43 protein-coding genes and 1 tRNA gene (1 of these 44 running past the window's edge) are annotated in these 57,671 nt (G+C 68.3%); 17 read left to right on the top strand and 27 right to left on the bottom strand.

Annotated features, from left to right (window positions below):
• The 6 genes from ABIC44_RS13910 to cpdR all read right to left on the bottom strand — a co-directional run.
• Positions 1–784, bottom strand: the beginning of a protein-coding gene (locus ABIC44_RS13910; RefSeq protein WP_502959850.1) for a copper resistance system multicopper oxidase. The gene continues 1,019 nt to the left of window position 1, outside the view; only the first 784 of its 1,803 coding nucleotides appear in the window; its start codon is at positions 782–784; the stop codon falls past the left edge of the window.
• A 32-nt stretch (positions 785–816) separates the two neighbouring features.
• Positions 817–1,377 carry an RNA polymerase sigma factor gene (locus tag ABIC44_RS13905; protein ID WP_354296128.1) on the bottom strand — a complete coding sequence of 187 codons (561 nt, stop codon included), beginning with the start codon at positions 1,375–1,377 and terminating at the stop codon, positions 817–819.
• Positions 1,374–1,805, bottom strand: a complete 432-nt coding sequence (locus tag ABIC44_RS13900) for a periplasmic heavy metal sensor (protein ID WP_309690723.1) — start codon at positions 1,803–1,805, stop codon at positions 1,374–1,376. The genes ABIC44_RS13905 and ABIC44_RS13900 overlap by 4 nt, the downstream gene beginning before the upstream one ends.
• Before the next feature lie 8 nt (positions 1,806–1,813).
• Positions 1,814–2,101: a hypothetical protein gene (locus ABIC44_RS13895; RefSeq protein WP_309690725.1), complete on the bottom strand. Its 288-nt coding sequence runs from the start codon at positions 2,099–2,101 to the stop codon at positions 1,814–1,816.
• Positions 2,102–2,231: 130 nt separating this feature from the next.
• A tRNA-Val gene (locus tag ABIC44_RS13890) sits at positions 2,232–2,306 on the bottom strand.
• Positions 2,307–2,351: 45 nt separating this feature from the next.
• Positions 2,352–2,729, bottom strand: a complete 378-nt coding sequence (cpdR, locus tag ABIC44_RS13885; RefSeq protein WP_307104665.1) for a cell cycle two-component system response regulator CpdR — start codon at positions 2,727–2,729, stop codon at positions 2,352–2,354.
• A 100-nt stretch (positions 2,730–2,829) separates the two neighbouring features.
• Here cpdR and ABIC44_RS13880 point away from each other — a divergent pair, with 100 nt between their 5' ends.
• Positions 2,830–3,687: an N-formylglutamate amidohydrolase gene (locus ABIC44_RS13880; RefSeq protein ID WP_354296126.1), complete on the top strand. Its 858-nt coding sequence runs from the start codon at positions 2,830–2,832 to the stop codon at positions 3,685–3,687.
• 302 nt (positions 3,688–3,989) lie between these two features.
• On the opposite strand, the gene ABIC44_RS13875 is transcribed toward ABIC44_RS13880, so the two are convergent.
• The 3 genes from ABIC44_RS13875 to ABIC44_RS13865 form a co-directional block, all read right to left on the bottom strand.
• Positions 3,990–4,529, bottom strand: coding sequence for a cytochrome b (locus ABIC44_RS13875; RefSeq protein WP_354296125.1), 540 nt, complete (start codon positions 4,527–4,529; stop codon positions 3,990–3,992).
• 3 nt (positions 4,530–4,532) lie between these two features.
• Positions 4,533–5,306, bottom strand: a complete 774-nt coding sequence (locus tag ABIC44_RS13870) for a SapC family protein (RefSeq protein WP_307101322.1) — start codon at positions 5,304–5,306, stop codon at positions 4,533–4,535.
• Between the two features lie 75 nt (positions 5,307–5,381).
• Positions 5,382–6,806 (bottom strand): FAD-binding oxidoreductase, encoded by a 1,425-nt coding sequence (locus tag ABIC44_RS13865; RefSeq protein WP_354296123.1) that lies wholly within the window; start codon positions 6,804–6,806, stop codon positions 5,382–5,384.
• 66 nt (positions 6,807–6,872) lie between these two features.
• Between ABIC44_RS13865 and ABIC44_RS13860 the strand changes: the two genes are divergently transcribed.
• From ABIC44_RS13860 to ABIC44_RS13850, 3 genes are all read left to right on the top strand, one after another.
• A complete protein-coding gene (locus ABIC44_RS13860) occupies positions 6,873–7,322 on the top strand; it encodes a hypothetical protein (RefSeq protein ID WP_354296122.1) in 450 nt (149 codons plus the stop codon).
• A gap of 144 nt (positions 7,323–7,466) precedes the next feature.
• Positions 7,467–8,891 (top strand): DEAD/DEAH box helicase, encoded by a 1,425-nt coding sequence (locus tag ABIC44_RS13855; RefSeq protein ID WP_354296121.1) that lies wholly within the window; start codon positions 7,467–7,469, stop codon positions 8,889–8,891.
• 4 nt (positions 8,892–8,895) lie between these two features.
• Positions 8,896–9,117 carry a DUF1289 domain-containing protein gene (locus ABIC44_RS13850; RefSeq protein ID WP_309690770.1) on the top strand — a complete coding sequence of 74 codons (222 nt, stop codon included), beginning with the start codon at positions 8,896–8,898 and terminating at the stop codon, positions 9,115–9,117.
• A gap of 158 nt (positions 9,118–9,275) precedes the next feature.
• On the opposite strand, the gene ABIC44_RS13845 is transcribed toward ABIC44_RS13850, so the two are convergent.
• The gene (locus ABIC44_RS13845) at positions 9,276–10,043 is read right to left on the bottom strand and encodes an enoyl-CoA hydratase/isomerase family protein (protein ID WP_354296120.1); all 768 of its coding nucleotides are present in this window, start codon (positions 10,041–10,043) and stop codon (positions 9,276–9,278) included.
• A 574-nt stretch (positions 10,044–10,617) separates the two neighbouring features.
• Here ABIC44_RS13845 and ABIC44_RS13840 point away from each other — a divergent pair.
• Positions 10,618–12,045 (top strand): glucoamylase family protein, encoded by a 1,428-nt coding sequence (locus tag ABIC44_RS13840; protein ID WP_354296119.1) that lies wholly within the window; start codon positions 10,618–10,620, stop codon positions 12,043–12,045.
• Between the two features lie 28 nt (positions 12,046–12,073).
• Positions 12,074–12,853, top strand: coding sequence for an SDR family NAD(P)-dependent oxidoreductase (locus ABIC44_RS13835; protein WP_354296117.1), 780 nt, complete (start codon positions 12,074–12,076; stop codon positions 12,851–12,853).
• Positions 12,854–12,859: 6 nt separating this feature from the next.
• Here ABIC44_RS13835 and rarD read toward each other — a convergent pair whose 3' ends face one another.
• The 6 genes from rarD to ABIC44_RS13805 form a co-directional block, all read right to left on the bottom strand.
• Positions 12,860–13,753, bottom strand: a complete 894-nt coding sequence (gene rarD / locus ABIC44_RS13830; protein ID WP_354296116.1) for an EamA family transporter RarD — start codon at positions 13,751–13,753, stop codon at positions 12,860–12,862.
• A 215-nt stretch (positions 13,754–13,968) separates the two neighbouring features.
• A complete protein-coding gene (locus ABIC44_RS13825; RefSeq protein ID WP_354296114.1) occupies positions 13,969–15,264 on the bottom strand; it encodes a dihydrolipoamide acetyltransferase family protein in 1,296 nt (431 codons plus the stop codon).
• A 1-nt stretch (position 15,265) separates the two neighbouring features.
• The gene (locus ABIC44_RS13820) at positions 15,266–16,273 is read right to left on the bottom strand and encodes an alpha-ketoacid dehydrogenase subunit beta (RefSeq protein WP_354296141.1); all 1,008 of its coding nucleotides are present in this window, start codon (positions 16,271–16,273) and stop codon (positions 15,266–15,268) included.
• Positions 16,274–16,463: 190 nt separating this feature from the next.
• Positions 16,464–17,759, bottom strand: coding sequence for a 3-methyl-2-oxobutanoate dehydrogenase (2-methylpropanoyl-transferring) subunit alpha (locus ABIC44_RS13815; protein ID WP_354296112.1), 1,296 nt, complete (start codon positions 17,757–17,759; stop codon positions 16,464–16,466).
• 223 nt (positions 17,760–17,982) lie between these two features.
• Positions 17,983–19,962 (bottom strand): sialate O-acetylesterase, encoded by a 1,980-nt coding sequence (locus ABIC44_RS13810; protein ID WP_354296110.1) that lies wholly within the window; start codon positions 19,960–19,962, stop codon positions 17,983–17,985.
• Positions 19,963–20,055: 93 nt separating this feature from the next.
• A complete protein-coding gene (locus tag ABIC44_RS13805; protein WP_354296108.1) occupies positions 20,056–20,913 on the bottom strand; it encodes an endonuclease/exonuclease/phosphatase family protein in 858 nt (285 codons plus the stop codon).
• A gap of 187 nt (positions 20,914–21,100) precedes the next feature.
• On the opposite strand from ABIC44_RS13805, the gene ABIC44_RS13800 reads away from it, so the two are divergent.
• Positions 21,101–23,215 carry a TonB-dependent siderophore receptor gene (locus tag ABIC44_RS13800; RefSeq protein ID WP_354296106.1) on the top strand — a complete coding sequence of 705 codons (2,115 nt, stop codon included), beginning with the start codon at positions 21,101–21,103 and terminating at the stop codon, positions 23,213–23,215.
• 36 nt (positions 23,216–23,251) lie between these two features.
• Here the strand turns inward: ABIC44_RS13800 and ABIC44_RS13795 are convergent, their stop codons facing one another.
• Together ABIC44_RS13795 and ABIC44_RS13790 are read right to left on the bottom strand one after the other, a co-directional pair.
• Positions 23,252–23,935: a Fe2+-dependent dioxygenase gene (locus ABIC44_RS13795; protein ID WP_354296104.1), complete on the bottom strand. Its 684-nt coding sequence runs from the start codon at positions 23,933–23,935 to the stop codon at positions 23,252–23,254.
• A 19-nt stretch (positions 23,936–23,954) separates the two neighbouring features.
• Positions 23,955–26,342 carry a TonB-dependent receptor gene (locus ABIC44_RS13790; protein ID WP_354296102.1) on the bottom strand — a complete coding sequence of 796 codons (2,388 nt, stop codon included), beginning with the start codon at positions 26,340–26,342 and terminating at the stop codon, positions 23,955–23,957.
• Between the two features lie 210 nt (positions 26,343–26,552).
• Between ABIC44_RS13790 and ABIC44_RS13785 the strand changes: the two genes are divergently transcribed.
• From ABIC44_RS13785 to ABIC44_RS13770, 4 genes are all read left to right on the top strand, one after another.
• Positions 26,553–27,848 (top strand): cyclic di-GMP phosphodiesterase, encoded by a 1,296-nt coding sequence (locus ABIC44_RS13785; RefSeq protein ID WP_354296100.1) that lies wholly within the window; start codon positions 26,553–26,555, stop codon positions 27,846–27,848.
• A 68-nt stretch (positions 27,849–27,916) separates the two neighbouring features.
• On the top strand, positions 27,917–28,378 hold the full coding sequence (locus ABIC44_RS13780; RefSeq protein ID WP_354296099.1) for a GNAT family N-acetyltransferase: 462 nt from the start codon (positions 27,917–27,919) through the stop codon (positions 28,376–28,378).
• A 56-nt stretch (positions 28,379–28,434) separates the two neighbouring features.
• Positions 28,435–30,048: an NAD(P)/FAD-dependent oxidoreductase gene (locus ABIC44_RS13775; protein WP_354296097.1), complete on the top strand. Its 1,614-nt coding sequence runs from the start codon at positions 28,435–28,437 to the stop codon at positions 30,046–30,048.
• Positions 30,045–30,428 (top strand): reverse transcriptase-like protein, encoded by a 384-nt coding sequence (locus ABIC44_RS13770; protein WP_354296095.1) that lies wholly within the window; start codon positions 30,045–30,047, stop codon positions 30,426–30,428. Before ABIC44_RS13775 ends, ABIC44_RS13770 begins: the two co-directional genes overlap by 4 nt.
• Positions 30,429–30,448: 20 nt before the next feature.
• On the opposite strand, the gene ABIC44_RS13765 is transcribed toward ABIC44_RS13770, so the two are convergent.
• Positions 30,449–32,041, bottom strand: a complete 1,593-nt coding sequence (locus ABIC44_RS13765) for a glycoside hydrolase family 43 protein (RefSeq protein ID WP_354296094.1) — start codon at positions 32,039–32,041, stop codon at positions 30,449–30,451.
• Positions 32,038–33,279, bottom strand: a complete 1,242-nt coding sequence (locus tag ABIC44_RS13760) for an MFS transporter (RefSeq protein WP_354296092.1) — start codon at positions 33,277–33,279, stop codon at positions 32,038–32,040. Before ABIC44_RS13760 ends, ABIC44_RS13765 begins: the two co-directional genes overlap by 4 nt.
• A 134-nt stretch (positions 33,280–33,413) precedes the next feature.
• Between ABIC44_RS13760 and ABIC44_RS13755 the strand changes: the two genes are divergently transcribed.
• A complete protein-coding gene (locus ABIC44_RS13755) occupies positions 33,414–34,448 on the top strand; it encodes a LacI family DNA-binding transcriptional regulator (RefSeq protein WP_354296091.1) in 1,035 nt (344 codons plus the stop codon).
• 144 nt (positions 34,449–34,592) lie between these two features.
• Here ABIC44_RS13755 and ABIC44_RS13750 read toward each other — a convergent pair whose 3' ends face one another.
• Both ABIC44_RS13750 and ABIC44_RS13745 read right to left on the bottom strand, forming a co-directional pair.
• Positions 34,593–35,594: a glycoside hydrolase family 43 protein gene (locus ABIC44_RS13750; protein ID WP_354296090.1), complete on the bottom strand. Its 1,002-nt coding sequence runs from the start codon at positions 35,592–35,594 to the stop codon at positions 34,593–34,595.
• Positions 35,595–35,606: 12 nt separating this feature from the next.
• Positions 35,607–38,597: a TonB-dependent receptor plug domain-containing protein gene (locus ABIC44_RS13745; RefSeq protein WP_502959852.1), complete on the bottom strand. Its 2,991-nt coding sequence runs from the start codon at positions 38,595–38,597 to the stop codon at positions 35,607–35,609.
• A gap of 342 nt (positions 38,598–38,939) precedes the next feature.
• On the opposite strand from ABIC44_RS13745, the gene ABIC44_RS13740 reads away from it, so the two are divergent.
• The gene (locus ABIC44_RS13740; RefSeq protein ID WP_354296088.1) at positions 38,940–40,568 is read left to right on the top strand and encodes an alpha-L-fucosidase; all 1,629 of its coding nucleotides are present in this window, start codon (positions 38,940–38,942) and stop codon (positions 40,566–40,568) included.
• Positions 40,569–40,732: 164 nt separating this feature from the next.
• Here the strand turns inward: ABIC44_RS13740 and ABIC44_RS13735 are convergent, their stop codons facing one another.
• Positions 40,733–41,965, bottom strand: a complete 1,233-nt coding sequence (locus ABIC44_RS13735; protein ID WP_354296087.1) for an MFS transporter — start codon at positions 41,963–41,965, stop codon at positions 40,733–40,735.
• A gap of 49 nt (positions 41,966–42,014) precedes the next feature.
• Complete coding sequence (locus tag ABIC44_RS13730) at positions 42,015–44,285, bottom strand: beta-glucosidase (protein WP_354296140.1); 2,271 nt, start codon at positions 44,283–44,285, stop codon at positions 42,015–42,017.
• 288 nt (positions 44,286–44,573) lie between these two features.
• On the opposite strand from ABIC44_RS13730, the gene ABIC44_RS13725 reads away from it, so the two are divergent.
• The 3 genes from ABIC44_RS13725 (at position 44,574) to ABIC44_RS13715 (ending at position 50,847) form a co-directional block, all read left to right on the top strand.
• Entirely contained in the window at positions 44,574–46,859 is a 2,286-nt protein-coding gene (locus ABIC44_RS13725) for a TonB-dependent receptor (RefSeq protein WP_354296086.1), read from the top strand.
• 178 nt (positions 46,860–47,037) lie between these two features.
• Positions 47,038–49,416: a TonB-dependent receptor plug domain-containing protein gene (locus ABIC44_RS13720; RefSeq protein ID WP_502959851.1), complete on the top strand. Its 2,379-nt coding sequence runs from the start codon at positions 47,038–47,040 to the stop codon at positions 49,414–49,416.
• 120 nt (positions 49,417–49,536) lie between these two features.
• Positions 49,537–50,847, top strand: coding sequence for a chloride channel protein (locus ABIC44_RS13715; protein ID WP_354296084.1), 1,311 nt, complete (start codon positions 49,537–49,539; stop codon positions 50,845–50,847).
• Between the two features lie 267 nt (positions 50,848–51,114).
• On the opposite strand, the gene ABIC44_RS13710 is transcribed toward ABIC44_RS13715, so the two are convergent.
• The 3 genes from ABIC44_RS13710 to ABIC44_RS13700 all read right to left on the bottom strand — a co-directional run bounded on the left by ABIC44_RS13710 (position 51,115) and on the right by ABIC44_RS13700 (position 56,788).
• Positions 51,115–52,872 (bottom strand): methyl-accepting chemotaxis protein, encoded by a 1,758-nt coding sequence (locus ABIC44_RS13710; protein ID WP_354296083.1) that lies wholly within the window; start codon positions 52,870–52,872, stop codon positions 51,115–51,117.
• 250 nt (positions 52,873–53,122) lie between these two features.
• Positions 53,123–54,139: a DUF2332 domain-containing protein gene (locus tag ABIC44_RS13705; protein WP_354296082.1), complete on the bottom strand. Its 1,017-nt coding sequence runs from the start codon at positions 54,137–54,139 to the stop codon at positions 53,123–53,125.
• Positions 54,140–54,295: 156 nt separating this feature from the next.
• Entirely contained in the window at positions 54,296–56,788 is a 2,493-nt protein-coding gene (locus tag ABIC44_RS13700; RefSeq protein WP_354296081.1) for a TonB-dependent receptor domain-containing protein, read from the bottom strand.
• Positions 56,789–56,956: 168 nt separating this feature from the next.
• Here ABIC44_RS13700 and ABIC44_RS13695 point away from each other — a divergent pair, with 168 nt between their 5' ends.
• Positions 56,957–57,535, top strand: a complete 579-nt coding sequence (locus ABIC44_RS13695; RefSeq protein WP_354296080.1) for a class I SAM-dependent methyltransferase — start codon at positions 56,957–56,959, stop codon at positions 57,533–57,535.
• Positions 57,536–57,671: the final 136 nt, after the last annotated feature.

Raw genomic sequence — 57,671 nt, 5'->3', positions numbered from 1 at the left:
CCGCGAACAGCCCGGTCCAATTGTCCGCCGGGCCATGGCCGTTGACCAGATAGCGATAGGTCGAGCCGGTCACGTCCGACACATCGCTGGGGTCCATCCGCATCGCCCCCCAGCGCAGCCGCTCGGCCAAAGGCTGGTCGCGCCCCGCCAGCAGTCCGCCGATGGTCTGTTTCTGATAGTTGAAATACCCACCCTGCAATTTCAGGCGGCGGAAGATCGCATGCGGATGCAGCGCGCTGTGATCGGACAGCAGGACGACATGCTCGCGCTCGGCGACGATCAGATCGGGTCCGGCGGGGTCGATGACGATGGGGCCGTACAGCCCCTCCTGCTCCTGCAATCCCGAATGGCTGTGATACCAATAGGTCCCCGCCTGAACGACCGGAAACTCATAGGTGAAGCGCCCGCCCGCCGGAATACCCGGAAAGCTGATCCCCGGCACCCCGTCCATCTGGAAGGGCAGGAGCAGCCCGTGCCAGTGGATCGAGCTTTCCTCATCCAGCTGGTTGACGACGGTGATCCGCGCGCGCTGCCCCTCGCGCAGCCGGATCAGCGGCGCCGGGGCCGAGCCGTTGATCCCGATCGCGTGATAGGGCTTGCCGTCGATCATCATGTGCTGGCGCGCGATGGTCAGGGTGATGTCGGGGCCGCTCAGCTCGGGGCGCGCCATATCCAGGCCATGCGCATGGCTCTGCGCCCAGCCCGGCACCGCCACCAGCGCGCCCAGCCCAGCCCCCCCCGCCAGCAGATCGCGGCGGCGCATCATCGTCTTCGGATCGATCATACCCCCTTATACGCAGGCCCGGCGTGCGCCCCTCACCCGGTCCTGTCGCGCAATTCGGTACGGGCCCGGCGGATGCGCAATTCGACCGCCTTCACGCTCAGCCCCAGCGTCTCGGCCGCCTCGGCCTGGCTCAGCCCCTCGATCGCGCACAGGATCAGCGGCGCGCGCAAGGCCTCGGGCAGCGTGTCCAGCGCGGCCAGCGTGCGGGCCAGCGAGTCGCGCTCGATCGCCGCCGCTTCGCCCCCGATCCGGTCGTCGGCCACCGCCTCGGCCGCTTCGACCGGCAGGAAACGCGCGATCATCGCGCGCACCCGCCGCCGCCGCGCCCAGTCGCGGCATTTGTTGAGCGCGATCCGGCTGAGCCAGGCGCGCAGGCTGCGCGTCGTATCGAACCGCGCCAGCGCACCGTGCGCGGCGACGAAACTCTCCTGCACCAGGTCCAGCGCCTCCTCGGCGTCGCGGACATGCGCCAGGATCAGGCGATACAGCGCCGCCTTGTGCCGGGCGACGATCGCGGCATAGGCCTCGGGCCGACCGCCCCGCACCAGCGCGACCAGATCGCCGTCGGGCAAGCCCGCATAGTCGCGGCTCACCGCCCCGTATCGGTCAGCTTGGCGACCACCAGCCGGTCGAAGGTCGCCGCCTGGTCGGGCCGCAGCACGCGGCGCATCGCAAAGACATGCGCCAGCGTCGCTTTTTGCAGGTCGCCCATGCTGTGATGCACCGCGTCGATCGCCTGGGTCACGCGGGGACCGTCGCGATGCTCGGCCTCGATCGCCGCCGCCAGCCGGGCATTGTCGCCGCGCAGCCGGGCGTCGAGCGCGGCGCGCGTGGCGGCGAACTGCGTCTCCAGCCGGTCGAGCGCCACCGCCTGCGCCGGGTCGAGCGCGATTGTCTGGTGGACGAGCGTATGGATGTCGCTCGCCTGCGGCTCGGTGGGCATCAGCAACCGGCATCCGATCGCCACCCCGGCCAGCGCGGCGACGAAGGCGATCACCATGGTCAGCACCGCCCGGCGCATCTCGCCCCTCACCGGCCCAGCAACAGCGTGGACGGCGCCAGGCCCCCGCCCAGCGCGACGACCGCCGCCCCGGGCCGCTCGCGCGCCTCGCTCCGCCCGGCCATCACGCCGCCGCCCGCCAGGCCCAGCACCATGGCGACGGCCGCCGCCAACGCCATGCCCCGCGCCGAGAGCGTTCCGACAGGGGCGGGCGCCGCCGCGATCGTCGCGGCGACCCGCTGCTCCATATCCGCAAGCGCGGCGGGCGGCATGCCCCGCGACAATCGGGCGAGATCGTGGTCGATGGGATCGGTCATGACAGGACTATACGCGACAAAGCGCCAAACCCCTCATGGGGATAAGATCTGCGGAAAACGGCCACCGGGCAGTCGATTCGCACCCCATAACAAAAACCCCGCTAAGCCGTTGGCCTAGCGGGGTTTTCGATGGTGGGCGTGGCAAGGATTGAACTTGCGACCCCTGCGATGTCAACACAGTGCTCTACCACTGAGCTACACGCCCGCCGGAGGCCGGCCAATTAGCCGGGGTGTGGGGGGCTGGCAAGCCCTAAATTGCACCATCGACCGAATTTGTCTGAAAAAGGCGATCCACCTCCATCACCAGGTCGCGCAGGTGGAAGGGTTTGGACAGGACGCGGGCGTTGGGAACCGCCTGCCCGGCCTTCAGCGTCACCGCCGCAAAGCCGGTGATGAACATCACGCGCAGGTCGGGCACCATCACGGCGGCGCGCTGGGCCAGTTCGATGCCGTCCATCTCGGGCATGACGATATCGGTCAGCAGCAGGTCGAACCGTTCGCTCTCCAGCAGCGGGATGGCCGCCGTGCCGCGATCCACCGCCGTCACCCGATAGCCCGAGCGGGTCAGCGCCCGCGTCAGATATTCGCGCATGACCTCATCGTCTTCGGCCAGCAGGATGTGAAGCATCTCTTGATCCCGATTCATGTGGCGGCCGTTCTAGCGGCCAGGCCGTTAAGATTTCCAGACCATTGCTTGCCTTGCCGCCCCACCATAGGATCATCCGCCAATGGCCCAAGCGAACCCCGGCCCCTGCTATGACGGTTACGGGCTGGCCCTGCCCGCCGGTCCGGTCGTGCTGTCGGTGCCGCATGGCGGGCGGGACTATTCCCCGGCGCTGGTCGCCGCGCTGCGCGTGCCGCCGTCCGCGCTGATGGCGCTGGAGGACCGGCTGATCGACCGGGTGGCGATGGCGGCGCGCGGCGACGAGCCGATGCTGATGCAACGCACTCCGCGCGCCTGGATCGATCTGAACCGCGACGAGGGCGAGCGCGATCCGCTGATCGATGCGGGCGCGCGGATCGGCGGGCGCAGTTCGGCCAAGCTGCGCAGCGGGCTGGGGCTGGTGCCGCGCCGGACCGCCGGGCATGGCGACATCTGGGCGCGGCGCTTCACCGATGCCGAGATCGTCGCCCGGATCGAGACGGACCACCGGCCCTATCACCAGGCGCTGGCGGCCTGCCTGGCGGCGGTCCGGGCGCGGTTCGGGGTGGCGGTGCTGCTCGACCTGCATTCGATGCCGCCGCTGGGCCGCGCGACGGTCAGCCCCCGGGTGGTGATCGGCGACCGGCACGGCACGACCGCCGAGCCCCGCTTCGTCCGCCGGATCGAGGCCGCCGTGCGCGGGCTGGGCGTCGCCGTCACCCGTAACGCGCCCTATGCGGGCGGCCATATCGTCGAGCGGCACGGCGATCCCCGCCGCGGCATCCATGCGATCCAGCTGGAGCTGGACCGTTCGCTCTATCTCGATGCCGCACTGGAATCGCCGGGCGAAGGCTTCGATGCCACGGTAGCCTTGGTCCGGGGGGTGATCGCCGCGCTTGGCGCCGAGGCGCTGGGGCAGGACCTGCCGCTCGCCGCCGAATAAAAAACCACCTCGCGCAAGGGGGAGAGCGCGAGGTGGCCAAGGTTCAGGGAGGAGACACGCTGAAAGCGTGTCATACGACACCGCGAAAGGGGGGACACGATGCCGTACAGGGTATAAATAAGAAGGGGCCTATTTGGTTCAACCCCGCCCCCCGCAATTCGTCATTTTTTCGTAACGGGTCGTGGGATGGGCCGGCCTGACGAGGGGTATCCCGTTCTGCGAGGGTGCCGACCGCTCCCAGGTGGCTACATCCCTCCACCATGCTTCGCATGGTCTCCCTTCCCTTGCAGGGGAGGAAAGGCTCAGCGCGTGCGGAAGCTCATGCGCGCGAGCAGGCCGTCGCGCAGCAGATAGTGATGGCGCAGCGCCGCCGCGACATGGATCGCCACCAGCGCCAGCATCGCCCACCCCAGAATCTCATGCGCCTCATGCCCCAGCCCGGCGGCGGCCTTGCCGATGGGCAGAGGCGGCACGTCGAACAGTCCGAACCAGCTGACGGGACGCGGGACGTCGCGGCCCGATCCCATCGCCCAGCCGCTCATCGGCATGACGATCATCAGGACATAGAGGGTCATGTGCAGCGCATGGGCGCTGCCGCGCGCCCAGGCCGGGACCTCGGCGGGCAGCGGCGGCGGGCGATGGCCCAGCCGCCAGAGGATCCGCCCGGCGGTCAGCGCCAGCACGGTCAACCCGATCGCCTTGTGCAGCGGGATGGTCCCCGGCAACAGGCTTTCGTGGAGCAGGCCGATCGCCAGATTGGCGACCACCAGGACCGCGATCGCCCAGTGAAAGGCGATCGCGACATGGCTGTACCGCGCCGTCGCGGCGACCGGCCCGCCCATGGCTTAGCCGATCGGCTGAAGCTGCGGCTGGGGCATCTTGCCCAGCTGCATCTGGCGCGAGAAGATGTCGCGCATCAGCGAGAGCGAGAAGAGGTGCGCATAGAGCAGCGGGAGCATCCCCGACTGGCTCATCTTGCGCAGCTGGTCGCCGCGCAGGTCGACCAGCTTCTCTTCATTGACCATCTGGAAACCGCGATAGACGAAGGGCTGCTCCGCGCCATCGGGCTGGATCGAGACTTCGCCGTCCATCAGCAGGCCCATCTCGACCAGTTCGGCCATGAAGTTCTGCGTGCGCGCACCGGCCTGTTCGAACGATTCGTTGAACGCCAGGATGTTCTTGGTCAGCTCGCTGGGCTGGCCGTTGTCGAACAGCGCGTCGCCGTCGTCGAACGCACCGATGGTCGGCGAGGTCGGGTCGAAGCAGAGCGACAGCTCTTCGGCCTCGGGACGCAGGCGCGCCAGCATGTACGGATAGCGGCGGACATAGGCGGGGACGTAGAAGTTCGTCTCGGTCAGACGGCCTTCGTCGCTGACGAAGACGTTGACGCCCTCGTTCAGGCCCATCAGCGCGAGCGGGATCGGCGCCTCGCCAACCGAAAAGACGATCGGCATGAAACGCTGGACCAGCGGGAATTCGTCGACGGTGACGGGGATGGCATGCTGGCCGGCGAGGAAGGGCGCCGTTTCCTGCGGACGGACCTTGTAATTGGCGTGAGCCTCGCTCGAAAGCGGCTCCAGGCCGTTATAGAAAAGCGGAAGGGACGGCGCGCTGGCCATGATAATCTCCAAAAAACGCGTTCACGCGAGCCCCCCGGCCGCGTGTCGTGGCCTCGTGTCTATGGGGCCAGGGCCTTATGCGCAAGCGACGAGCTTGCCCGGATTGAACAGGCCGTGCGGATCGAGCGCCGTCTTGATGGCGCGGATCGCCGCGACCCGTTCGGGCGAGAGGCGGGCGAGTTCGTCGCGCTTCATCTGGCCGATGCCGTGTTCGGCCGAGATGGTGCCGCCCGCCGCCGTCACCAGGTCATGGACGAAGCGGGTGATGGTCGCGGCCTGTTCGGCATAGAAACGGTCGCGGTCGGTGCCGGGCGCGGCGCGGACATGGAAATGGATATTGCCGTCCCCCAGATGCCCGAAGCCCGAAGCATGGGTGCCGGTGAAGCGCGCGTCGCACGCCGCCGCCGCCTCGACCATGAAGCGCGGCATCGCCTCGACCGGGACCGCGATGTCGTGCTGCACCGCCGGGCCCAGCGCGCGCTCGGCATCGGACAGCGAGTGGCGGAGCAGCCAGAACGCCTCGCCCTGCGTGTCCGATGCGGCGATCACCGCATCGGCGACCACCCCGTCCTCCAGCGCGGCGGCGAGTTGCGCCTCCAGCATGGCGGCCGGATCGGCGGCGGGGTCGCCCGTCACCGCCTCGATCAGCACGTGCCAGGGATGCGGCCCGGCCAGTGGCGCGCGCGCGCCGGGGAGATGCGCGACGGCGGCGGCCAGGCTTTCGGCGGGCAGGATCTCGAAACTCTCGATCATGTCGGTCGCGGCCTGCAACCGGCGCAGCAGCGACAGGCCCGCCGCCGGATCGGACAACCCGACCCAGGCGGTCGCATGGCCCGCGATCGCCGGGGCCAGCCGCAGCGCGGCGGCGGTGACGATGCCCAGCGTCCCCTCCGCGCCGATCAGCAGCTGTCCCAGGTCATAGCCGCGATTGTCCTTCTTCAGCGCGGACAGCCCGTCATAGAGCGATCCGTCGGGCATCACCGCCTCCACCCCCAGCGTCAGCCCGCGCATCGTCCCGAAGCGCAAGACCTGCGTGCCGCCCGCATTGGTCGAGACGAGCCCGCCCACCGTCGCATTGCCCTTTGCCCCCAGGGTCAGCGGAAAGCGCCACCCTTGCGCCTCGGCGGCGTCGTGCAACTCGGCCAGGATCACCCCCGCCTCGGCGATCGCCATGCCCGCCTGCGCATCGATCCGGCGGATGCGGTTCATCCGGCGGGTCGACAGGATCAGCGCCGAGCCGTCCCCGGGCGGGGTCGCCCCGCCGACCATCGAGCTGTTCCCCCCCTGCGGTACCAGCGGCACCCGGTGTTCGACCGCCGCGCGCAGCACCGCCTGGACCTGCGCGGTATCGGCGGGGGCCAGGATCGCGGGGGCATGGCCGGAGAATCGCCGCCGCCAGTCGATCTCCCAGGGGGCGATCCGTTCGGGATCGGTGACGATCCCCTTGTCGCCCAGCAGGGGGCGAAGCGCGGCGATCATGGCGGTCTGGCTGGAATTCATGCCCCATCCGCTAAAACAGGTTCAGGAAGTGTTCAACGATCGCTGCTATGAGCGGGTCCCGCTGACATGCTGCGCCGCCCTTGGACACTTGCCGCCGCCACTCTGGCGACGCTGGTAACGCCCGCCTTGCTGGGGGCGGCCGATCCGTCATTGCCGCAAGGCCGCTTCGCCCAGGTCATGATCCGCGAGCGGGTCATCGTCCGGGTGCCGCGCACCCCGATGCGCGCGATGACGCCGACCCGGTGGAAGGAGCGCAAGGGCCCCCGCTGCATCCCCGCGCAACAGCTGGCGGGCGCGCTGCCCGGCGAGGAGGGGACGGTCGACATCGTCCTGGTGGGCGGCAACCGGGTGCGCGCCCATCTGTCGCGCGCCTGTCGGCAGATCGACTATTACGCCACCTTCTATATCCGCCCCGGTGCCGACGGCCAGATTTGCGCGCGACGCGATCCGATCCGGACGCGGGCGGGCGGCACCTGCGATATCCAGCGCTTCCGCGCCCTGACGCCGGCGCGCTGACCATCGCCATCCTGTCCGGCAAGCGGGTGATTCACGACCCGAACGCGGCAAAAACTTGACTTTTGCCGTCAAATCCGCAAGCGCCTACCCTTGCTGGGCGAGCGCGGGGCGATTCCCACTCCACGCCATATTCCGGAAAACTGCATGAGCTTTGCCGATCTCGGCCTCTCCGATGAACTCCTGAAGACGGTCCACGATGCCGGCTATACCGAGCCGACACCGATTCAGGCGTCCGCCATCCCCTCCGTCCTGATGATGCGCGACATCATCGGCATCGCACAGACGGGGACGGGCAAGACCGCTTCCTTCGTCCTACCGATGATCGACATCCTGGCGCATGGGCGCAGCCGCGCACGCATGCCGCGCAGCCTGATCCTGGAGCCGACGCGCGAACTCGCCGCGCAGGTGGCCGAGAATTTCGAGAAATACGGGGCCAACCACAAGCTCTCCATGGCGCTGCTGATCGGCGGCGTGTCGATGGGCGACCAGATCAAGGCGCTGGAAAAGGGCGTCGACGTGCTGATCGCGACGCCGGGCCGGTTGATGGACCTGTTCCAGCGCGGCAACATCCTGCTGACCGGCTGTTCGATGCTGGTCATCGACGAGGCGGACCGGATGCTCGACATGGGGTTCATCCCCGATATCGAGGAAATCTGCACCAAGCTGCCCAAGCAGCGCCAGACCCTGCTCTTCTCCGCGACGATGCCGCCGCCGATCAAGAAGCTGGCCGACAAGTTCCTGGAAAGCCCCAAGACGATCGAGGTCGCGCGTCCCGCCTCGACCAACATCAACATCGCGCAGTTCGTGGTGCCGGTCGCGCCCCAGTCGTTCGAGAAGCGCAAGCGGCTGCGCCAGCTGCTGGGCCAGGAGGAGGTTCGCACCGCGATCATCTTCTGCAACCGCAAGACGACGGTGCGCGAGCTGAACAAGTCGCTCAAGCAGCATGGCTTCCGCTCGGGCGAGATCCACGGCGACATGGAACAGCCGCAGCGGCTGGCCGAGCTGGAACTGTTCAAGCGGGGCGAGATCAACATCCTCGTCGCCTCCGACGTCGCGGCGCGCGGGCTGGACATCAAGGGCGTCAGCCATGTGTTCAACTTCGACGCGCCCTGGCATCCGGACGATTATGTCCACCGCATCGGCCGCACGGGTCGCGGCGGCGCGACCGGCACCGCCTATACCTTCGTCGCGCCCGACGATGCCGAGAATCTCGAGAATATCGAGAAGCTGACCGGCCAGACCATCGACCGCCTGGAACTGCCCGCCCCCGTCGAGGAGGAGCGCCCCGGTCGCCGTCCGCGTCGCGAGCGCGGCCAGCGCGCCGCCGAGACGCCGGTCGAGGCCACCCCCGCCCCCGAGCCGGTCGAGGAGGCGCCGCGCGCCCGTCCGGCCCGCGCGACCCGCGAGCCGGAGCCCCGGCAGGAGCAGCCCCGGTTCCAGGATGCGCGGCCGCCGCGTGGCGACGACCGGCGTCGCGACCGCCGCCGCTCCAATGCCGACGAGGCGCCCGATGACGGCGGCTGGAACGGCCCGATCCCGGACTTCCTGAAAGTCTCGTTCGGGATCTGATCCCATGTCGCTCGACATCATCAGCTTCGTCGAACCGGAACCCGCGAGCATCGCCAGCCCGTGCGTGCTGGTCTGCACGATGGACAAGGCGACGGGCTGGTGCCTGGGCTGCGCGCGGACGATCCGCGAAATCTCGAACTGGAGCGCCAAGCCGCCCGAGGAACGCCGCGCGATCCTGGCCGCCCTGCCTGCGCGCAAGGCGGAGCTGGCGGCGAAGCAGGGCTGAGGGGTGGCGGGCCGTGCGCCGCGCCCCCTACCCCACCGCCCGTTCAGCCTGAGCGAAGTCGAAGGCCACGCTAAACCGCCGCCCCGCGCTTCTGGCGGCGTGATTCCCTTGGCCTTCGACTTCGCTCAGGCTGAACGGCGCGTCGGAATTGCCGCCCCCTATCGCCCCACGAACCGTCCGGGTCGGCGTTCGCTGACCGCGCGTACCCCTTCGGCGAAATCCTCGGTCCGCATCAGCCTGGCCTGCTCGGCGAGTTCATAGTCGGTCGCCGCCTCGACCAGCGCGCGCAGGTCGCCGCGCAGCGTCCGGCGGGTCGATGCCACCGCCAGCGGTGCGCCCGCCGCGATCTCCCGGGCCAGCGCCAGGGCCGTCTCGTCCAGCCGGCCGGGCGGCACCAGCTGGTCGACCAGCCCCCAGCGTTCGGCCTCATCCCCCCGGATGCGCCGCCCGGTGAGCAGCATCATCGCCGCGCGCTGCCGCCCGATCACGCGCTCCAGCACCGCCGAGATGCCGAAGCCGGGATGCAGCCCCAACGCGACGAAATTGGCCACGAACCGCGCCTCGGGACTGGCGACCCGAAAATCGGCGACCAGTGCCAGCCCCAGCCCTGCGCCCACCGCCGCCCCCTGCACCGCCGCCACGACCGGCGTGGCGACCCCGAACAGACGCGCCGCCGCGACATAGAAGGGGCTGCGCGCGCCCGGCGACAAAGGCTCCGCCACCGGGTTGGCGTTCACCAGGTCGGCCCCGGCGCAGAAGACCCGACCTTCGGATCGAAGAAGGATCGCCCGGATATCGGGATCGCGATCCGCCGAATCGAACGCATTGCCCAATTCGGAAATGGTTCCCAGCCCCAGATGATTATGTGGCGGATTCCGTAGCGTCAGGACCGCCACCGCCGCGTCACGCCGAAATTCAACTGTCATGCCGCCCTCTTAGCGCGGTTTCCACGCGAACGGCCAGCACCATACCCGTTGCTCGAAAGACACAGGATCACCGCTTTAACCCAGGGTCCATCGACAGGGGCTTGAGCGGGCGACCAAGACAGGATTAAGAGCCGTTCATGTCAGAATGACCGGCCGAAAACAGGTCGGCATCAGGCATCGGAAGCCGCAAGGCTTCGTGCCGGGAGAGGATGCCGGGCGGCTCGGTGGCGAGCCGCCCTTTCCCTTTTTCGCGATCATCCCATCGCCGATGCGCCCGCCCGGATCGGGCAGGGCCCGCCCCGTACCGATTCGGCGTCTCGGCCGCCCGACCGAGTAACCGGTTACATTTTTTTATTCGCATGGCTGGACGGGCATGCCCGTATGGGGCCGCCAGGCCGCCCCCATCATACTGTATCGCCGACATATTTCGCCCGGCACGGCGTCCGGGACGCCGGGGTCGGCCATACCCCCTCCTGCTCTTCCCCGTGAAGGGTCGTTCCGGCTAGGTTGCGGGCCATAACGACCGGGCCGGGTCCAGAACGGCACGGCACCAGAAAAGAAACAAGGAGAGACCATGTACGACCGCCGCGGCGTCCTGAATCTGGGCGGGCTGAGCCTCGCCGCCCTGATAACGGGATGTGCCGGGCCGCAGGGCCGGGTGAGCACGCCGCGCATCATTCCGCAGGTTCAACCCGACCTGATCCGCGATCTGCAGGAACGCACCTTCCGCTTCTTCTGGGAAACGACCGATGCCGAAACCGGCCTCGCCCCCGACCGCTGGCCGACGCCGTCCTTCGCCTCGATCGCGGCGGTGGGCTTTGCGCTGACCGCCTATCCGGTCGGCGTCGTCAATGGCTGGATCACCCGCGAAGAGGCGCGGCTTCGCACGCTGATCACGCTGCAATTCTTCGCCGATGCCCCGCAGGGGCCCGGCGAGACCGGGTTCAGCGGCTATAAGGGCTTCTTCTACCATTTCCTGGGTGTCACCAAGGGACAGCGCTTCGCCCGGTGCGAGCTGTCGACGGTCGACACCGCGCTGCTGCTGGGCGGCGTGCTGTTCGCGCAAAGCTGGTTCGATGGCGATCATCCCGACGAGGTCCGCATCCGCGCGCTCGCCGACCGGATCTACGGCGCGGTCGACTGGACCTGGATCACCCCGCGCGCGCCCCTGTTGTCGATGGGCTGGCACCCGGAGACGGGGTTCATCAAGTCCGACTGGGACGCCTATAATGAGGGGATGCTGCTCTATCTGCTGGCGCTGGGCTCCCCCACCCATCCGCTGCCGGAGGGGACGTGGCAGGCCTGGTCCAGCCGGTTCGAGCCGAGCTGGTCGGATCGCTGGGGCCAGCCGCATCTCCACTTCGCGCCGCTGTTCGGCCACCAGTACAGCCATGTCTGGGTCGATTTCAAAGGCATCCGCGACGGCTATATGGCGGGCAAGGGCATCGACTATTTCGAGAACAGCCGCCGGGCCGCCTATGCCCAGCAACGCTATGCCATCGAGAATCCGGGCCGTTGGCGCGGCTATGGCGCGGATATCTGGGGGCTGACCGCGTGCGACGGGCCGGGCGACTTCATCCAGACGATCGACGGGCTGCCGCGCGAATTCTACAGCTATTCGGCGCGCGGACCGGGCGAGCGCGACGACGGCACGCTGGCGCCCACGGCCGCCGCCGCGTCCATCCCCTTCGCTCCCGATATCGCGATTCCGGCGGTGCAGGCGATGCACGACCGCTATGGCCAGGGCATCTACGGCAAATACGGCTTTCTCGATGCGTTCAACCCGACGCTGACCAACCCGCCCGAGCCGTTGAAACATGGCGAGATCGTCCCCGGCATCGGCTGGGTCGACAAGGATTATCTGGGCATCGACCAGGGCCCGATCGTCGCGATGATCGAGAATCACCGCACCGGCCTGATCTGGAAGACGATGCGACGGAACCCGCACCTGCGGCGCGGATTGCAAAGGGCGGGATTCACCGGCGGCTGGCTGAACGGATAGGGACGGCCGCGCGATTTGGGAGGCGGCCATGACCGACACCATCCTGATTACCGGCGCATCGGCCGGGCTGGGCGCGGATTTCGCTCGCGCGCTGGCGAAAAAGCCGGTGACCTTGGTCCTGACCGCCCGGCGCACCGACCGGCTGGCCGCGCTGGCGCAGGATCTGGGGCAGCGACCGGGGGTGGAGATACATGTCGTCTCCGCCGATCTGGGACGGCCGGAGGGGGTGAAGACCTTGCTCGACGGGGTGGCGGATCGCGGCCTGCATATCGATACGCTGATCAACAATGCCGGTTATGGCGCGCTGGGCCCTTTCGCGGACGGCGATCTGGCGACGCAGCTGGGGATGATCGACCTGAATGCCCGTGCGCTCGTCGCGCTGACCCATGCGCTGCTGCCCCCGATGCTGGCGCGCGGGCGGGGGGCGGTGCTGAACGTCGCGTCCACCGCCGCCTTTCAACCGGGGCCCTATATGGCGGTCTATTATGCCAGCAAGGCGTTCGTGCTGCACTTCTCCGAGGCGCTGCACGAAGAAGTGAAGGGGCGCGGCGTGACCGTCACCGCGCTGTGTCCGGGGCCGACCAGGACCGAGTTCGCCGATGTCGCGGGCATGGCTCAGACGCCGCTGTTCGAACGCTTTGCGGGCACGTCGGACCAGGTGGTACGCGACGGGCTGGATGCGCTCGGCCGGGGCCAGGCGGTGATGGTGTCGGGGCTGCTCAACCGGCTGACCGCCGCCAGCACGCGGGTGGCGCCGCGCGGGGTGCTGCGGCGCGCGGTCGCGAAATTGCAGAGCGGGCGGCGGTGAGCCGACTTATTCGGCGGTAACGGGCGTCCGGCTCCCCCGCACGCTGTCAAAGGCATAGAGCGCGCACCCCGCCCAGATCAGCACGAAGGTGACGATGTGCATGGGCTTGAGCGGCTCGCCGAACAGCAGCACCGCCTGCGCGAATTGCAGCGTCGGGGCGAGATATTGCAGCAGCCCCAGGGTCGAATAGCGAAGCCGCCGCGCCGCCGCCGCGAACATCAGCAGCGGCGCCGCGGTCACCGCCCCCGCCAGGATCAGCAGCATGTCGAGATGCCGGTCCACCCCGAACGCCGCCGTGCCCGCGGCGCTGGCCTGCACCAGCACCGCCAGCGCGGGCGCCGCCAGCAACAGCGTCTCGACCGTCAGGCCGCCCAGCGCGTCGATCGCGGCGACCTTGCGGACCAGGCCATAGAATCCGAACGACAATGCCAGCGCCAGCGATATCCAGATCGCCCCGCCCCCGCTGATCGCCAGCACCGCCACGCCGAGCGCGGCGATGCCGACCGCCACCGCCTGTCCCCGGCGGATCCGCTCGCCCAGCAGCACGACGCCCAGCGCGACGTTGATCAGCGGGTTGATGAAATAGCCCAGGCTCGCCTCGAGCACATGGTTGTTCTGGACCGACCAGATATAGACCAGCCAGTTCACCGCGATCAGCGCGGCGCTGGCGCAGAGCAGCAACAGGGTACGCCCGCGCGCCGCCGCGAGGATCGCCCGCCCCCGCCGCGCGACCAGCACGACCAGCGCCAGCAGCAACAGCGACCACAGGATGCGATGGGCCAGCACCTGAAGCGCGGGCACGCCCTTCAACAGCTTGAGATAGAGCGGCAATATGCCCCAGCTGATATAGGCCCCGATGCCGAGCATCAGGCCGGTGCGGGCGTTATGGTCGGTCGTCATGCCGCCCCTGTTCCACGGCGGGGGCGCGGTTGGCAAGGCTTGGTCGGCGCGCGCCCCTGGCGTCCGCCCGTCCGCGAGGACAAGGCGGGTGGCCGGTGAATGGGGTCATGCGAGGCCTTCGACTTCGCTCAGGCGGAACGGAGGTGGGGAATAATTACCGACAGCCGTTCACGCTGAGCGAAGTCGAAGCGCACGCCCTCACCCCGGATCGACCCTCAATCCGCGAACAGCATCACCGGCGTCTCCAGCAACCGCTTCAACGCCTGGACATAGCTCGCCGCGTCATAGCCATCGACGACGCGGTGATCGCAACTGATCGACAGGTTCATCAGCTTGGCGCGCGCGATCGTCTCGCCGCCGCGTCCGTCGGGGCGGAAGACCGGCCGCTCGACGATACGGTTGGGACCGATGATCGCCACCTCGGGCCGGTTGATGACCGGCGTCGTCGCGATCCCGCCGAGCGGCCCGAGCGAAGTCAGCGTGATGGTGCCGCCGCCCATGTCGCCCCCGGCGATGCTGCCGGTGCGCGCCGCATCGGCCAGCCGCGCGATCTCGGTCGCCAGCTGCCAGACATTACGGCTCTCGGCGTTTCGGATGACGGGGACCATCAGCCCGGCGGGGGTCTGGGTGGCCATGCCCATATGCACCGCGCCCGATCGGGTCACGACGCCCGCCTCGTCGTCATAGCGCGCATTCAGCATCGGGAAGTCGGGCAGCGTCTTGCAGATCGCGACGATCAGCAACGGCAGCAGCGTCAGCTTGGGCCGGTTGCCGCGCCCCGCATTCAGTTGCGCGCGGGTGTCCTCCAGCGCGGTGACGTCGATTTCCTCGACATAGGTGAAATGCGGGATGGCGCGCTTGGAGGCGGCCATGTTCTCGGCGATGCGGCGGCGCATGCCGATGACGCGGACCTGCTCGTCGGCGCGGGGGGTGCGGGCGGGGGTGTAGCCCTGCCCCGAACCGTAGCGCAGGAAGGCGTCGAGATCCGAATGGCGGACGCGGTCGCCCTCGGCGGGCTTCACGCCCGACAGGTCGATGCCCAGATCCTGCGCCCGCGCACGGACGGCGGGCGAGGCCAGCACCTTCTTCTGCTCCCTCTCCCCTTGTGGGAGAGGGTCGGGGTGAGGGGAAGCCACGGGGGTTTCGGCTTGCGGCGCCCCCTCACCCCGGCCCTCTCCCACAGGGGGAGAGGGAGTTTGCGCTTCTTCGACGCCGGGGTTCTCGGCTTGGAGCACCGCCTCTTCCGTCGCGGGCGACGCGTCCTCGACCACGTCCGTCTCGATCACCATCAGCGCCGATCCGATCGGCACCTGATCGCCGACCTCACCCGCCAGCTCGACCACCGTGCCCGACACCGGCGATTCCATCTCGACCGTCGCCTTGTCGGTCATCATGTCGGCGACCGACTGATCCTCCTCGACCCGGTCGCCGAGTTGCACGTGCCAGGCGACGATCTCGGCCTCGGAGATGCCTTCGCCGATATCGGGCAGGCGGAAGGTGAAACGGGCCATGTCAGGCGTCCTTCAACAAGGTCTTGAGCGCCTGGCCGATACGGACCGGGCCGGGGAAATAGGCCCATTCCAGGCTGTGCGGATAGGGCGTGTCGAAGCCGGTCACGCGCGCGATCGGCGCTTCGAGGTGATAGAAGCAGCGTTCCTGGACCAGAGCGGAAAGCTCCGCGCCGAAGCCCCCCGTCCGCGTCGCCTCGTGCACGATCATGCAGCGGCCGGTCTTCTTCACCGATTCCTCGATCGCTTCGATGTCGAGCGGGATCAGCGTGCGCAGGTCGAGGATCTCGGCATCGACGCCCATCTCCGCGACCACGGCGGCGCAGACATGGACCATCGTGCCATAGCAGAGGATCGTCACCGCCTCGCCCGCGCGCACCGTCGCCGCCTTGCCCAGCGGGATGCGGTAATAGCCGGTCGGCACCGCGCCGCCGGGATGCTTGGACCAATTCTCCGCCGGGCGATCCCAATGGCCATTGAACGGGCCGTTATAGATGCGCTTGGGCTCGAAGAAGAGGACGGGGTCATTGTCCTCGATCGCGGCGATCAACAGGCCCTTGGCATCGTACGGCGTCGCCGGGATCACCGTCTTGATGCCCGAGACATGGGTAAAGATGCCCTCCGGCGACTGGCTGTGCGTCTGCCCGCCGAAGATGCCGCCGCCAAAGGGGGAGCGGACCGTGATCGGCGCGGTGAACTCCCCCGCCGAGCGATAGCGCAGCCGCGCCGCCTCGCTGACCAACTGGTCGAGCGCGGGGTAGATATAGTCGGCGAACTGAATCTCGGGCACCGGACGCAGGCCATAGGCGCCCATGCCGACCGCGACGCCGATGATGCCGCATTCGGTGATCGGCGTGTCGAAGACGCGGGTCTTGCCGTATTTCTTCTGGAGGCCCGCGGTCGCGCGGAAGACGCCGCCGAAATAGCCGACATCCTCCCCCATCACGACCACATCCGGGTCGCGCGCCATGACCACGTCCATGGCGGAGTTGATCGCCTGGATCATGTTCATGCGGGTGGTTTCGCCCGCCTGTTCGAAAGTCTCGGTCATGGTGTCGCTCACTGTCCCTCTCCCTTTGGGAGAGGGAAGGAGGCGCATAGCGCCGGGAGGGTGAGGGTGGGACGTAGGGCGAGGATACCCTCACCCTCCCACTCGGCGGTGCCGAGCGGGCCCCTCCCTCTCCCGATGGGAGAGGGGAAATTCACTTGCGCGCCCATGGCCGTCCGCTCGCCTCTTCCTCGTCGAGCATCTGCTGGCGCTGCTCGCGCAAATGCCAGGGCATCTCCTCGAACACGCCGTCGAACAGGCTGTCGAGCGGCTGGTGCAGGCCGTGGCCGAGAATCCCGTTCGCCTCGGCCGCCTTTTGCGCGGCGCGGACTTCCTCGGCGACCTCGCGGTCCTGGGTCGCGTGGCGCTCTTCGTCCCACTCGCCCAGCGCGATCAGGTGATCCTTCAACCGCCGGATCGGATCGCCCAGCGGCCACGCCGTCGGCTCGCCCGCCGAGCGATATTGGGTCGGATCGTCCGAGGTCGAATGGCCCTCGGTGCGATAGGTGAAATGCTCGATCAGCGTCGCGCCCTGATTGGTCCGCGCGCGCTCGGCGGCCCATTGGGTGGCGGCATAGACCGCGAGCGCGTCGTTGCCGTCGACCCGCAGCCCCGCAATGCCATAGCCGATCGCGCGCGCAGCAAAGGTCGTCGCCTCCGCCCCCGCGAACCCGGAAAAGCTGGAGATCGCCCATTGGTTGTTGACGACGTTCATCACGACCGGCGCGCGATAGACGGCGGCGAAGGTGCAGGCCGAATGGAAGTCGCCCTCCGCCGTCGAGCCCTCGCCGCACCAGACGGCGGCGATGCGCGTATCGCCCTTGGCGGCGGAGGCCATCGCCCAACCGACGGCCTGCGGATATTGGGTGGTGAGGTTGCCGGAGATCGAGAAGAAACCCGCTTCCTTGGCGGAATACATGATGGGCAGCTGCTTGCCGCCCAGCCGGTCCGCGCTGTTGGAATAGATCTGGTTCATCATGTCGACCAGCGGCCAGTCGCGCGCGATCAACAGCCCCTGCTGGCGATAGGAGGGGAAGCACATATCCTCATAATCGAGCGCATGGGCGGCGGCGACCGCGACCGCCTCCTCGCCCAGCGCCTTCATATAGAAGCTGGTCTTGCCTTGGCGCTGTGCGCGGAACATGCGCTCGTCGAAGGCGCGGAGCAGGACCATGTGGCGCAGCATACGGCGCAAGGCATCGGGGGAAAGCCGGGGGTCCCAGGGACCGACCGCTCGGCCTTCGTCATCCAGCACGCGGACCAGCGTATAGGCAAGTTCGTGGAAGCTGTCGGCGGGCGCGGCGGTGTCCGGGCGGCGTTGCGCACCGGCGGGGGGAACCTCGACACCGGCGAAGTCGACCGCGTCGCCCGGCCGGAACTTTGCCTCGGGGACATGCAGTCGCAACGGGGCCAGGTTGGCGCGCGAAATGGCTTCCGGCGGCACGGCCATGCTCTCTCCTCAACGCTTCGCCCGATTCCATCGGGTCGTTGCTATCTTTCAACCCGATGGAATTTTATTTCAAGCGCCTTTTGTGGTGGCTCAACGGGTTGCAGGCAGGATATGGCGAAGGACCCAGCCACAAGCGCCGTCATCCCAGCGCAGGCTGGGATCTTTGGCAAGGATCGTCGTCATCCGCAAAAGGCCCCAGCCTGCGCTGGGGCGACGGGTTGCGCTATTGGTCGGTGATCGCCGCTTCGAACGGCACCACCGGATGCGGCGCTTCGTCATAGAAATTGACCACCGGCGCGTCGGCCCAGGCATAGCGGACGCGGACATCGCCGGGCCTGGCATCGGCCAGCCGCACCTCCGACCCGTTCACCGTCGCATCGGCATAGCGACAGGCGGTGGCGCCACACAGCTCGAACCCGATCGGCGCCGCCGCGCTCCAGGCGTGGAGCGCACCCTGCACGCCGGTAAAGCGCAGCACCACCTCGCTTTGGCCCCGCGTCACCGAGGCGATCATCGGCCCGGAGGCCTTGGCGCGGTCGCCCGCCTCCAGATGCGTCTGCGCAAAGACCAGCCGCTTGGCCAGCTCGTTCTTGTCGGCGGGGTGGATGTCGTTGCGCACGCCGATATCGACCGTCGTGGCCAGCGCGCTGTGCGGATCGCGCAGCACCGCCAGACGCTGCGTCTCGCGCAGCGCCGCCCAGCCGCTATCCTCGATCCGGACCGGCGGCGCGCCGTAATTGGCGAGCTGCACGATCAGGAAGGGCAGCGCCGGATCGCCGAACTGCCGCCGCCAGCCCGCCATCAGGAGCGCCAGCCGGTCGCCATAATCAGCGCGCCCCACATCCGATTCGCCCTGATACCAGGCGACACCCTTCAGCCCGATCGGCCCCAGCGGCGCGATCATGCCGTTATAGAGCGTACCGATCCCCGCATGGCTTTCCCAGGGGCTGCGCGGATAGCTCTGGTCGTCGCGCTTATAGACCGAATAGCGCCAGCCGGTGCCGAGCGGGATCGGCGCTCCCCCGGCGGGGGTGAAGCGGATCTGGTCGACCGGGCCGAACATGCCGCCCGGCCCATAGCCGTCGCCCAGCCCCACGACGATCTCGTTGCGCCCCTTCCGAAGCGCCGCGCGGGGCACGGTGTAGCGGCGCCAGTCGCCCCAGCCGAAGGTCGCGCCCACGACCACCCCGTTGACCCACACCGTGTCCATCTCGTCGATCCCGGCCAGCTCGACCACGCCGTCGCCGGTCGGGGCCTGGGCCAGGTCGAAGCTCTGCCGGAACCAGACCAGCCCGTTATAATCGGCCAGCGCGGGCACGCCCCAATCCTCCCACGGGCCGAATTTGGGCACCTGGGTCCAGTTCAGGCGGTCGGGCGCGTTCCAGGGCTCCTGCCCCGCCCTGGTCCCGCTGGCCTTGCGCCACCACTCGCCCCAGCGGCCGCCGAAGGCGCGGAGCCCGGCGGCATGGTCGCGCGCATAGAGCGCCAGAAGGTCGACATCGGCGGCCAGCCCCGGCAGCTTGCGCGCATCGATGCCGGGGATCCACGGAATGATCTTGGTCCCGCCCCAGCTCGAATCGATCGCGCCCATCGGCACCCTGGACTTCGCCGCGAGATCCTTGACCATCAGATAGCAGGCGGCGGAAAAATCGGCGACGCTGGCGGGTGCGGCGGCGGCCCAGACCGGGCGCTTCTCCAGCGCCTCCTCGGGCGACAGGCCGACATGATGCGCGATGTCGAGCAGGCGGATGCGGTCGTCGGCCGCGCCCTTGACCAGCATCTCGCCGTTCAGCGCCTGCTTGGTCGGATATTCCATGTTCGACTGGCCCGAGCACAGCCAGACATCGCCGATCAGCAGATCGTCCATCGCATCGGTCGCGCCGTCCTGGCCGGTTGCGGTCAGGATCAGCGCCGCGCCGCCCGCCGCCATTGCGGGCAGGGTCGCGCGCCAGCGCCCCTGGCGGTCGGCGGTGGCATCGGCGCTGTTGCCGCCCAGCGTGACCTTCACCCGCTCGCCCGCGTCCGCCGTCCCCTCGACGATGATCGGGCGGTCGCGTTGCAGGACGGCATGCGCGCTCATCGGGGTCAGGATGCGCGGCCGTGCCTCGGCCAGGACCGGCCAGGCGGTTGCCGCCCCCAGAGCCAGCGCCAGAATCGCCCGCCGCCCGGCGCCAGACCGTGATTGCCCTTCGCGCATCGTCATCCCTCTCCTGTCCCGTCGGGCCGCCGGTTCGCGGCCATCGGATTCCGGCGGGAGCGTAGGAACGGGCAAATGATAACGCTATCGCAAAAGACGTTACCGGCCGTGCCCTGCCGTGAAGGACAGGGTGGCGTGAACCGGGAAATGATCCGACGGATAGGTCGCGCCCCGGTGCCAGCGGTCGGTCGCGATATGGTCCGCGCGAAAGCCGCGCAGGAACAGATAGTCCATCCGCCGGTCGGGCGTGCCGGTAAAGTCGTGGAAGGTCATCTCTGGCCCTTCGCGCCCGGTGGCGCTGGTCCAGGCATCGGTCATCGCCCCCGCCAGCGTGCGATAGGCGGCGCTGTCGGGCCGGGCGTTCATGTCGCCCGCCAGCACCACCGGCAAACCCTGCGCCAGCACGGGCAGCCGCGACAGGATCAGCCTGGCGGCACGGTCGCGCGCCTCGGCATCCTCGTCGCGGTGCGGCAGATGCGTGTCGACGAACAGGAAGCGGCGGCGCTCCGCCCCCTTCGTCTCGAACACGCCCCAATTCGCCATGCGCGGCAGGTCGGTGCCCCAGCTCCGGCTGCCCACCATGTCGGGCGTGTCCGACAGCCAGAAGTCGCCATGCCGGATCAGGGTCAGCCGGTCGGGGCGATAGAAGATGCCCATATGCTCGTCGTCATGCCCCCCGCGCCGGTCGCGCCCGAACCAGCGATAGCCGGGCAGCGCGCGGGTCAGGTCGTCGCCCTGCCGCTGGAGCAGTTCCTGCGTCCCGATCAGGTCGGGCGCGGCGCGGCGGATGAGCTCGACCATCACCGGCCGCCGCACCGCCCAGCGCTCCGCCCCCTCGTCCGAGGCGTAGCGGACGTTGAACGTCATGACCTTGAGCGGCCGTGCCCAGCCGCTCAGCGGGGCGAGCGCTGCGGCCAGCGCCGCCGCATGGGAGATGATTCGCCAGAATCCGGTCATTTCATGATCCTCAATCGCCAAGGCCGCCCGGAAGTTGCCCGAGTCCCGACCGTCATGCCGCAGGCGCATGACAGCGCGGCATGTCAGCGGCGTGACAGGTAGCGGTATCCCTTCATCACTTCATGATTGAGAGTTATTAGCATTATCGATATGGCGCGCCCGAAATCGATTTATGTGGGGGCTTGTGATGATGTCGAAGGCGATGGGACGCGCCATGGTGCTGGCCGGGGCGATGATGGCCCAGGGCGTTCAGGCGCAGACCGCGTCGGCACTGCGGGGCGATGGGGCGGTACGCGACGATACGACGGACCGCACCGATATCGTCGTCACCGGCCTGCGCGACGCCAATGCCAGCATCACCGGCACCGACGCGTCGCCCGCCCGCTATCCCCAGAGCCTGCGCGTCATCGACCGCGCGCTGATCGACCGGCTCGGCGCGACGCGGCTGGACGACACGATCGACCTGGCGGGCGGGGTCGCGCGGCAGAACGACTTTGGCGGGCTGTGGGACAAATATTCGATCCGTGGCTTTGCGGGGAACGAGAATAGCGGCCCCGACATCCTCATCAACCGGTTCAACAGCAATCTGGGCTTCAACGCGCCGGTCGACACCGCCACGGTCGAGCGGTTCGAATTCCTGAAGGGCGCCGCCGCCGCGCTGTCGGGGCTGGGCGAGCCCGGCGGTTCGCTCAACATCGTCACCAAGACGCCGACCACGACGCGCCAGGGCGAAACGTCGCTCAGCTATGGCAGCTGGAACCGGCTGCGCGCGACCGGCGACATCAGCGGCCCCGTGACCGATACGCTGGCCGCGCGGCTGATCGGCGTGTCGGAACAGGGCGACAGCTTCCGCCAGTTCGTCCACACCGACCGGCTGCTGCTCGCCCCCTCGGTCTCGTTCACCCCGAGCCAGGATTTGCGGTTCCTCTATCAGGCCGAGTTCATGCGCAACCGCGCGCCGATCGATCGCGGCGTGGCGGCGATCAAGGGCAATGCGCGCGCGATGGACCGCAGCACCTTTCTGGGCGAGCCCGCCGATGGCCGGATGACCCAGCGGATGCTGTGGCAGCAGGGCAGCGTCTTTGCCGCACTGTCCGACCGCGTCTCGCTGGAGGCCGGGCTGTCCAGCCGCGACGGCTTCCTGACCGGCTATGCGACCCAGCCCGATTTCGGCGCGCGCGGGGTGCAGGCCGATGGCCGGACGATCGGACGGTCGCGGCGCTTCCACGATTTCCGCTGGCAGGACCTGACCGCGCGGGCCGAGCTGACCGCGAAACTCGACTGGCTGGGCCTGTCGCACGAGCTGCGCATCGGGGCCGACCGGGTGCGCCACGGCATGGATTTCCGCATGGACCAGGCGCGCGGGCGGCCGGGTGCGCCGATCCTGACCATCGACGCCTTCGCCCCCGTCTATGGCCAGCCCCTGCCCGTGCCGACCGCGTTCCAGAACCGCCACCACTCCTTCCGCAGCGAGAGCATCTATGCGCAGGACCTGATCCGCTTCGGCGATTTCACCGCGCTGATCGGCGCGCGCTGGAACAGCTTTCGCGAGACGATGGTGAACCATGTCCGCGGCGATCTGCGGCTGGATACGGTGGATCGCGGCATCACCCCGCGCGCCGCGCTGAGCTGGGCGGCCAGCCCGCGCTTCTCGTTGTTCACCAGCTGGGGCCAGTCGCTGCGCCTGAACCCGTCGGACGGGATCAGCAGCTTCGATGCCGAGCGTAGCGAGTCCACCGAGATCGGCGCGAAATATGCGCTGTTCGGCGGCGCGCTGACCGGCCAGACCGCGCTGTTCACCATGACCAAGCGCAATGTGCTGAACCCCAATGCCACCGACGTCTTCACCAAGACCCAGATCGGCCGCCAGCGGTCGCGCGGGGTCGAGACGGTGGCCGACCTGCGGCTGGCCAGCGGGCTGACCGGCACGGCGACCTACACCTACACCGACGCCACGGTGCGCAACGACAAGAACGCCGCGCTGATCGGCACCACGCTGTCCAATGTCCCGAAGCATCTCGCCGCGCTGGACCTGCATCAGCGGGTGGGGGCGGTGACGGTCGGCGGCGGCGTCACCCATGTCGGCGCGCGCAACGGCGACCCCTTCGCCAGCGGCTATCGCCTGCCCGCCTATACGATCGTGCGCGCCGATGCGACCTGGGCGGTGACGCCGCGCTTCGACGTGCGGCTCGACCTTGAGAATCTGTTCGACACCTATTATATCAGCAGCAGCTATGCCGATGTGTGGACGATGCCGGGTGCGCCCCGCAATGTGCGGGTGACGCTGCGCGGGCGGTTCTGAGGGCTCGTCGCCCCGGCCCGGACCGGGGCGATCCGCTCAGGCGTCGGCCCAGCGGCGCAGCAGATTGTGATAGACGCCGGTCAGCTCGACCACCGAGCGGTCCCCCTGCCCCTTCTCCGCGCCAACCCGCTGGATCGCGCGGTCGAGGTCGAACAGGATGCGCCGTTCGCCATCGTCGCGGACCATAGACTGGACCCACAGGAACGACGCGACGCGGCACCCGCGCGTCACCGGCTCGACCCGGTGCAGGCTGGAGGCGGGGTAGAGCACGGCATCGCCCGCGCCCAGCTTCACCCGCTGTTCGCCGAACAGATCCTCGACCACCAGTTCGCCGCCATCATAGGCGGCCGGGTCTTCGAGGAACAGCGTCAGCGACAGGTCGCTGCGCATGCGGAAATCGCTGCCGCGCTTCAGACGGACCGCATTGTCGACATGCACGTCGAACGCCTGCCCCCCGGCATAGCGGTTGAACAGCGGCGGATAGACCTTCAGCGGCAGCGCCGCCGCCACGAACAGCGGCGAGCGCCCCAGCGCGTCGAGGACCATCCGCCCCGCCTGGGTGGCGGCGGCGGAGTCCTCTGGCAGTTGCGCGTTGCGCTTGGCGAGCGCGGCCTGCGGGCCGGAGGTGGCGTTGCCGTCCGCCCATTCCCCCGCATCGACGATCGCGCGGACCTGCGCCACGCCGGCGGGGTCGAGGATATGGGGAATGGCGATCAGCATGACGGCAACGCTAGTCCGTTCAGAAGTTGGTGAACAGGCTGAGCGTCGCCTGCCGCCGATCGCCGGGCACCGCCCAGCCGCCGGTGACGACGCCGGTCGTCGCGTTCACATTGTTGCGCACGCCGGTCACATATTTCTCGTCGGTGAAGTTCTGGACGTTGAGCTGGAGCGTCCAGCGTTCGGCCAGCGTATAGGCCAGGAAGGCGCGGTGGATCAGATAATCCTCCGCCCGGTACTGGGTGCGATTGGCCGCGACCGGCACATTGGTCGCGAAGTCGCCCTGATAGGTCAGGCCATAGCCGACCTCCAGGCCAAAGGGCAGCTTGTAGGTGGTGAACAGGCTGCCCGAATGCTCGGGCGTCTGGATCAGCTGGCTATTCGCCTGCACATCGACCACGCCCGCCGCCTTGTCGCGGTTGGAGATGCTCTGCAACACCTTGCCGTCGAGATAGGTATAGTTGGCGAAGATCGTCCAGGCCGGGGTGATCGCCCCCGACAGGCCCAGCGCGATGCCATCCACCCGGCTGCGCCCGTCCAGCACCTGAAGCCCGGCGGGCAGCGCGGGATCGTTGGAGGGGACGCGGTAATTGGTGCGTTCGTTGCGGAAGACGGCGGCGGTCACCTCCAGATGACGGTCGAACAGCCCGGCCTTCACCCCCGCTTCGTAATTCTTCGCGGTTTCGGGCGCGACGGCGCACGGATTCGCGGCGGTCGCGGTCGAGGGCACGCCGCAGCCCAACCGCACGGTCGCGGACGAGGGGGTCTTGGCATTGCCATAGCCCGCATAGAGGCTGACATTCTCGACCGGGTGGAACACCCCGCCGACCCGCCAGGAGAATAGCCGCTCGCGGCTGACCTGCGGCTGGGCCTGGAGCGCGGTCAGCGGCGTCGTCCCCGGCGGCACCACCGCCAGCGGCAGGGCGCGGAAATTCGCCTCCTGATATTCGTACCGGACGCCGCCGTTCAGCTCGAAGAAGCGGTTCAGCTCCAGCGTGTCGAAGGCATAGACCGCCAGGTTGCGCGTCTCGCTGCGCGACTGGGCGGTCGTGGTCAGGTTGATCGGCCCGGTATAGTCGGTGTTCGGCGCGGCGATGGCGATCAGCGGCAGCGGCGAGACCGCGCTGCCATTGGCGTTGCGCAGCAGCGAGGCGGTGGTGATGCGGTAATTCTCCAGCGTCCCCGACAGGCCGACATTCAGGACATTGTGAAGGCCGCCCTTGGCCCCCGCCTCGTGCCGCACGTCGAACTGGTCGTACAGCATCTGGTTGCGCTGATCGCGCACATAGCCCCGCGGGCCGGACGGCAGATAATAGCCCGGCGGCACATTGGCGGGACAGGCCGCCCCCACGGTCGCGCCCGGCGTAGCGGTGATCGGTTGCCGCCCGGTCGAGGCGAGGCAGAAGGTCCCCTGTGGCGCGGAAGTGACGCTATATTGCGTGACCTGTTGCCAGCGGGTCAGGTTGCGCAGGCTGAGATGCGCATCGACCTGATGCCGGAAGGTCGCGGTGAACCGGTCGACGGTGATGTCCTGCCGGTCGAGATTGGCGATCCCGAAATAGGCGCTGCGGCTCGCGCCCGGCACGAAGCCGTCGACCAGCCCGTTGTCGAAATAAGGCACGCCGTACATCGGCGTGTTGCGATCCTCCTGATGGACATAGGCCAGCGTCAGGCTGGTCGGGCCGGTCATGCCGATCGTGACCGAGGGCGCGACGCCCCAGCGTTCCATCTTCTCGACGTCGCGGCCGGGTATGTCGTTATGGTGATAGGCCGCGTTCAGCCGCAGCGCGACCAGGTCGGAGGCGCGGACATTGCTGTCCACCGCGCCGCGATAATAATTGTCGGTGCCGACCGACCCCTGCATGATCGTCAGCGTCTCGGCCGTGGGCACCTTGGAGACGAGGTTGATCGTGCCGCCGACCGATCCCGATCCGTTGAAGACGCTGTTCGCGCCATTATAGACCTCAACCTGTTGCAGGTTGAACGGGTCGGTGCGGCTATATTGCGCGCTGTCGCGGACGCCGTCGATCGTGACGTCGTTGCTCGCCGAATAGCCGCGCAGGTTGATCGAGTCGCCATAGCCGCCGCCGCCTTCGCCCGCGCCAAAGGTGATGCCCGGAATCGTCTGGAGCACGTCGCGCAGCGTCTGGAGATTCTGTTTCCGGATCGTCTGCTCGCTGACCACGGTGATCGTCTGCGGCGTGTCGAGCAGCGGGGCGGTCGCCTTGGGGCTTTCCAGCACGGCGGCGCCGGTCGCACGCTGTCCGGTCACGACCACGTCGCGCTGCCCGGTAGCGTCCTGCGCATGGGTCGCGGCGGGATCGGCGCGGCGCGCATCCTCGGCGGCCGCGATCCCCGGTGCGGTCGCCAGAAAACCCACGCAGGACAAGGCGATGAAGGATTGTGACATGATGATTTCCCCTTTGCCCGCGCGCTATTGCTAAAGACTCGCATAGTCAACGCTATTGCAAGTGATTATCGCGTCTTGGCCCCGTGGGGTCGGGTGCCACTCTGACCAAATCGGTCGCTCTTTGGGACCGATGCGGCGGGGCCCGCGCGCCCAGCCGCGTCCCGCCAGACCGCAACCAAGCCTTTACCTGCTCTCGGTTAAGCGCGGTCCATGAGTGACGATGGGGACACGAATCGGTATATCCGGATCCGGGGAGATCAGGCGGAATTGGGCATGTTCGTTCATGCCGTGCACTGTTCCTGGATTCACAACCCGTTCTGGCGGCGCAGCTTTCTGCTGATCAGTCCGCAGGACCAGGCGCTGATTCACGAATCGGTGCCGCAGATCACCATCGACCTGGCCAAGGGGCGCGGGCTGAAGGCGATGGCCATGGCCGACAGCCGCGACCGCGACGATCCCGCCCCGCCCGCCGAGCCCCCCGCCGCCGCCGCGCCCGAGCCGGTCGTCGCGCTCCGCCCCCGGCGTCGCAAGCCGCCGACCGAGCTGGAGCGCGCCGCCGCCACCGCCGAACGCGCCATCGCCGCCGTCACCAGGCTGTTCGCCGAGGCCCGGCTGGGCCGCGCCATCCGCACCGCCGACCTGCTGCCCATGGTCGAGGAGATCGCCCATGCGACCAGCCATAACGGCGCCGCGCTGATCGCGGTCACCCGGCTGAAGGACAAGGACCAGTATACCTATATCCATTCGGTCGCGGTCGGTACGCTGATGATGGGGCTGGCCCGCCATCTGGGCATGGACGATGACGATGTCCGCGTCGCCGGGCTGGCCGGGATGCTGCACGACATCGGCAAGATGCAGGTCCCCGCCGAGATCGTCGACAAGCCCGGCCGCCTGACCGGCGAGGAGCTGGCGCAGATCCGGCTTCACCCCGGCCTGGGGCATCGCATGCTGCTCGACCTGGAGGATCTCGACCCGCGCATTCTCGACGTGTGCCTCCATCATCACGAGAAGATGGACGGCACCGGCTATCCCGACGGCTTGAAGGGCAAGGAGATCAGCCGCTTCGCCCGGCTGGCGGCGGTGTGCGACGTCTATGACGCGGTCACCTCGATCCGGTCCTACAAGCGCGCCTGGTCGCCGCACGAGGCGCTGGCCCAGATGCTGGAATGGGAGGGGCATTTCGACCCCGCGATGCTGCGCGCCTTCATCGCCTGTCTCGGCATCCAGCCCTTCGGCGCGCTGGTCCGGCTGCACTCCAACCGGCTGGGCATCGTGGTGCGCGAGGGCGAGAGCCCGACCACGCCGATCGTGCGCAGCTTCTTCGACGTGCCCGACCAGCAGACGCTGCCCGTCGAGGATGTCGCGACCAGCGGCGACCCGATCATCCGGGCGGAACGCGGCGAATATTGGTTCGGCGAAGGCTGGCCCACCCTGCAGGCCGAGATCATGGCGCAGGTCGCCGTGCCCGAGGCCCCGCGCCATCACCTGACCCGCGCCCGGATGTGAACCCCGGCGCTGGCGATCGCGCCGCCGCCTGATAGGATGGCGTTCCCGCTCACCACGTCGAAGACCCTATGATCATTCGCACCGCCACCCCGGACGATGCCGTGCCGATGAGCCGCGTCCTCCGCGAGATCATCGCTTTGACCGGCCGGGTACGCCCGCACGATCCGGCCTTTGCCTTGTCGCATTACATCACTGGACCCGAGGGGATACGGTGCAGCGTTGCGGTCGATGGCGATGGCGCGGTGCTGGGGTTTCAGTCGCTGAAACGCGCCGTCGCGGGCAATCCCTACGATGTGCCCGAGGGATGGGGCATCATCGGCACGCATATCAGTCCGCGCGCGCATCGTCGCGGTGTCGGCAAGGCATTGTTCGCCGTCAGCCGGGAGGCCGCGATCGCCGCAGGGCTGGACCGGGTCGATGCGTCGATCGGCGCGGACAATGCCGTTGGCCTTGGCTATTATGAGGCCATGGGCTTTCGCACCTGGCGCGAAGGGAACGGGATCATCCAGAAGATGCTGATCCTCGACTGACGCCCGGCACACGCGGGCAATGGCGGCCCGCCGCGCAATTCTGTATGGCGCACGGGATGATCCGCCTCAGTGAATTGAAACTGCCTCTCCATCATGCGGACGAGGCACTGCCCGCGGCCATTTGCCGCCGGTTGCGCGTGACCCCGCGCGACATGATCCGCTTCACCGTCGCCCGGCGCGGCCATGATGCGCGGGACAAGGGCAATATCCAGCTCGTCTATTCGGTCGACGTGAACCTGAAGAACGAGGCGGCGGTGCTCGAACGCTTTCGTCGCGACCGCGATGTGCAGCGGACCCCCGACACCCGCTATCACCTGCCGGCCGCGCCGCCGCCGGGTGCGAAGCGCCCCGTCGTCATCGGTGCGGGGCCGTGTGGCCTGTTCGCCGCGCTGGTGCTGGCGCAGGCGGGATACCGCCCGATCGTGCTGGAACGCGGCAAGGTGGTGCGCGAGCGGACGCAGGACACCTGGGGCCTGTGGCGGCGCAGCGTGCTGAACCCCGAATCCAACGTCCAATATGGCGAAGGCGGGGCGGGCACCTTTTCGGACGGCAAGCTCTACAGCCGGATCAAGGACCCGCGCCACCTGAACCGCAAGGTGCTGACCGAGTTCGTGAAGGCGGGTGCGCCGCCCGAGATCCTGACCGAGGCGCATCCGCATATCGGCACCTTCCGCCTGGTGACGATGGTCGAGAGCATGCGCGCGACCATCGAGGAGCTGGGCGGCGAATATCGCTTCTCCACCCGCGTCGACGGGCTGGACATCGAGACCGACGGATCGGGCGAGCGGCGGGTGCGCGGGCTGCATCTGAATGGCGGCGGCTATCTGGAGGCGGATCACGTCGTCCTGGCGATCGGGCACAGCGCGCGCGACAGCTTCGCGATGCTCCAGGCGGCGGGTGTCCATGTCGAGGCCAAGCCCTTTTCGATCGGCGTGCGGATCGAGCATCCGCAGGGCTGGATCGACCGCGCGCGCTTCGGCCACCAGGCGGGGCATCCGATCCTGGGCGCGGCCGAATATCACATCTCGCACCACTGCAAGAACGGGCGCACCGTCTACAGCTTCTGCATGTGCCCCGGCGGCACGGTGGTCGCCGCGACCAGCGAAGAGGGGCGCGTCGCGACCAACGGGATGAGCCAATATTCGCGCAACGAGCGCAACGCCAATTCGGGCTTCGTCGTCGCGATCGATCCGGAGCGCGACTTTCCCGGCGATCCGCTGGCGGGCCTCGCGCTGCAACGCCATTGGGAGGAGCGCGCCTATGTCGCGGGCGGCTCCAACTACAAGGCGCCCGCGCAGCGGGTGGGCGACTTCCTGGCGGGGCGCCCCTCGACCAGCCTGGGATCGGTCACCCCCTCCTATCGCCCCGGCGTCACCCCGACCGATCTGTCCGAATGCCTGCCCGACTTCGTGGTCGAGGCGATGCGCGAGGCGATCCCCGTCTTCGGCCGCCAGATCGCGGGCTATGACCATCCCGATGTGGTGATGACCGGCGTCGAGACGCGCACCTCCTCCCCCGTCCGCTTCACGCGCGGCGAGGACGGGCACAGCCTGAACACCCGCGGGCTGTTCCCGGCGGGCGAGGGCGCGGGCTATGCGGGCGGCATCCTGTCGGCGGCGGTCGACGGCATCAAGACGGCCGAGGCGGTCGCGCGCAGCATCGCGGCGTGAAGATCTTCTTCGACGGCGGGCTGCGTCCCACCGGCCTGGAATGGGCGGTGGTGATGGGCGGCCATGCCCATGTCGCGCGCATGGCCGGACCGGGCGACAGCATGGACGCCGAATGGCTGGCGCTGATCGCCGCGACCCGGCTGGCCCATGATGCGGGGCTGGCCGACGCGCTGCTGCTGGGCGACTCGCTTGCGGTCATCGGGCAGGCGAGCGGGCGCGTCCGGGTCCCGCCCGCCTATCGCGCGCATCACCGGCTGTGGTCCGAGCTGCCCCGCCCGCCGGGTCGCTTCCGGCTTCGCCACATAAGGCGGACCCAGAATCTGGCGGGCATCGCACTCGCCAAACCCTGGCTCTACCCACAGGCGCAGCGCGACGGCTGACCCGCCCGGCCTGTTGGCCGTCATTCGTGCGGTTCGGGATCGTCCACATAGCGGAACCAGCGGAAATCCGCATGGCGCCCGGTGCTCGCCATGTCCTGGCAGGCCATGCCGATAAAGGTACCGGTGAAATTGGGCAGCCCCTGCAACGTGGCCTCGTCCGACAACAGGCTGGCGTCGAACACCTCGGGCAGCCATCGCCACGCGCCCGCCCCCTCGGCCCGGAAGGCGAAGCGCAGCCAGTCGTGATCGACCGCGACACGCAGTTCGACCGGCCCCTCGGGCGCGGGGATCGGCGCGCTCAGCACGCTGCGCCCCTCGCCCACCGGCAGGACCGACAGGACCTGCACCTGCCGCTGCCCGGCATCGTCGGCGGTCAGGTGGAGGTAGAGATATTTGCTGCTGTTGTAATAGCAGACCAGCCCCGCCGCCTGCTGGAAATGCTCCGGCGTAAAGTCGACCAGCGTCTGCGCGTCGTAGCGGAACGCGGTCTGGCGACGCGCGACCAGCGACTGGGTGAAATGGCTGCCGATCGTCTCGCGCCCGTACAGGCGTAGATGGCCCGGCCTTGCGGTCAGGCTGAACAGATGGTCGGGATCGGGCGTGCGCAGCCATTGGAAGGCGGCGGGCAGATCGGGCGAGTCGAACGCGTCATGCGCCTCGATCCGTTCGGGGGCATCGACCACCGGCGGCTCCTCGGCACAGCGCAGCCAGCCGTCCGCGCCCCAGGCCATGCGCCGGATCGCCGTCTCGCGCCCCATCACGCAGCGGTCGCTCTGGGGCAGCGGCCGTCCGCAGAGATAGGCCATCCACGTCTCGCCCCCGGCCGTGTCGACCAGATCGCCGTGGCCGGTGCGCTGGAGCGGAGCGTCGGGCCTGTCGCGCATGGTCAGCACGGGGCCGTCGGGATGCGTCTCATAGGGGCCGAACAGGGCGCGCGACCGGGCCATCACCACGGCATGGCCGCGCTCGGTCCCCCCCTCGGCGACGAGCAGATGATACCAGCCGCCCCGCTTGTAGAGGTGCGGTCCCTCGGTGAAGCCGAGCGATGTCCCCTCGAAGATGACGCGCCGTTCGCCGATCAGGCGGCCGCTGGTCAGGTCCATTTGCTGCACCACGATGCCCGCGAAGCGCTTGCGGTCGGGGCGATGGTCCCACAGCATGTTGAGCAGCCAGCTGCGCCCGTCATCGTCATGGAACAGCGCGGGGTCGAAGCCGCTGCTGTTCAGATGGACCGCGTCCGTCCAGTCGCCGTCGATCCGCTCGCTCGACACCCAGTAATTGTGGAAATCGCGCAGCGACGCGCCCTTCGCGCCGTCGATGGTGGTGCGGCCATAGCGCTTTACGTCGGTGAAGATCAGGTGGAAGCGCCCGTCCTTGTAGCTGAGATCGGGCGCCCACACGCCGCAGCCATCGGGATTGCCGCGCATGTCGAGCTGGCCCGCGCGAACCAGCGGCCGAGCGACCAGCGTCCAGTTCACCAGATCGCGGCTGTGATGGATCTGAACGCCCGGATACCATTCGAAGGTCGAGGTCGCGATATAATAGTCCTCGCCAACCCGGACGATCGACGGATCGGGGTTGAAGCCGCGCAGGATGGGATTGATCGGGGTCATGCGGGTTTGCGCACCAGGGTCCAGAGGAGAGCCGCGCCCGCCAGATCGAGCAGGCCGAGCAGGATGAAGAAGGGCTGATAACCGACCTGATCGACCAGCGAGCCGAGCGTCAGGGTGAAGAGCAGCACGCCCAGATTGGCCGCCGTCCCCGACACGCCGGTCGCGGTCGCCACCTGATCCTGCGGGAACAGGTCGGAGCACAGGGTGATGACCGTCACCGACAGCGTCTGGTGCGCGAAACCGCCCAGGCACAGGAGCGCGACGGCGGCGACCGGGCTGGTCACGCTGCCCACGAACATAATGCCGGTCATCAGCACCGCGCCCAGCGTGAAGGCCCCGCGCCGCGCGTCGATCAGATTGACTCCGCGCCGCTGGAGGAAGGCGACCACGGCCGGCCCGAACAGGCACCCCAGATCGGCGGCGAGGAAGGGCAGCCAGGCGAACAGCGCGATCTGGGTCAGGTCGAAATGCCGCGCCTGCACCAGATAGAGCGGCATCCACAGCGACAGCATCCCCCAGACCGGATCGGCCAGGAAGCGCGCCGCCGCGATCGCCCAGAGGTTGCGACGGCCAAGCAATTCGCGCAACGGCGGGCGGCGGCGCTTCCTGGCGAGCGCGGCCTCCTGGCCCTCGACGATCAGCGTGCGCTCGCCCGGCGACAGCATTCGGTGCCGGGCGGGCGGCGCGTACCAGAACAGCCAGGCGACGACCCAGAGCAGCCCCAGCCCGCCCGCCACGAAAAAGGCCGCGCGCCAGCTATGGTGAAAGACCGCCCAGGCGACAAGCGGCGGGGCGAACACCGCGCCGAACGAGGCGCCGATCTGATAGAGGCCGCCCGCCAGCCCGCGCTCGCGCGCCGGAAACCATTCGGCGACGAGCTTCATGCCCGCGGGCTGCGCCGATCCCTCGACCAGCCCCAAGGCGCCGCGAAGCCCGGCGAACCCCATCCAGCCACTCGCAAAGCCATGCCCGATGGTGATGCACGACCAGACCGCGACGAACAGGGTGAAGCCGATCTTCAACCCGATCAGGTCGAGCAGATAGCCCGCCACCGGCTGGAACATGATGCCGAACTGGAACGCGCCGGTGATCCAGGAATATTGCTGCGCCGAGATATGCTGCTCGGTCATGATCGCGGGCGCGGCGACGCCCAGGATGCTGCGCGTCAGATAGTTGATGACCATCGCACCGACGAACAGCGCGATGATCGTCCAGCGGATATAGGGAAATCGCGTCACGCCGCGCCTTTCGATTGTATCGGGATTTTCGCCGACGGGACGCATCCCCGGCATTGACCTTCCCCCTTACGGCAAGGCACGGCGATGGAAGACGACCGGGGCGACAGGCCCCGCGACGACAGGATATTGGGCTTTTGACGCGTACCCGACAGCGCCCGCGCGGCGTGACGATCATCGATGTGGCCAAGGCGTCGGGCGTGTCGCCGATGACCGTGTCGCGCGTCATCAACGGCGATGCGGGGGTGCGCGACGAGGTGCGCGCGCATGTCCGCGAGATGATCGCCAAGCTGAACTACACCCCCAATCTGATGGCGCGCAGCCTGGTGACGGCGCGCGAGATCCGGATCGGCGTGATCTATTCCAACCCCAGCGCGGCGTTCATGAGCGAGCTGCTGGTCGGCGTGTTCGAGGACGCCTCGACCCGCGCGGCCCAGCTGTTCCTGCTGAAGGGCGAAAACGGCAAGCCGCCGTCGCGCGCGGCGATCGAGGGGCTGATCGCGCAGCGGATCGCGGGCGTGCTGCTGGCGCCGCCGCTGGGCGAGTCGGCGGCGGTGCGCGAGATCCTGCGCGAGGCGGGGCTGCCCGTCGCGGTAATCGGCGGCGTCGCGCCCGATGCGGTGTGCGTGGGCATCGACAATAATCGCGCCGCCTATGACATGACCCGCCATCTGATCGGGCTGGGCCACCGGCGGCTGGGCTTCGTGCTCGGCAATCCCGACCAGTCGGCCAGCATCGCGCGGCTTGCGGGCTTTCGGGCGGCAGTCGAGGAAGCGGGCGGGATCGAGACCCAGGTGGTGCAGGGCGATTACAGCTATGCCTCGGGCCTGGTCGCGGGCGAGACGCTGCTGGACGGTGCGACGCCGCCGACCGCGATCTTCGCCAGCAATGACGACATGGCCGCCGCGATCGTCTCGGTCGCGCATCGGCGGCATCTGGACGTGCCGGGCGACCTGACCGTGGCGGGCTTCGACGACAGCATCGCCGCGACGACGCTCTGGCCGCCGCTGACCACCGTCCACCAGCCGGTCCGCGCGCTGGCGGAGGCGGCGCTCCAGATGCTGATCCAGGAGATTCGCGGCGGCGCGCCCAAGGCCGACGGAGAGCCGCGCGTCACGATCCTCGACCACCGGCTGGTCGAACGCGACTCCACCGCCGCGCCGCGCCCTTGAAGTTTGCGCCCCACCCCGGCGAAGGCCGGGGTCCAGTTGCTGTGACGCTGGTGGAGCAGCCGATCGCACGGGCGACCATTTCAGACGCATGGCAACTGGACCCCGGCCTTCGCCGGGGTGGAGCGGAGGAAGCCGACTCACCCCCTACCGCCCCGGAGCCGTGACGCCGGCTTCGGTCTGGACCACCGGCTTCATCGTCCCGTCGGGGTTGTAGTAAAGCCGCTCGACCGTCACCGCGCGGCGGCCGATCGATCCGCTCTGGTCGCCGATCGCCAGCGTGGCGTTGTGGAGGAAGAGGTAGGACTTGCCCTTGAAGTCGGCGATGCCGGGATGGATGGTGAAGCTGTACTTGCCCGATCCGGTCAGCAGCCCGCGATAGGTCCAGGGCCCCTTGGGCGACGGCGCGGTGGCATAGGACACATGCTCGTCCCGCTGCGTCGTGCGATCGAGCGAGGCATAGGTCAGGTAATAGAGCTTGCCGCGCTTGTGCAGCCAGGGCCCCTCCTCGAAATGCGGCGGCGTGATTTCGGTGATCGGGCCGTCGATCTCGATCATGTTGGGCTTCAGCTTCGCGATATAGCATTGCCGGTTGCCCCAGGCGATCCAGGTCGTCCCGTCATCGTCGGTCATCACGGTCGGGTCGATGTCTTCCCAGCTATGCGTGCCCTTGGGCGTCATCTCGTTGGTGACGAGCGCGGAGCCCTTGGCATCGACGAACGGGCCGGTCGGCTCGTCGGACACGGCGACCGCGATCGCCTTGCCCGGATGGGTGTCGTCATGCTCGACCGCGGCATAGAACCAGTATTTGCCGTTTTTGTAGATCGCCTGGCTGGCCCAGGCGTCCTTCTTGGCCCATTTGAAGTCGCGCACGTTCATGATCGGCCCATGCGGCGTCCAGTGGCGCATGTCGGTGGTCGAATAGACCAGCCATTCCTTCATGTTGAACATCTCGTCCCGCTGCGCCTCGTCATGCCCGACATAGAGGTACAGCCGGTCGCCGACGACCAGCGGCGCCGGGTCGGCGGTGAAGCGGTCCCGGATGATCGGGTTGCTCCCCGGACGCTCCCGCGACGGCTCGGGCATGGACAGGGCGCTGCCCGGCAGGGCGAGCAGCAGGCACGACGCGATGATCCGCGACAGGGTCATGGCCTGTTTCCTTTAAAAGCTGAACCGCACGCCCGCGCGGAACACCCGCCCGAGAACGTCGTACAGCGCGGGATTGACGAAATAGGGCGAACGGGCCGGATCGCGGTTGAACACATTGTCGACCTTGAAATAGGCGGTGACCGCCGGGGTCACGTTATAGGTGCCGCCCACGTCGAAATAAAAGGCGCCGGGGATGAAGTTGGTGTCGATCGTCGGCCGGTTGGCGGTCGAGGCGGGACAGCCGGTGGTGCACTCGATATACTGGTTGCCCAGCTTGCCGTCGCTGAACCAGCGTTCCTGCAGCAGCAGCGACCAGTCGTCGGTGGCATAGGTCTGCACCGCCAGCCATTTCCACTTGGGCGTGTTGCCGATGTTCACCCCCGCCGTGTCGTTGGGGATGGTGCCGGGCAGGCCGGTATCGGTGATGAACCGCCGGATATTGGTTGCCAGCGCGCGCAGCGTCAGGCTGCCCGGCAGGCCCAGCGGACGCTGCCAGCGATAGCTTGCCTCGATATCGAAACCGTCGGTCAGGATCGATGCCAGGTTGAACGACTGGACGTTGATGAAGTTGGGGCCGTTGGGGTTGTTCAGGTTGAACACGCCGCACGTCTCCGGCGCGATGTTCAGGAAGCACAGGTTGACGATGTCCTGCGCGCCCAGGCTGGAGATGACGTCGGTGATCTTGATCTTGTAATAGTCGACCGACAAGCTGAGCCCCGGAATCGCCGCCGAGTTGGAGAAGGCGATGCCCAGCGTGGTGTTGCGCGCGATCTCGGGCGTCAGGTTGACGTTGCCGATGGTGTTCTGAAGCGCCAGCACGTTGACGTTGCGGAAGGGATCGAAAAAGCCCGGCAGCGTCGTCGTGACCGGCGCGGCGAACAGTTCCGACAAATTGGGTGCGCGCACGTCGCGCGAGGTCACGCCGCGGATGCGCAGGCCGTCGACCGGCAGGTCCCAGGTGCCGCCGATCTTCCACGCCCAGACGGTGCCCGAGGTGCTATAGTCGGTGACGCGCACCGCGCCGTTGATATTGGCCCGGCCGCCCGCATCCGAATTGATGATCGGCAGATCGGCCTCGAGGAACGCCTCCTTGACGCTATAGGCGCCGTTGCCGTTCTTGTAATTGCCCGCATACCAGTTGTTGCCGTCCGCCAGCAGCACCGGGTCGGCCGGATAGGCGCCGTTGGCCGGGGTGTTCGCGAAGCCCGCGCCGTAGGGATCGGCGCGCACGCGGTAGAATTCGTGGCGGAACTCGCCGCCGAACGCCACCGACACCGGCCCCGCCCAGGACGAGAAGGGCGAGCCCGAGAAGTTGAGGCTGATCACGTCCTGGGTCTGGCGCGTCCGCTGATAGGCGCCGTTCTGCGGGATGATGTAGCTGAGCGCCTCCGCCGAGGGATTGCCGCCGAAGATGTTGAGCGGCTGGCACCCATTGGCCCGCGCGGTGGCATCGGCGCAGACGATCGCGCCGTCCAGCGTGATGGCGTTGATCGCCTGATTGAACCGGCGCGACAGCATGATGTTGCTGACATCGACGTCGGTATAGTTGGTGCCGTGCTCGTAATAGATGTCGTAGGACCAGTCGGACCCCGCGACCGCCTCGCGCCCCTTGGCGCCGGCGACGAAGCGATACTGGCGACGATCGGTATAGACCTGGCTGTTGCCCAGCGCGGCGTTGCTGGTGCCGTACTGGAAATTGGTGATGCCCGCCGTGGTGCAGGCCGCCTTGATCGCCGCCGGGACATAGGGATTGGCGCACTCGATCGTCAGGTTCGGGCGGTTCATGCCGCCGACCGGCTGGTTGTTGGTCTTCACCTGGCCGATATTGACCGTGCCATAGATTTCGCCGTTGGGCGCGAAGTCGTAGCCGATACGGCCATAGCTGTTCACCCGCTGGATCTTCGACTGGAGCGAGCGGCCCGCATCGACATTGCCCGACAGGTCGCCGCCCAGGCAGAAGCCGGGGAGACAGCCGCGGACATTGCCCGCCGCGTCGCGCGCGGGCACCCCGCCCGAGCCGTATTGGAACTGGAACGGATTGCCCGCCTGGTCGAAGGCGATGCCCTGGAGCGGCCCGGCGGTGATCAGGCCGTATTTGGTGTAATTATAGGGCTGGGCATAGTCGCGGAACAGATATTGCGGCGTCCCGTCGTTCAGGACGTTGCGGTTGATCAGCGTCGACTGGCGGAACCAGTCGCGCCCGCCCGCCAGCGCGGTGCCGAACTCGCCGCCGCCGACGCCGTCCTCATGCGCATATTCGGTGCTGGCGATCAGGTGCAGGCTGTCGTTCAACAGGCTGGTGCCGCCCGCCAGCTGAACCAGCACCTGCTGGTCGTCGCCATAGGTGGTCAGGCCGCCCTGGACATTGCCCTTGATCCCCTTGAACCGGGTATCGGTGATGAAGTTGACGACGCCGCCGACCGCGTCCGAACCATAGGAGGCCGAGGCGCCGCCATTGACCACATCGACCCGCTTGATCAGCAGCTGCGGGAACAGGCTGATATCGGGTACGCCGGTGACGTTGGCGCCGACGACGCGCTGCCCGTCGAGCAGGGTCAGGGTGCGGATCGCCCCCACGCCGCGCAGCGAGAAGGAGCTGAGCCCCTGCTGTCCGCTCGACGTGCTGAAGGTGTTGACCGAGGTGCCGGTCGAACCCTGGAGCGAGGGCAGCTGCGCGACCGTGGTGAAGATGTTGGGCTGCGCGTTCTGCTGGATCTGCTGCTCGCCGATCACCGTGGTCGGGGTCGGCGCGGTGAAGCCGCCGGTGGTGATGCGCGAGCCGGTGACGATGATGTCTCGGGTCTGGGCTTCCCCGGCATCGGCGGGCGGCGAGGCCACATCGCCCTGTCCGGCCTGAGCGCCCTGCCCCGGCTGGACCGTCGCGCCATCCTGCGCCGGGGCGGTCTGGCCCTGGGCCGGCATGGCGATACACAGGGCCAGAACCGCCAGGCTGGCCGGTCCGATGCCGCTCTTGCCCGAACGGCGGGCGCGCGTTCCCGTCATCATCGTCTCCACTCCCTATCTCGTTCCGTTATATCTGGTAACGTTACCAGCATCACTCTTCGCTTTTTCGCTGTCTGTCAACTGTCCGACATTCGGGGATAATCCCGCTTCGGCCCGGTCCAGGGCAGTGGCAGGGACGGACCGCCCCGCTCGTGCGCCCGATCGCATGCGATCATCCAACCGGGGGGCGCGGCATGTTTCGGTGGGGGCGCCTCGCGATACCGCACCGTGCCGGATCGCAACGCCCGCGCCCTGCGCCATGCAAGCCCATGGACGCGCGTGCTTTTGTCAGGCAAGTTCGCGGTTCCGCACCTGTGCCTCAGCCTCCAAGGGGAAAAAACGATGCAGATCGGCCGCCGATCGTTCCTGTCCGCCATGGGAGGCATCGGGGGGTCCGCGCTGCTTCCCGGTCGTGCCGGGGCCGCGACGCCCCAGGCGTTTCGGCCCGACTGGTCCTCGCTGGTCGCGGGCTATCGGGCGCCCGACTGGTTCCGCGATGCCAAGTTCGGCTTCTGGGCGCATTGGTCGGCGCAGTGCGTGCCCGAGGCGGGCGACTGGTATGCGCGCGAAATGTATCTGCAGGGCACCCGCGCCTATCGGCATCACCTGGCGCATTACGGCCACCCGGCCGATATCGGCTTCATGCAGATGTATCCGCGCTGGACCGCCGCGAACTGGGACCCGGCGCGGCTGCTCGACCTCTATCAGCGGTCGGGCGCGCGCTATTTCATGGCGCTGGCCAATCACCACGACAATTTCGATTCCTATGCGTCCAGCCATCATCCCTGGAATGCGACGCGCTTCGGCCCCAAGCGCGACATCGTCGGCACCTGGGCGAAGCTGGCGCGCGAGCGGGGGCTGCGCTTCGGCGTGTCCAACCATTCGGGGCATGCCTGGCACTGGTACCAGCCCGCTTATGGCTATGATCCCGAAGGCCCGCGCGCCGGGCAGCGCTATGACGCGGCGCGGCTGACCCGGGCGGACGGGCGCGGGCAATGGTGGGAGGGGCTGGACCCGCAACAGCTCTATACCGGCCCGACGATGAAGATGCCCGACGGCTTCCGCTCGATCGCCGAGGCCGATGCGTGGCACGAGAAGAACGACCGGGTCTGGGACGAAAAGCCGCCCGCCGCCAACCCGGCCTTTGTCCGCCAGTGGCGGCTGCGCTGTCGCGAGCTGGTCGACCTCTATCAGCCCGACCTCCTGTACTTCGACAATTTCACGCTGCCGCTGGGCCAGGCGGGGCTCGATATGGCCGCCTATATGTACAACAGCTCGATGCGGCGGAACGGCGGCCGCAACGAGGCGGTGGTGACCGCCAAGAACACGCCGCCGGAACGGCTTGCGGGGATCGTCGACGATGTCGAGCGCGGCGCGCACCAGTCGATCCAGCCCTATCCCTTCCAGACCGAGACCTGCATCGGCAACTGGCATTACGACCGCGATCTCTATGCGCGTGACGGGTACAAGACGCCGCGCAAGATCATCCACACGCTGTGCGACGTCATCGCCAAGAACGGCAATATGATGGTGTCGGTGCCGATGCGCGGCGACGGCACGATCGACGAGAAGGAAGAGGCGATCGTCGAGCGGATCGGCGCGTGGATGCGCCGCTATGGCGACGCGATCTACGCCACCCGCCCCTGGCGCCTGCTGGGCGAGGGCCCCACCGCGTCGAAGGGCGGCCAGTTCAACGAAGGCGGGCAGGACTCGCATTATACCCCGCGCGACGTGCGCTATGTGCGCAAGGGGGCGGCGGTCCATGGATTCACGCTGGGCTGGCCCGAGGACGATGTCGCGCGCTTCCCCGCGCTCGCGCGGACCGGATCGGTGCAGCGGGTGACGATTCCCGGCGATCCGGCGCCGCTGCCCTTCCGCCGCACCGCCGGGGCGCTGGAGGTCGACCTGCCCCCCGCGCTGCGCAACGATATCGGCGTCGCCTTGGTGGTGGAGGGGCCGGGGCTGGTGTAATTCCGCCGCAGCTCATCGATTCCTTGGCGCTTTTTAAACCGCCTGACGGTAAGGGGAGCGCGAGGTCGGGCTTCCGCACGGTCCTCGACGCCCCGTTCTGGCTTGTGTCACTACGGATAGGACGGGGCGTCTCCTCAGGTCAGCGAGGATTTCCGCTTCGGCGCCTACTCCCAGGTCCGCACCCCCAGGATCGCCAATCCCCCGAGGCCGGTCATCAGCGCCAGCACCACCATGACGGTGGTGAAATCCTGCGGCGTGGCGAACGTCCAGGTCAGCGAGGCGCCGATGATCGAGGGCACGGTGTTGGTCAGGTTGAACAGCCCCAGGTCGCGCCCCCGGTGGCGCGGATCGGGCAGCAGTTGCAGGATCAGCCCGGCATGGAGCGCGACGAACACCGAGGAGCCGGTCGTATAGACGATGAAGGCGACCGCCGCGATCCGCCAGTCGGCGCCGATCCCCCGCATCCCGATCCAGGCCATGACGACCAGCCCCGCCGTCGCGACCAGCGCGGCCACCAGCAGGATACCCTTTCGCCGCCGGGTCCGGTCGGCCAGCGGCCCCAGGATCAGCGCGATCGGCAGGGGCGCAAGGAAGGCGATGGTGAAGAGCTGCCCGATCCAGCGCGGCAGCGCCGCCCATTGTGCGACCGGCAGGATCGCCTCGAAATAATAGAGGAGATAGACCTGGGTGACGATGGCGGCGACCTGGATCGACAGCCGCGACAGCCCCGCGACGACCAGATCGCGACGCGGCGGCAACGGGCCCGGTGCGCCCTTGGCCTCGACCGGCACCATGATCCGCGCGCGCGTCAGCATCAGCGGCAGGATGAGGATCAGGCTCATGCCCAGCAGCACCGCCATCCGGCCATGCTCGCCCAGCATCGCCGATCCGACCAGCAGCGTCGACAGGGCCGACGCCGCCGGACTGCCCAGCGCGAGCAGCCCGCCCGCCGTGCCGCGCTGGTCGTCGGGTATCTCCTCGGCCATGATCGCCATCATCGGCGCGAGCAGCGCGTTGACCGCCAGCTGAAAGGCCAGGATCGCCGCGATCAGCGCCGCCGGGGTGGTGGCGAGCGCGAACCCGCCATAGCTGGCGGCGATCGCCACGATCCCCATGCCCATCCACACCCGCCTGCCATGGCCGGCGCGCTGGGTCCGGTCGCTCAGCCAGCCGAACAGGATATTGGCCAGGCTCGCCGCCGCCGCGCCGCAGATTGCGATCAGCGACAACAGGCCGATCCGCCCCGCGCCGTCGATCGCCTCCACCTTGATCGGCAGCAGCAGGGTCAGAAGCGGCAGATAGGCGATCACCCCACCCGCATTGGCCAGCGCGAAGAGGCCCAGCGGCAAGGGGCGGTGCGAGGATGGGCGGGCGGACGGGATGGGGCGCGCGGACATCGCCGCGGCCCCCTGCCCCCGATCGCGCCGCCGGAGATCGGCCATCCGCTCAGGGCTTCATCGTCTGCGCCTCGACGGTCGTGCTGGTTACGATCGCGCGGTCGGCGGCGTCATGCGACAGCGCCACCCGGTAGCGCCCGCCCCTGATCCGCCAGCCGGGCAGGCCGGTATCGTAATCGGCGACGATGCGCGGCTCGGCGGTCAGGGTGATGCGCCGGGTCTCGCCGGGCTTCAGCGCGACCCGCTGGAACGCGGCCAGCCGCATCGCGTCCCCGCTGCCGTCGCGCGCGACATAGATTTGCGGCACGTCCGACCCGGCGCGCTGGCCGGTGTTCACCACGTCGAAGGTCACGCTGATCGTCCGCCCGCCGGTGACGACCGGGTTGCGATAGGCGAAGCTGGTATAGCTGAGCCCGTGGCCGAAGGGGAAAAGCGGCTTCAGCCCCTTTTTCTCGTACCAGCGATAGCCGACATCGGCGCCCTCGACATATTCGACCGGGAAGCTCTGGAGCGTGATCCCGCCCGCCGCCGCCGGATTGGCCGCCGCCGCCGCTTCGACCTCGCTCAGCTTGTCCAGCCCGACGGGGCGCGGGCGCGGCGGTTGCGAGGCGTCGGCGGGGAAGGTGATCGGCAGGCGGCCCGACGGGTCGACCCGCCCGGTCAGGATCGCGGCCAACGCCTCGCCGCCCCGCTGGCCGGGATACCAGGCCTGGAGGATAGCGGGGACCTTGGCGATCCAGGGCATCAGCACCGGGCCGCCCGTCTCCATCACCGCCACCGTGCGCGGCTGGACGGCGGCGATCGCGGCGATCAGCGCGTCCTGCTGGTTGGGCAGGCGCAGGTCGGGCACGTCGTCGGCCTCGGTCGTCCATTGCGTCGCGAAGAAGATCGCCATGTCCGCATTCTTCGCCGCCGCCACCGTCGCGTTCAGGTTGCGCCCGTCCTGCCATTCGATCTGGACGCCGGGCAGCGCCTTGCGCAGCGCGTTGAGCGGCGAGGAGGCGTGATAGGTGATCCGCGCGAACGAGGCCGAGCCGCCATAGGCGAGCGGAATCTCGACCGGCGCGCCGCCGACCGAGCGGACCTGCGACGATCCGCCGCCCGACAGCACGCCGACATCGGCATTGCCGCCGATGACCACGATCCGCTTCGCGGTGCGGGCGATGGGCAGGAGGTTGCCGTCATTCTTGAGGAGGACGATCCCCGCCTCCGCCGCGCGCTGCGCCACCTCGGCATGGGCGGCATAATCAGGGGTCACCGCCCGTGCGGGCACGGGGGCGTCATAGGCGCCGGTTTCGATCAGCCCGGTCAGATAGCGCGCGACCATGTCGTCCAGCCGCGCCTCGCTGACCTGCCCCTTGGCCACCGCCTCGGCCAGCGGCGCGCCGAAATAGACCGCCTTGTCGAGTTCCTCGCCCGATTCCTGGTCCAGCCCGGCATTGGCGGCCTTCGCGGTCGAATGCACCGCGCCCCAGTCGCTCATCACCCAGCCCGGATAGGCCCAGTCGCGCTTCAGCACATCGGTCAGCAGGTGGCGGTTCTCGCACGACCAGTCGCCATTGACCTTGTTATAGGCGCACATGACCGATCCGGGCTGGCCCTTCTCGATCGCGATCTGGAAGGCGAGCAGGTCGCTCATCCGCAGCGCCGCCTCGCCGATCCGCGCGTCGAGCACGGCGCGGCCGGTCTCCTGCGCGTTCAGCGCATAATGCTTGATCGTCGAGACGATGCGGTTCGACTGGACCCCCGCGATATGCGCGCCGCCCAGCGTCCCCGCGAGCAGCGGGTCTTCACCCAGATATTCGAAGTTGCGGCCGTTCCACGGATCGCGGATCAGGTTGACGCCGCCCGCCAGCAGCACGTTGAACCGCTTGTCGCGTGCCTCCGCGCCGATCATCGCGCCGCCCGCGCGGGCGATGGCGGGATCGAAGCTGGCGGCGGTGGCAAGGCCGGAGGGGAGCGCGGTGGCGACATCGCCGACCCGCTGCTCGACCTGGTTGGCGACGCCCAGCGACGCGTCGCTTTCGCGCACCACCGGCACGCCCAGCCGGGGGATGCCGTCGATATGCCCGGCCGAGGGGATCAGTTCCTCGCGCGTCTTGCCCGCCGCCATGGTGGGGAACAGACCATGGACCAGCAGGATCTTCTCCGCGCGGGTCATCTGCGCGACGATCCGGTCGGCACGGGCGCGGGCCGCGGCGGCGGAGGACGCGGTCGCCTTCGCGGCCGGCTGTGCGCGGTTTTGCGTCCGGGTCTGCGCCGCGCCCTGCGCGCTCATGCCCGTCGCGGCCAGCGCGATCATCGCCAGCCCGCTCGCCATCATGCCCTTCGTCACCGTCACCCTCCCAGTATCGCTTGCTTTGGACCTTCTCTGTTGCATCCATGCCATCCTGTCCAGCGGGCGTTCACAACCCTGCGGAATCAAGGACTAACCCCTCCGGACACCCATCCGCCCCTGCCCGAGCGAGCGTACCCTACGGACACGACGGTGGTCTGTCCGATCGACCATCTCCAGGGTCGCCGCCCGACTGCCTTGCCATGATAATGCGATTGAATCGCATAATCATGATGATTAGCGCGCGGGCGTAACGAAATGGGGGATAAGACGATGATGGTTCGATCGGTGCTGGCCGTGCTTCTTGGCTCGGCCGCGACGCCGCTGTTCGCGCAGGTAACGCCGCAGCAGCAGCCGGATGCGGCGGTGCAGGACGGCAGCAACGACATCGTCGTGCTGGGGGAAAAGGCCGGTCGCACCTTGCAGGAAACCCCCGCCAGCGTCGCCGTCACCACCGCCGAGACGATCCGGAACCAGAATCTGCTCGACGTCTATGACGTGCTCCAGCGCACGCCCAACGTCTCGATCGGCGCCGACCGGACCAGCTTCACGATCCGCGGCATCGACGCCTTCAACGTCTCGGGCGCGGGCGACGGGGCGCTGGCCAGCGTCTATGTCGACGGCGCGGTGCTGCCCCGTGCGGCGCTGAACACCGGGCCGCTCGACCTTTACGACATTGCCCAGGTGGAGGTGTTTCGCGGGCCGCAATCGACCGTGCAGGGGCGCAACGCGCTGGCGGGTGCGGTGATCGTGCGGACCACCGACCCCGGTTACGAATGGAGCGGGCAGGCGCGCGTGATGCTGACCGGCCCCGATGGCCAGCGGCGCGCAGGCGCGGCGATCGGCGGCCCGCTGCTCGGCGACCAGATCGCCTTCCGGCTGGCGGGCGAGGTCGCCCGGACCGACGGGCTGGTTCATAACAGCACGCTCCACCGCGACGCCGATGCCCGCCAGTCGGAGACGCTGCGCGCCAAGCTGCTGGTCACCCCCGACGCGCTCCCCGGACTGCGGGTGGTCGCGACCTATCTGCACGATCGCCATGTGCGCGGCGTCTATGCCTATGAGTTCGACGCCCCCTACAAGCCCACCGACCGCATCGTCACCGAGGACGTCGCGACCGATACCCGCGTGGTCAGCGACATCGCCACGCTGGAGGCGCATTATGCGCTGGGCGGCGGGTTCGACCTGACCTCGGTCACCAACTATTCCGACGTCCGCGCCCATTATGTCGCCGATCCCGATCGCAACGCGACCCCCGGCCAGCTCAGCCTGACCCGCGACCCCGCCAAGACGGTCCAGCAGGAACTGCGGCTGGGCATCGACCTGCCCTGGGTCCAGGGGCTGATCGGCGCCTATTATCTGCGCGAAGACAATCGCGACTATCTGTTCGAGGCGACGCAGGATCTGAACCTGACCCGGCTGGGCGTCGACCGGCAGCTGCTGGCGCTCGGCCTGTCGCAGCCGGTCGTGAACACGGTGCTGGGCCTGTATGGCGGCGTCGTTCCGATCCGCAACCGCCTGACCCAGCCGCGACTGACCCGCAACCTGGCCGGGTTCACCGACCTGACCTTCCCGCTGACCGCGCGGCTGAAGCTGCGCGCCGGGCTGCGCTACGACAATGAGCGGCAGCAGCGCGGCGCCACCCAGTCGGTCGTGCTCAACGGCACGCTGCCCGATCCGGCGCGGCTGCCCGTGCCCGCGCTGGCGCCGATCATCACCCGGCTGAACGCCCTGCTGGTCGCCACCGCCGCCGGGGCGACCAGCGTCGAGCCGATCCGGACCATCACCTATGACGCCTGGCTGCCCAAGCTGGGACTGAGCTGGGACGTCGCGGCCAATATCGGGCTGAGCGCGACGGTGCAGCGCGGCTATCGCGCCGGCGGGGCGGGCATCAACCAGCAGCGCGGCCAGGCCTTCACCTACGCCCCCGAATATACCTGGAACTATGAAGTCGCGCTGCGATCCGACTGGTTCGACCGCAAGCTCAGCTTCAACGCCAATGCCTATTATATCGACTGGCGCGACCAGCAGGTGGCGGTGCGGCTGACCCCCGGCGCGGTGTTCGACACCCAGGTCGTCAATGCGGGCAAGTCGCGCCTCTATGGCTTCGAGGCGGAGCTGCGCGGGCGACCGACCCGCACGCTCGACCTGTATGTCGGGGTCGGGCACAGCCGGTCGAAGTTCCTCGACTTCACCGTTCCGGTCGGCACGCTCGGACGATCCGCCAGCGGCAACGAATTCGCCAACGCCCCGCATTGGACCGCCTCCGCCGGGGGGACGTGGCACGACGATAGCGGGCTGTTCGCCAATGTGAACGCGACGTACCGCGATGCCTTCTACCAGGACACGGTGAACCAGAGCGTGCGCGACATCCGCCCGCTGACGCTGGTGAATGCCAAGCTGGGATGGCGGAACCAGCATTTCGGCGCCTATCTGATCGCCAGCAACATCTTCGACCGACAGCAGCCGACGTCCTTCTACACCGATTTCGACGGCCGCGTGCGGGGCACCCTGTCCAATCCCCGCATCCTGGGGTTGAGTTTCGAGGGGCGGTTCTGACGCCCTTCCCTATCGGTCAACCGCCTCTTGTGCGGCGCACAGATTTTCTCCGCCGATCAATCGGACGCATGCGCGCATATAGCCTGCTTCAGGGACAGGGCTGCACAAGGGAGATCGACGCGTGCATCAGCTTCGCAAGGCCGCATTGGCGGGGACATTTCTGGCGAGCCTGACGGCGATGCCGGTCTGGGCGCAGCAGGCCACCCCCGGCCAGCCGTCCGAACCGGCGCAGAGCGCGCCCACCGGCGGCGACGCCGCGACGACCGCCAGCGAGGGCAATGACATCATCGTCACCGGCACGCGCGTCGAGGGGCGCACCCGGCTGGACAGCATTTCGCCGGTCGACGTGCTCAGCGCCTCGAGCCTTCAGCGGCAGGGGACGACCGAACTGGGCGCGGCGCTGTCGGCGGTCGCGCCCTCGATCGACTTTCCGCGTCCCTCCGCCAATGACGGCACCGACTCGATCCGCCCGGCGACGCTGCGCGGCCTGTCGCCCGACCAGACTTTGGTCCTGATCAACGGCATTCGCGGTCACACCTCGGCGCTGCTCAACACCAACGGCACGGTCGGGCGCGGATCGGCGGCGGTCGATCTCAACACCATCCCGACGGTCGCGCTCGACCGGATCGAGGTGCTGCGCGACGGCGCCTCGGCGCAATATGGCTCGGACGCGATCGCGGGCGTGGTCAACCTCCGGCTGCGCCAGGCCCGGTCGGGCGGCGGCGCACAGGTCAATTACGGCTTCTACGACACCCAGGTCGATACCGCGCGCGGCAGCCGCCACGTCACCGGCGAACATGCCGTCACCGCCTCGCTATGGCAGGGGATCGGCTTTGGCGAGGACGGCTTCATCACCGTCTCGGGCGAGTATCTGAACCGCCAGCCGACCAACCGCGCCGATTTCGACCCGCGCGTCACCCCGACCCGGATCACCGGCCGTTACGGCGACCCGGCGGTCGAGCAATATACCGGCTTCATCAATGCGGGCACCTCGCTGACCGACACATGGAGCCTGTATGGCTGGGTCGGCTATCAGGACCGCGACTCGCGCAGCGCCGCCTTCCCCCGGCTGGCGAGCGCCGCGACGCGGACGGCGGGCTATCCCGACGGCTTCCTGCCGATCATCAACACCAAGTCGCAGGACCTGAATTCGGCGGCGGGCCTCAAGGGCCAGTTGGCCGGGTTCGATGTCGACCTGTCGTTCAGCTATGGCCGCAACAAGATCGCCTTCCGCACGCTCAATTCGGCCAATTACGCCTATGGCGCGGCGACCCCGCGCAATTTCGACGACGGCGCGCTGATCTACGACCAATATGTCGCCGGGCTGGACGTGACGCGCAAGTTCGACGTCTTCCAGTCGCTGAACCTGGCCTTCGGGCTGGAGGGCCGGCGCGAGGGTTACAAGATCGTCGCGGGCGAGCTGGCCTCCTATGGCTATCCGACCAGCGGCGCGGTGGCGGGCGCTTCGCCCGGCGCACAGGGCTTTGGCGGCTTCTCGCCGCGCAACGAGACCAAGCGCAGCCGCCGCAACGTCAGCGCCTATGTCGATGTCGAGGCGCAGGTGACCGACAAGCTCCTGCTGGGCCTGGCGGGCCGGTTCGAGGATTATTCGGACTTCGGCAGCACGGCGAACGGCAAGATCTCGGCGCGCTACGACGTGGCCGACTGGCTCGCCTTCCGCGCCACCGCCTCGACCGGATTCCGCGCGCCGTCGCTGCAACAGCAATATTTCACCCAGATCGCCTCGGTCGTGACCAATGGCGTGCCGATCCTGACCGGCACCTTCCCCTCGGTCTCCTCGGTCGGCGCGACGCTGGGCGGACTGTCGCTGGAGCCGGAAAAGTCGACCAACCTGTCGGCGGGCACGGTGATCCGGTTCGGCGGGTTCGACCTGACGGTCGACGCCTATCGCATCAAGCTGCGCAACCAGCTGGGCCTGTCGGAGAATATCCAGGCGACGTTCAGCCCGCAGGTCGCCGCGCTGCTCGCGCCGTTCAACGTGTCGGCGGCACGCTTCTTCATCAACGGGCTGGCCTCGACCACGCAGGGGATCGACGCGGTCGCGCATTATCGCTGGCGCACGACGCAGGCGGGGGTGTTCGACTTCACCGTCGCGGGCAACATCAACGATGTCGACGTGACCCGCGTGCCGACCTCGACCGCGGTGCTGAACCCCGCGCCGACACTGTTCGCGCGCAGCCGCATCCTGACGCTGGAACAGGGCACGCCCCGCCAGAAGGTGACGGGCAGCATCGACTGGTCGCTCGACCGGCTGGGCGCGCTGGCCCGCGTGACCTATTATGGAAACGTGATCCAGCCGGGCACCACCGCCGCCGCCGACGTGCCGGTCGGACGCCGCGCGATCACCGATCTGGAGCTGCGCTACACCGCCGATCGCGGCGTGCAGCTGGGCCTGGGCGTCAGCAACCTGTTCGACGTCTATCCGGAGCGCCAGATCGCCGCCAACAACTCGACCGGCGTGCTGGGCTTCCCCTATTATTCGCCCTTCGGGTTCAACGGCCGTTACCTCTATGCCCGTGCGGGCGTGAACTGGTGAGGACGAACGGGGCGGCGCATCCGCGCGGCCCCGCTGGCCGGATCACGGAATTCGTCGCTCGCGACCATGATCGCGAGCACCCCCGCTAGCCTTATCCGGCGGGCGGGGTAAGACGGTGGCATGCCCCGATCGAACCCCCTCCGATGGACACCCGCGCGCTACCGCGCGCTGCTCCGCAGCCGTGGCCCGCAATCCGTGCGATTCCGGACGCGACTCGCCATTTTGCTGGGCGCGATCGCGATCGGGCTGGCGGCCACCGTCTTCGCGCTGGCCGCCGATGCGGCGGGGGAGATGTTCGGCCGATTCGTCGCGCGCTATCCCTATGCCCCGCTGGTCGCGACCCCGCTGATCTTTGCGGGACTGGTGTGGATCACCCGCCGCTACGTCCCGCTCGCGCGCGGGTCGGGCATTCCGCAGGTGATCGCCGCGCAGGGCGATCCGGAGGGGGCGACCCATTCGCTGGTGTCGATCCGCACCGTGACCGGCAAGGCGCTGCTGACGCTGGTCGCGGTGCTGGGCGGTGCGTCGGTCGGGCGCGAGGGGCCGACGGTGCAGATCGCCGCCGCCGTGATGGGGCTGAGCCACCGGCTGCTGCGCGTGCCCTTGCGCGGCGCGGTGCTGATCGCGGGCGGCGCGGCGGGCGTGGCGGCGGCGTTCAACACGCCGCTGGCCGGACTGCTCTTCGCGATCGAGGAACTCGCCTCCGCCTATGAGCAGCGCGTGACCCTGCTGGTCATCGCCGCCATCGTGATCGCGGGCATGGTCGCGCAGTCGGTGCAGGGGGATTATGTCTATTTCGGGCTGATCGGCGCGCATATGAGCCTGGCCTCGGCATTGTTCGTGGTGCCGGTCGCCGGGATCGTCGGCGGGCTGGCGGGCGGCGCCTTTTCCCGGTTGATGCTGACGCTGGCCACGGGATCGAACCGGATCACCCGCCAGGCCAAGGCGCAGCCGATCCTGTTCGCCGCGCTGTGCGGGCTGGTGGTGGGGGCGCTGGGCTGTGCGACGGGGCTGACCTGGGGCACCGGTTACGGCGCGGCGCGGGCGATGATCGCGGGGCATGACGCGCCGCTCTGGTTCGGCCCGGCCAAGTTCGTCGCGACGCTGGCCACGGCGGTCGCCGGGCTGCCCGGCGGCATCTTCGCCCCCTCGCTCGCGGTCGGGGCGGGGATCGGCAACATCCTGCGGTCGGTGTTCACCGATTCGCCGTCATCGGCGATCGTGATCCTGGGCATGGTCGGCTATTTCGCGGGCGTGGTCCGCGCGCCGCTGACCGCGGTCATCATCCTGGCCGAAACCACGAACAGCCGCGGCCTGATGCTGCCGATGTTCGCCACCGCCTATATCGCCGACGGGGTCAGCGCGCTGGTGTGCCGCGAGAAGCTCTATCACGGCCTGTCGCGGACCTTCGCGATGCGTCGCGAGGCCTGATCCCCTCAGGGCCGATCGACGTTCAGTGTTGCGTCTTCTTTCCCTCTCCCCTGGACAGGGTTAGCGGAGCTTGCGTGAGGGATTGAGCGAGCCCAAAGGCTCGCGCGCTGCGCGCATGCACCCCTCACCCAGCTCCGACTAAGCCTTTGCTACGCAAAGACCAAGTCTGCGCAACCCTCTCCCCTCTGCGAGGGGCGAGGGAAGGAAAGGCATCGCTGAACGGCGATCGGCCCTAGGTCACTCCGGCCCTCTCAGGGGGCGGGTTCGCTACGAGGCCAGCCGCATCGGCGGAGCGCGATCGGCATAGCCGGTCGCGGCCGGGGCAACCGGATCGACGTTGAATCGCATCACCGAGGAGACGAGCGCGCCGCATTCCTTGGCCAGCATCGTCGCCGCCGCCGTCGATTCCTCGACCATCGCGGCATTCTGCTGCGTCACCGAATCGATCTCGCCGATCGCGATGTTCACCTGGCTCAGGCTGTGCGCCTGCTGTTCGGAGGAGCGCGCGATGACGTCGACCACGGTGCTGACGTCCGACACCTTGCCGATGATCCTTTGCAGCGCGTTGCCGGTCTCGTCGACCAGCACCACGCCCGACTTCACATGCTCGATCGCCGACAGGATGCGCGACTTCACGTCCGACGCCGCATCCGCCGAGCGCTGCGCCAACGCGCGGACCTCGGAGGCAACCACGGCAAAGCCCTTGCCTGCGTCCCCGGCCCGCGCGGCCTCGACCCCGGCGTTCAGCGCCAGGAGATTGGTCTGGAAGGCGATGCCGTCGATCACCGTGATGATGTCGACGATCTCGCGGCTGGCCTGGTCGATGCCGTTCATCGCGGTGATCGACTTGGCGACGATCTGGCCGCCCTTCTCCGCCTCGTCGCGCGCCTCGGTCACGGCGCGATTGGCCTGGCTGGCATTGAGCGCGCCGTCGCGCACCCCTTGCGTGATCTCGCCCACCGCCGCAGCGGTTTCGCGCAGGCTGGCCGCCTGTTGCTCGCTGCGGGCCGACAGATTGTCCGTCGCCTGCCGGATCTCCTCGATATTGGAGCGGATCGCGCCCGCGCTGCCGCGCACATGGCTGGTCAGCCCGGCGAGATTCTGGACCGCGCGGTTGAAGTCGGCGGCCAGCTGATGGAAGGCGGGCGGCAGGTCGGTCAGACGGACGGTCAGGTCCGCCTCGGACAGGGACGACAGGCCCGAGCCGATCGCCTGCAACGCCTGTTCCCGCTCGCGGTCATCGCTGACCTTGGCCTTGGCGGCGTCGCGGAAGACGACCACCGCGCGCGCCATGTCGCCCAGTTCGTCGCCGCGCGCATGGCCGGGCACATCGACATCGTTATGCCCGCGCGCCAGGTCCGCCATCCGCCGGGTCAGCGCGGTGATCGGCCGCGCGATGCTGCGGCTCAACATCATCTGGAGCGTGATGGCGATGCCGATCAGCATGATGCCGCCCAGCACCAGCGCGATGGTCGCGGTCGTGATCGCGCCTTCCTGCGACGCGGCGTTTTCCTTGATCGCCGCCGTCTCCTGGTCGCGGACCGCGCGCAGCGGCAGGACGATGTCGCTGGTCAGCACCGCCTTGCCCGCATCGCGCACCGCCTGCTGCGCCTCGTCGCGCCGCCCCGCCTTGACCCATTCGGTCAGCCGGTCGCTCCACTGCCGCCGCCACCGGGTCGCCTCGGCGCGCGACTTGGCGACATGGGCCAGCTCGGTCGAGTCGGTCAGCATCGCGGTCAGCTCGCGGCTGGTCGTGTCATATTCCTTGCGCGCTTCCTCATAGGATTTGAGGTAGCTCTTGTCCGCCGTGACAAGGAAACCGCGCAGCTGGCTGTTCTCGCGCAGGATCGACGTCTCCAGCGTCAGCGCCTTGGCATAGACCTCCTGCGCATGGTTGTTGCGTGCCGTCGCGCTCCGGATCTCCCAGATGTTGACGAAGAACACGATCGTCATCACCGCCGCGGACAGGCTGATCACCAGGAACGACACGCCCAGCTTCTTGGGAATGTTCATGTTCGTGAGCATTATGCGACTCTCTCGACAGGGGCGGAGGGCGACATGCGGATCACCATGCCGGGCAGACCAGAGCCGACGCCGTCTGCCGATGAAGCGGACGGCCACGCGCGACGAGGCTCAGTGATGCCAGCGTCGCCATCATGGAATGAATGCGCATGATCCCCGTCGTTCTTGGAAATTTTCGTTGGAACGACGCCTAGGGGGGATGGCGTTAATTATGAGTGAAACCAGTCCAGTTACGGATCGATCGAACCGGGATTCAGCCCTCCAGCCAGGTGATCGACGCGCCGTAGGGGTGGCAATGGGCCAGAATATGGTCGCAACCGTCGGGCCAGGAGCGCAAACGCAGTTCGACTCGCTCGCGCCGGGCATCCCATTCGAAGCCGATACAGGCCAAGGGCCGCGAGTCGCTCGCCGCCTGCCCCGCGCGCGCCAGCGCCGCCTCGATCGCGGCCCGGTCGCCCGCATCGACATATTGCAGCACCATCGAATGCAGGACGACCCGGTGACGCCGCTCCGCCTGCGGCTCCCGCAACTGAATCGCGAGCCATTCGGCGGCATTCCCCGCCGCGATGCGGGGCGGATATTGCCGCGCCAGCGCCAGCGCATGGCCGAGTCGCTCGCCGCGTTCGGGCTGGTCGGCAAAGACGAAGGAGGCCAGCCGCTCACAGGCCACCGGATCGTTCACGTCGAGCGGATGGAGGTCGACCCCATGCGCCTCCCGCACGACCACGGCCGCCTCGGGCGGCGGCGCGCCCTGCCAGACCGGCGCGATCCGCACCGGCGACGTCGCCATGCCCGCGCGTACGCCGCCCAGGTCATAGGCATAGCGCGCCAGATTGAGGTTCAACCCGGCGCTCGCCCCGATCTCCAGCAATTCGAAGTCCAGGCCATGGTCGCGCGCCAGGACCATCAGCGCGGCATGAAGCGCCGCCGCTCGCCCGACCTCGTTGGTCTGCGGCACCTGTCGCAGCCAGTCGACGAAAAATCCGTCATGCGCCGCCAGCGCCAATGCGACCGCCTCGTCGAAACGGCGATGCTCCCCGGCATAGAGCGCGCTGAGCGGCGGCACCCTGCCCTGCCGGGCGAGCGCGTGAAAGGCGGCGTTGATCCGCATCGCGATCGCAGAGGATGCCGCATTGGCGCCCCAGGAGCGGATCAGCGACGCGGTCTGCGGCGCATTCTCCAGCTGCCGGTCCACCGCCGCCAGCAGATCGGCGACGAAGGGCGTGCCGATGGCGCGCATCACGAGCGATTGACGGTAAAGCTCGCTCACGGGACCATCCGGCTCCAGGCACATATTGGGCGAACGCTCCGTCTGCATCGCCCGCCTATGCGACCGCGACCGTTAACATATCAATGGTGTTTCGCCGGCGAACCGACAGGCCCTAGCGGGGGGCGGCGGCGCATGGCCGCACGCCCCCTCGCCGGTTCAGAAGCCGACCCGCACCGACAGCGAGGTCGTCCGCGCGTTGATGGCACGCGCGCGCACGATGCCGTTGGTCGGGATCACGCCATCCTCCGCCTCGGTAAAGCCCATCGCGTTGAACAGGTTGTTGCTGTTCAGCGAGACCAGGATACGGTCGGTGGCGCGGAACTGCATAAAGGCGTTGACCACCGCATAGCCGGGCAGCTTCAACTGGTTGCTGTCCTGCGCATAGCTGCTGGTCGTGCCGATCACGTTCGCGCCGATCGTGACGCGGTCCAGATCGACCTGCGGCGTCGCCTGGAAGATCAGCCGGGCCTGGCGGCGCGGGGTGTTGCCGACCACGCCGGGGTTCAGCGCGTCGCTGACGATCTTGGCATCGGTCCAGGTCGCCCCGCCGGTCATGTTGAACGGGCCGACGCTATACGCCCCGTCCAGCTCCAGGCCGTAGGCGCGATATTCGCGGTCGATGAAGACCTGACGCGTCGCCTCGTAATTCTGCTCCTCGGTGCGCGCCCAGAAGCCGGTCAGGTTCACATACATGCCGTTCCTGCGATATTTCAGGCCCAGCTCGGCCTGGCGCACATAGTCGACCGCCGCGTCCTTATTGATCAGATGGCCGTCGGTCGTGCTGACCGCCGGACCGAACAACAGCCGGTCGGCATTGGCGCGCGCCCCCCGGCTATAGCGGACGAACATCGCGAACGGCTCCGACACGCGGAAGTTGATCCCCGACGAATAGGACAGATAGTGCCAGCTGTAATCGACCGGCGCCGGGCTGGTCAGCGGGATCACCGCCACGCGCCGCTCGGCCGCCGAGATCGCGCCGTCGCCATTCATGTCGCGCGCCGTGGTGCCGACGCGGCCACCGCCCAGATCCGACCCGAAGATCGCCCCTTGCGCATTGCCGAAGTCGTAGCGGACGCTGGCGCCCAGCGCGAAACGCCCGATCTTGTAGTTCAGCGATCCGAACGGCGCATTGACGTTGTAATCGACACGGTAGCTGCGACGGCAGCAGCCGCCGAAATAGTCAGCCCCGAACGCATAATAGCCGTTCTGCGTCTGCGGCACGCCCGCGGCATTGACCACATCGACCAGCGCCGCGCGCCCATCGCCGCGCACGTCCATCAGCGTCGAGGTCCATAGCCAGTCGGTGTCGATCGTCTGGCGCGACTTGTAGAAGCCGGCGGTGGTGGTCAGCTCGCCCTTGCCGATGTCATAGACGCGGCTGGCGCGCAGGTCGTTGGTGACATTGTCCAGACTGTTGAGCTTGGTGTCGAACACCACCACGCGCGCGAGCAGGCCGTTGCCGTTCAGCCCCGACAGGTTGGTGATCGTCTGCCCGCTATTCGGCCCGCTGGCGTAGCGCAGCGTCGCCCCCGCGCCGCCCAGCGCCGTCGCGGTGGCCGCCGCGCTGTCCACCGCCGAGGGGAAGTTCGAGATGAACCGGCCCGAGACATCGGCATAGCGGAACCGGTCGGTCACGGTCCAACCCGACACGTCGAAGCGCGTCTCGACCCCGAAGGCGTTGACCACCGGATGCTGGCCGTCGCGCTTGTCGTCGACCACCGGGTTGTTCTGTCCGTCCAGCGTCACGTTGCTGGTGTCGTAGCGCGACAGCAGCGCGTCGCGGGCGATGTCGAATCCCGGCACATTCTCGTATCGCGGATTGGCGTTGGTGCCGGTCACGCGCACCGGATTGGGCAGATAGGCCGCCGACCGGTCGTTGAGGAACTTGCCGTAGAAGCGGATATAGCCGCCGCTGAATTCCTTGGTGACGTTCAGCTTGATCTGGCCGCCCTTGGCGCCGTCATAGCCGACCCGGCGCGGCCCCTCGCCCTGGTGATAGAAGCCGCCGATATGGAAGCGCAGCGTGTCGGACAGCTTGGCCCCGTAATCGAAGTCGAGCCGGTATTCGCCATAGTCGAGGCCCGCCGTCGCCATGATCGCGCCGCCCGGCACCTCGCCGGTCTTGGAGATCATGTTGATGACCCCGCCCGGCGAGTTGGACGAGAAGGTCGAGGCCGAACCGCCGCGAATGGCGTCGACCGACGACACGTTCATATCGGCACGCAGGAAGATGTCGGCATTGCCGAAGGTGATGTCGCCAAATTCCAGCACCGGCAGGCCGTCCTCCTGCAATTGCAGGAACTTGGCACCGCCCGACGCGATCGGCAGGCCGCGGATCGAGATATTGGCGTTGCCGTCGCCGCCCGAGCTTTCCGATCGGATGCCGGGGATGTTGCGAAAGATTTCGGCGGTCGAACGCGGCGCCGCCTTCAGAATCTCGGCCGCGCCGAGCGAGCTGGTCGAGATGGCGCTGTCCAGACGATCGCGCCCACGCGCGACGGCGGTGACGACCACATCCTTGTTGAGCGTATCGGCCCGCGCGGCCTTGTCGTCCGCAGACTTGTCGCTCCACGCCGTCTGCCCCTGAGCGTGCGCCGGTACCAGCAACGCGAACGGAATGGCCGAAATGAGCAGCCGTTGAAGACGCATAATATCCCTCTCCCCTGTTGATTGGGGAGTTCGTTACCGGACAAGCCTTTGCAAACGATTAAATATGTCGCGCGCCGGATATATCGGCCATTGTCTGATCCTGTATGGCGGATCGGCCGGTAGGATGCCGTGCCATGGACCGGTTCGATCGGGCGGGAGGGCGAAAGCATGACGGACAGTTCCGCCGGTTGGGAAGCCGTCGCCGATCGCTTCATTGCGCTGCGCTCCGGCATCGGAACATCGCTGGTCAGCGGCTGGGCGGAGCGGCATATCGCGCCGGGCGCCACGATCCTCGACATCGGGTGCGGCCACGGCATGCCGATCGCCCAGGCCCTGGTCGACAAGGGGTATCGCGTGGCGGGCGTCGACGCCGCTCCCAGGCTCGCAGCCGCCTTCGCCCGGCGCTTTCCAGACATGGCCATCGCGTGCGAACCGGCGCAGACCAGTCATTTTTTCAACCGCCGTCATCCCGGGATCATCGCCATCGGCTTTCTCTTCCTGTTGGACGCAGTTGAGCAACCGAACATGCTGCGCCGGATGGCACGGGCACTGGAACCGGGCGGCAGGCTATTGGTCAGCGTCCCGCGCGAGGCGTGCGTGTGGCGCGATACGCTGACCGGGCGGGAGTCCGCCTCACTGGGTGCCGCGGCCTATGAGGCAGTTCTGGAAGAATCCGGCGTACAGCCCGTGGGATGGCTTGGGGACGAAGGGGGCAATGCCTATCTCGACGCAGCCGCGCCGGTCTGATCCATCCAATTTAAGGCCGATCGAGATTCAACGATGCCTTATCCTTCCCTCGCCCCTCGCAGAGGGGAGAGGGTTGCGCAGACTTGGTCTTTGCGAAAGCAAAGGCTTAGTCGGAGCTGGGTGAGGGGTGGGCGCT

The sequence above is a fragment of the Sphingomonas sp. 1185 genome, from assembly GCF_040544655.1.
In the GTDB taxonomy this organism is placed as follows: Bacteria; Pseudomonadota; Alphaproteobacteria; order Sphingomonadales; family Sphingomonadaceae; genus Sphingomonas.
The sequence above is the reverse complement of the archived record's forward strand: the minus strand, read 5'-3'. Positions and strand labels throughout refer to the sequence as shown.

What these genes read in the sequence shown, in the direction of transcription:
- ABIC44_RS13900 (WP_309690723.1), bottom strand. Translation starts at nt 1,805, where the DNA reads ATGCGCCGGGCGGTGCTGACCATGGTGATCGCCTTCGTCGCCGCGCTG.
- ABIC44_RS13895 (WP_309690725.1), bottom strand. Translation starts at nt 2,101, where the DNA reads ATGACCGATCCCATCGACCACGATCTCGCCCGATTGTCGCGGGGCATG.
- cpdR (WP_307104665.1), bottom strand. Translation starts at nt 2,729, where the DNA reads ATGCTTCACATCCTGCTGGCCGAAGACGATGAGGTCATGCGCGAATAT.
- ABIC44_RS13880 (WP_354296126.1), top strand. Translation starts at nt 2,830, where the DNA reads ATGGCCCAAGCGAACCCCGGCCCCTGCTATGACGGTTACGGGCTGGCC.
- ABIC44_RS13875 (WP_354296125.1), bottom strand. Translation starts at nt 4,529, where the DNA reads ATGGGCGGGCCGGTCGCCGCGACGGCGCGGTACAGCCATGTCGCGATC.
- ABIC44_RS13870 (WP_307101322.1), bottom strand. Translation starts at nt 5,306, where the DNA reads ATGGCCAGCGCGCCGTCCCTTCCGCTTTTCTATAACGGCCTGGAGCCG.
- ABIC44_RS13865 (WP_354296123.1), bottom strand. Translation starts at nt 6,806, where the DNA reads ATGAATTCCAGCCAGACCGCCATGATCGCCGCGCTTCGCCCCCTGCTG.
- ABIC44_RS13860 (WP_354296122.1), top strand. Translation starts at nt 6,873, where the DNA reads ATGCTGCGCCGCCCTTGGACACTTGCCGCCGCCACTCTGGCGACGCTG.
- ABIC44_RS13855 (WP_354296121.1), top strand. Translation starts at nt 7,467, where the DNA reads ATGAGCTTTGCCGATCTCGGCCTCTCCGATGAACTCCTGAAGACGGTC.
- ABIC44_RS13850 (WP_309690770.1), top strand. Translation starts at nt 8,896, where the DNA reads ATGTCGCTCGACATCATCAGCTTCGTCGAACCGGAACCCGCGAGCATC.
- ABIC44_RS13845 (WP_354296120.1), bottom strand. Translation starts at nt 10,043, where the DNA reads ATGACAGTTGAATTTCGGCGTGACGCGGCGGTGGCGGTCCTGACGCTA.
- ABIC44_RS13840 (WP_354296119.1), top strand. Translation starts at nt 10,618, where the DNA reads ATGTACGACCGCCGCGGCGTCCTGAATCTGGGCGGGCTGAGCCTCGCC.
- ABIC44_RS13835 (WP_354296117.1), top strand. Translation starts at nt 12,074, where the DNA reads ATGACCGACACCATCCTGATTACCGGCGCATCGGCCGGGCTGGGCGCG.
- rarD (WP_354296116.1), bottom strand. Translation starts at nt 13,753, where the DNA reads ATGACGACCGACCATAACGCCCGCACCGGCCTGATGCTCGGCATCGGG.
- ABIC44_RS13825 (WP_354296114.1), bottom strand. Translation starts at nt 15,264, where the DNA reads ATGGCCCGTTTCACCTTCCGCCTGCCCGATATCGGCGAAGGCATCTCC.
- ABIC44_RS13820 (WP_354296141.1), bottom strand. Translation starts at nt 16,273, where the DNA reads ATGAACATGATCCAGGCGATCAACTCCGCCATGGACGTGGTCATGGCG.
- ABIC44_RS13815 (WP_354296112.1), bottom strand. Translation starts at nt 17,759, where the DNA reads ATGGCCGTGCCGCCGGAAGCCATTTCGCGCGCCAACCTGGCCCCGTTG.
- ABIC44_RS13810 (WP_354296110.1), bottom strand. Translation starts at nt 19,962, where the DNA reads ATGACGATGCGCGAAGGGCAATCACGGTCTGGCGCCGGGCGGCGGGCG.
- ABIC44_RS13805 (WP_354296108.1), bottom strand. Translation starts at nt 20,913, where the DNA reads ATGACCGGATTCTGGCGAATCATCTCCCATGCGGCGGCGCTGGCCGCA.
- ABIC44_RS13800 (WP_354296106.1), top strand. Translation starts at nt 21,101, where the DNA reads ATGATGTCGAAGGCGATGGGACGCGCCATGGTGCTGGCCGGGGCGATG.
- ABIC44_RS13795 (WP_354296104.1), bottom strand. Translation starts at nt 23,935, where the DNA reads ATGCTGATCGCCATTCCCCATATCCTCGACCCCGCCGGCGTGGCGCAG.
- ABIC44_RS13790 (WP_354296102.1), bottom strand. Translation starts at nt 26,342, where the DNA reads ATGTCACAATCCTTCATCGCCTTGTCCTGCGTGGGTTTTCTGGCGACC.
- ABIC44_RS13785 (WP_354296100.1), top strand. Translation starts at nt 26,553, where the DNA reads ATGAGTGACGATGGGGACACGAATCGGTATATCCGGATCCGGGGAGAT.
- ABIC44_RS13780 (WP_354296099.1), top strand. Translation starts at nt 27,917, where the DNA reads ATGATCATTCGCACCGCCACCCCGGACGATGCCGTGCCGATGAGCCGC.
- ABIC44_RS13775 (WP_354296097.1), top strand. Translation starts at nt 28,435, where the DNA reads ATGATCCGCCTCAGTGAATTGAAACTGCCTCTCCATCATGCGGACGAG.
- ABIC44_RS13765 (WP_354296094.1), bottom strand. Translation starts at nt 32,041, where the DNA reads ATGACCCCGATCAATCCCATCCTGCGCGGCTTCAACCCCGATCCGTCG.
- ABIC44_RS13750 (WP_354296090.1), bottom strand. Translation starts at nt 35,594, where the DNA reads ATGACCCTGTCGCGGATCATCGCGTCGTGCCTGCTGCTCGCCCTGCCG.
- ABIC44_RS13745 (WP_502959852.1), bottom strand. Translation starts at nt 38,597, where the DNA reads ATGACGGGAACGCGCGCCCGCCGTTCGGGCAAGAGCGGCATCGGACCG.
- ABIC44_RS13740 (WP_354296088.1), top strand. Translation starts at nt 38,940, where the DNA reads ATGCAGATCGGCCGCCGATCGTTCCTGTCCGCCATGGGAGGCATCGGG.
- ABIC44_RS13735 (WP_354296087.1), bottom strand. Translation starts at nt 41,965, where the DNA reads ATGTCCGCGCGCCCCATCCCGTCCGCCCGCCCATCCTCGCACCGCCCC.
- ABIC44_RS13730 (WP_354296140.1), bottom strand. Translation starts at nt 44,285, where the DNA reads ATGGCGAGCGGGCTGGCGATGATCGCGCTGGCCGCGACGGGCATGAGC.
- ABIC44_RS13725 (WP_354296086.1), top strand. Translation starts at nt 44,574, where the DNA reads ATGATGGTTCGATCGGTGCTGGCCGTGCTTCTTGGCTCGGCCGCGACG.
- ABIC44_RS13720 (WP_502959851.1), top strand. Translation starts at nt 47,038, where the DNA reads ATGCCGGTCTGGGCGCAGCAGGCCACCCCCGGCCAGCCGTCCGAACCG.
- ABIC44_RS13715 (WP_354296084.1), top strand. Translation starts at nt 49,537, where the DNA reads ATGCCCCGATCGAACCCCCTCCGATGGACACCCGCGCGCTACCGCGCG.
- ABIC44_RS13710 (WP_354296083.1), bottom strand. Translation starts at nt 52,872, where the DNA reads ATGCTCACGAACATGAACATTCCCAAGAAGCTGGGCGTGTCGTTCCTG.
- ABIC44_RS13700 (WP_354296081.1), bottom strand. Translation starts at nt 56,788, where the DNA reads ATGCGTCTTCAACGGCTGCTCATTTCGGCCATTCCGTTCGCGTTGCTG.
- ABIC44_RS13695 (WP_354296080.1), top strand. Translation starts at nt 56,957, where the DNA reads ATGACGGACAGTTCCGCCGGTTGGGAAGCCGTCGCCGATCGCTTCATT.